Below are 55,028 nucleotides of genomic sequence, written 5' to 3'. Positions count from 1 at the left end.
TCTCGACATCCTCGTCAACAACGCTGGTGAGCAGCACCCCGCCGAAGACATTCGCGACATCAGTCCTGATCAGTTGGAACAGACTTTTGCTACCAACATTTTCGGTATGTTCTATCTGGTGCAGGCGGCGCTGCCGCACCTCAAGAAAGGCGCGGCAATCGTCAATTGCACCAGCGTTACCATGTATCAGGGGTCGGGCGGGCTGCTCGATTACAGCGCGACCAAGGGCGCGATAACGGCGTTCACGCGCTCGCTCAGTGAAAATCTGGTCGAGAAAGGCATCCGGGTGAACGCGGTCGCGCCGGGGCCGATCTGGACCCCGCTCAATCCGCGCGGTGGCGCACCCGCGGACAAGGTCGCAAGTTTTGGCGAGAGCACCCCGATGAAGCGACCCGGCGAACCGAACGAGGTCGCGCCCTGCTTCCTGTTCCTCGCCTGCGACGACAGCAGCTATATGTCGGGCCAGGTGTTGCATCCCAATGGCGGGACCATCGTTAATGGCTAGCGGGGCGGTAAAGGAGAAATACCATGCCTGCGAAGTCCAAAGCCCAACAGCGAGCCGCCGGAGCCGCGCTCAGCTCCGAACGCCGCGAAACGCCGAAATCGAAACTTAAGGGCGCATCGAAAGAGATGGTTGAAAGCATGACCGAAAAGCAGCTTGGAGAGTTTGCGTCAGGCTCGACCAAGGGCAAGCCGGAGCACATCGACTGACTATTCGGCAGCTTCCAGTTCGGCAGGCGCCGAAGCCACCGCCCGCGCATTTGCGAACGCCAGCACCCCGTCGTCGATCGCGCCGGTCTTCATGTCGATCCGATCCTGGATGTAATTCTGGTTGAGCCGCCAGGGCAGCTTGTCGGCATTTTTCGGCATGATGTGCAGCGAACGCTGGATATAGCCCGACGAGAAATCGAAGATATTTTCTTCGGTCAGCGTCGCGGGGTCGGCCAGCGCGGGGGTCGCCACCGTCGTGCCGGTCGCCTGCATATGGTTGAGCACGCGGCAAACATATTCGGCGACGATGTCGGCGCGCAGCGTCCAGCTGGCGTTGAGATACCCGAACACCGCCGAGAAATTCGGGATGTTCGAGAACATGCACGCCTTGTAATAGAAATGCTCGCTCCAATCGACGAGCGCACCGTCGACGCGCACGGGAATCTTGCCTGCGACGGCGAGCTTGAGCCCGGTTGCAGTGACGATGATGTCGGCGTCGAGATGTTGGCCCGACTTCAGTTGTATGCCGGTGGCGTCAAAGCGTTCGATATGATCGGTGACCACCGACGCTTTGTCGGCCTTCATCGCGTTGAAGAAATCGGCGTCGGGAACCAGGCACAGCCGCTGGTCCCATGGATTATAAGGCGGGGTAAACGCCTTTTCGTCGTAGCGGTCGCCGAGCGCCGCCTTGATCTTGCCGGACAGGAAATCCTTGACCTTCTCGGGCTTTTCACGCGCGCGGCGAAAGCCGATGTCCTGTAGCTTCACATTTTTGAAGCGGGTGATTTTATACGCGAGCTTCTCGGGCAGGACTTTGCGCAGGAAATTCGCAAAAGCGTCCTTCGCCGGGCGAATGAAATACCAGGTCGGAGTGCGCTGGAGCATCGTCACATGCGCGGCTTTGTCGGCCATCGACGGGACGATCGTCACTGCGGTCGCGCCTGATCCGATCACGACGACCTTCTTGTTCGTATAGTCGAGGTTCTCGGGCCAGAATTGCGGATGGATGATCTGGCCTTGAAAGTCCTCGCGGCCGGTGAAATTGGCGTCGAACGGCTCGTCATAGTCGTAATAGCCCGCCCCGAGATAAAGCCAGCGCGCGGTGGTCGTCGATGTCCCGCCGGCATTGTCTTCTAGCGTGACTGTCCAGTGGGCCGCGCCGCTGTCCCAATCGGCGCCGACGACCTTGCGATCGAAGCGAATGCGCTCGCGGATATGACGCTCGTCGACGATGCGGTTGAGATATTCGAGGATCGCGGGGCCGTCGGCGATCGTCTTTTCATGCTTCCACGGTTCGAACACGAACCCCAGCGTGTGCATGTCGCTGTCCGATCGGATGCCTGGGTAGCGGAACAGATCCCATGTGCCGCCCAGATTGGAACGGCGCTCGACCAGCGCGAAGCTGCGGTCGGGGCTGAATTGCTGAAGGTGGACCGCCATGCCGATGCCCGAAATCCCGGCGCCGACGATCAGCACGTCCTGATCGACCGGTGCAGCCTTTGTGCCTGCGGCGCGTTCCATCATCGCGGTGCCTGCCATCATCCTGTCTCCCGACTATGTTTGACGCCAGCTTACGCACCGCGTTGCATTTTGCAATCGAATTGACGTTTACGGAAAGCGGCGCGGCGACGAAGCCCGCTTGTCGCTGTCATAATATTGTCATAGAGGCGTAACGCTTTTGTCACCTCGGTCCGTCGCGGCCATGAAATTCCAGCAAAAAAGGTCGAGTTTGTGCGTCAGATCGCTGTCCTCCCTTATCGATTCGGCGGACCTGCGCAGGACGGCCCGACCGAAATCCTGCTGATCACCTCACGCGAGACGAAGCGCTGGGTGGTTCCGAAAGGCAATCCACTGTCGGGGATGACCCGCCACGCTGCCGCGGCTGTCGAAGCCGAGGAAGAGGCCGGCGTCACCGGGGCGGTATGCCCGACCCCGATCGGCAGCTATGAATATCGCAAGCGCCGCGCGAACGGCGCGGCCATCATGTACAATGTCGAAGTATTTCCGCTGGCGGTGACGAATGAGCTCGCCGAGTGGAAGGAAATGGACGAACGCGAGCGCAAGTGGTTCTCGTTCCGTGAGGCCGCCTTGGCGGTTGAAGAGCCCGATTTGCAGGCGCTGATCCGCTCGTTTGGCGACGGCGGTTTTCGCGCTGTCGCCGCGCCGCGCAGCGCCGTTCAGAATGTTGCAGAGAAAGCAGGGGTAAGCCGAATGTTCGCATGGTTTCAGCGATTGCTGCCGCGACAGGGAAATTTCTTTGAATTGTTCGAAAGCCACGCCGCGACGCTCGTTGCAGGCGCGAATGCCTTGTCGCGGATGCTGCAGGGCGGTGAGGGCATGGCCGACCATGTCCAGGAAATCATCGAGCGCGAACATGACGCCGACGCGATCACCCGCGAAGTCTTGCAGACAGTGCGCCGCACCTTCCTGACCCCGTTCGACCGCAGCGCGATCACCGACCTGATCGCGTCGATGGACGATGCGATCGACGAGATGCAAAAGACGGCGGGCGCCGTCGATCTGTACGACGTTACCGAATTCGAACCCGAAATGCGCGACATCGGCGGCATCATCGTCGACGCCGCGCGGCTGACCGCGGAGGCGCTGCCGCTGCTCCGCAATATTTCTGGCAATGCGACGCGCCTTCATGAGCTGACCGAGCGGCTGGTGCGGATGGAAGGCCATGCCGACGAAATCCACGCAGCGGGCCTCAAGCGCCTGTTCAAGGAACATGGGCAATCGAACAGCGCCCGCTTCCTGATCGGGCGTGAACTCTACCGCCACCTCGAACGCGTCACCGACAGTTTCGAAGATGTCGCGAACGAGATCGACGGCCTGGTCATCGACCACGCATAAGCGGGGGCGCAAACCATGCACGAACTCGCTTTCCCGCTTCTCGTCGGCCTGGTCATTCTGGCACTGGCGTTCGATTTCCTGAACGGACTGCATGACGCGGCGAACAGCATCGCGACCGTCGTGGCAACGCGGCTGCTACGCCCGGTGCAGGCGGTAATCTTTGCCGCCTTCTTCAACTTCGCCGCTTACTTTCTGTCGATCATCTTCCCCGAATTGCACAAGGTCGCCGAAACGATCGGCAAGGGGATCATCGACAAGGATCTGGTGACCCCTGCGGTGGTGTTCGGGGCGCTGGTGGGCGCGATGTTCTGGAACATCGTCACTTGGCTGAAAGGCATCCCGTCGTCGTCGAGCCACGCGCTGGTGGGCGGGATCGTCGGGGCGGGCGTGGCCCATACGGGTTTTGAGGGGATCGAATGGACGGGCCTCAATAAGACCGTTATCGCAATCTTCCTGTCGCCGATGCTCGGCATGTTGCTGGCGATGCTGGTGATGCTGGTCAGTAGCTGGGCGCTACACCGCGCCACCGCCAGATTCGCCGAGAAGACGTTTCGCCGCCTCCACCTGCTGTCGTCTGCGGCTTATTCGGTCAGTCACGGGCTCAACGATGCGCAAAAGACGATGGGGATCATTGCCGTGCTGCTCTATTCCACCGGCTATTTACAGGGCGAGTTTCACGTTCCGCATTGGGTGGCGTTCAGCTGCTACGTCGCCATCGCGCTCGGCACATTGTCGGGCGGGTGGAAGATCATCGAGACGATGGGCGGGCGGATCACCAAGCTGTCGCACCATCAGGGCTTTGCCGCGTCGACCGGCGGGTCGATCATGGTGTTTACTGCCAGCCTGCTCGGCATTCCGGTGTCAACGACGCACACCATAACCGGCAGCATCATAGGCGCCGGCGTCGTGCGCCGCGCGAGCGCGGTGCGCTGGGGCGTGGCCAGCAATGTGGTTGCGGCGTGGTTTATCACCATTCCGGCGAGCGCGATCGTCGCGGCGGCCTTCTATGGGATCACGCGGCTATTCTGATCATTTTGCGGGGCGGTAATCGACGCTCGCCCCGCCGACCATCCGCACCGGCAGGTACAGACCGTTGCCATAGGCCTTGATCTGACCAATCTCGAAGCCATCGACCCGGGTACGTATGACGAAGGCCCCCTCGCGCCGTTGATCGACCGCGCGCTTGATCTTGCCCTGTAGTTCACCCAGGTCGCGCGCGAAGTTCTGCGTCAGGGCATCGGCGATCAGCGGGGCAAACCCCGGGTTCTGGCCGAGCGTGATCAGCAGGTCGCCCCCGACCCCGTCGGTGTCGCCGCTGATCGACAGATTGGTGAAATGCACCTCGGCCGAGCCGGGTTTGTTGTTGGGAACCGCCGTCATCCAGATGCGTCCTTGGGTCGGCTGGCCGCTGCGGTCCGCCAGACGCATGGCGACATCGACACCCAAGGCGATGCGCCCGTCGGGCGCGCCATAGATCGTCGATTTGCCGAACTTGACCGTCATCGGTCCGACTTTAGGCAAGACAAACGGCCGCGCCGACCGTTTGAGCAACGCACGATCGACCACGGGCTGAAGTTGCGAATAATCGGCGAGCACCGGAACCCGCACGTCGAGATGCGGCGTCGGCGCTTCGCGAACCATGTTCGGCAATGGAGTTGGCGTGGGGTCGGCCGGGCGACCCGAAACAAAGGTTTCGGTAATCGCCTCTAGCCCGAGGTTCAGCCGCATCTGCCGCCCCTCCATGCGGTATCCGCCATAGAGGATGCGCTGCGGCGTGACGCGCATCCACACCGGCGGCTTGTCGCGATTGAGCTCGAGCGCGGTGAAGCTCTGCCGCCACACCTCCGACGCCTGCTGGCGGATGTCGATCCGCGCGATTTCGCGGTTCACCTCGCGCTCTACGCCGCGGACGACAGGCTTCAGCTTGGCGTCGGCCTCGTCGGTAAAGGTGATGCGCTTGCCGAGGAAATCGATCCCCGGCGCTTTGGTCCAGCCATAGCTGATCCGCGCCGTGCCGCGGGTGCGCCAGTCGGGGGTGATGTCGATTTTGACCCGCGCATGCGCCATCGCGGCACCGGTCGCGGTCTCGCCCTTGAGCACCCCGCCGACGTCGCGCGCCGCGATCGTGGCGCTCAGCGGCACATCGACGATAATCTCGTCACCCACGCCGCGCAGCCGCAGCGGCCCGCGCGTCACCCGCCCGACGATCGTGCAGGCGATGGGCGGCGTGACCTCGACCTCCTTGCCAAAGACCTTGACCTGCTGCGGCTTGACACACGCGCGTTCGCGCCGGTTGATCGTCCACAGCGTTTTTGGCACCGCGCGCTCGAGCGCCCGTTTGAGCGCGGTGGTATCGGCGTTGATCGGCACCGCAATCAGCGAGGTTTGCGTGGGGGAGGGCGCTTTGTCGGTGGCGCGAGGCGGGGGGTCGACGGCGACCTTGCGGTCGCAGGCGGCGAGCGTGACCACCGCTGCGATCGTTACGGCCAATGAATTGATCGCCCGCATATTTCAGCCCCCGATAGATGATCCTGCGGTAACCCCAATCGGTTAAGCTCGTTCCAACAAATCGACGGTTCAGGCGGCGATGACTCCGAACAGATCATGCTCGTCAGCATCCTCGATCGCGACATCGACGATATCGCCGGCTTTCAACGTCGCAGCGACGTCGCGGAGATAGACATGGCCGTCGATCTCAGGCGCGTCGGCCTGTGACCGCCCGGTGGCACCGATGCTGCCGTCTTCGTCGGCTTCGCCGACTTCGTCGATGATCACCGGCAGCGTGCGGCCGATTTTGGCTTCGAGCTTCGCGGCGCTGATCGCCGCGGTTTTTTCCATGATCCGCTGGTAGCGTTCTTCCTTGACCTCTTCGGGAACCTGATCGTCGAGCGCATTCGCCTGCGCGCCCGCGACGGGTTCGAAGCGGAAGGCGCCGACGCGGTCGAGCTCGGCTTCGTCGAGCCAGTCGAGCAGATATTGGAAATCGGCTTCGGTCTCACCGGGGAAGCCGACGACGAAGCTGGAGCGGATCGCGATGTCGGGGGCGATAGCGCGCCAGTTCTTGAGCCGTTCGAGCACCTTCGCTTCGTTCGCAGGGCGCTTCATGCGCTTGAGGACGCTCGGGCTGGCGTGCTGGAAGGGGATGTCGAGATAGGGGGTCAGCAGTCCCTCGGCCATCAGCGGGATCACCGCGTCGACGTGGGGGTAGGGATAGACATAGTGGAGGCGCACCCACGGGGCGCGGCCTTCGCTGGTCTGGAGCTGGCCGAGTTCGCGTGCGAGGTCGGTCATATGGGCACGGACTTCGCGGCCCTTCCACTGGCGCGGGTCGTGGCGGGTGTCGACGCCGTAAGCCGAAGTGTCCTGGCTGATCACCAGTAGCTCTTTGGTTCCCGCCGCGACGAGCTTTTCGGCCTCGCGCAGCACCGCGTCGATGCGGCGGCTGACGAGTTTGCCGCGCAGATCGGGAATGATGCAGAAGGAGCAGCTGTGGTTGCAGCCTTCGCTGATCTTCAGATAGCTGTAGTGGCGCGGCGTCAGTTTCAAGCCGCCTTCGGGAACCAGATCGACGAATGGGCCCTGGGTCGGCGGCGCGGCCTCGTGGACGGCGTCGACGACCTGTTCGTACTGGTGTGCGCCGGTGACCGCGAGCACATTCGGAAAGCGCGCGCGGATGACGTCGGCTTCATTGCCCATGCAGCCGGTGACGATGACGCGGCCATTCTCGGCCATCGCTTCGCCGATCGCCTCGAGGCTTTCTTCCTTCGCCGAGTCGAGGAAGCCGCAGGTGTTGACGAGCACGACGTCGGCGCCCGCATAATCGGGCGACAGGCCGTAACCGTCGGCGCGCAGCTTGGTCAGAATCCGTTCGCTGTCGACGAGTGCCTTGGGGCAGCCGAGCGAAACCATGCCGACCTTCGGCTGGGAGGGGAGGGTTTTGACTGTCATGATTGCGGGCGCGCATAGGGGATTTTTTGGGGTTTGTCACCTGTCCTAAGCCCCTTCCCTTCAGGGGAGGGGTTGGGGTGGGGTATGCGGCCATAGGCCCACTCCGCTGCGACTTGGTCCGGCTTAGCCGAACCAAGTCTCGCTGCCCCTCCCCTGAAGGGGAGCGGTTCTAGTTTGCCCCCGCCAGCGTATCGGCGACAATCCGCCAAACCTTCGGATTGATCCCCAAACCCAGATGCGTGCTGTCGACTTTGATATTCCGCGCCTGGTCGTTGTAAGTGTCGACGGCGATATCCGGCCCGACGATGCCGTCCCGGTCAGAGTAGATGACGGTCAGCGGCTGTGTCAGCCCTTTCAGGTTGCGCGCGTGGATCTCGCGCTCGATTGCGTCGAAATCCCGCCCGGCGAAGCGCTGCGCGAGCGCGGTATATTTGGGGCCGCCGATGATCGGGGTGCCCATGGTGATGACCTCGCGGACCAGTTCGGGATAAGCGCGCGCGCTTTCGCGGGCGATGACGCCGCCGAGGCTCCAGCCGATCAGGGAGAGCGGGGCGCCGTCGGTCTTGACCCATTCGGCCGCCTGCGCCGCGAAGCGTTCGACGTCGGCGGCGACGCGGCCCTGATTGCGGCCCATGCCCCAGTCGCGGACATGATAGCCGAGGTGACGCAGATACGCCTCCAAAGGGCGCATCGAGAGCTCGGACGCGCCATAGCCGGGGAGCAGGGCGACGGGGCGGCCGTCGCCACGCGGGGCGCCGATGAGATGATAGCCCGACAGACCATAGCGCAGCATGTCGAACGGCAGCGTGAGTTCGCCGAGCTGCGCGCGGCGGCTCGGCGGTTTCAATCCAGTGGGCAGCGGTATCTCGCGGGGCATCGCCTTCTCCCTGTCATCGGTTTACAGCTTGGCCGATTGGCGCGGCATTGCAAGCGGATAGGGTAACGGATGAGCATAGGCATATTTGCGGCAGTTTCGGCGGCGATTGCGGTGGCGGCGGGGGCGTTCGGCGCGCATGGCGCGGCTGGGCAGCAGGAGGCTGAATGGCTGCGCACCGGCGGGATGTACCAGCTGATCCACGCGGTCGCCGCGCTGGCGATCATGGGCGTTGCGCGCGGCCCGGCGATCATGTTGCTGGTTGGAGCGGCGATTTTTGCAGTGACGCTCTATGCGATGGCGCTCGGCGCGCCGCGCTGGCTGGGTGCGGTGACACCGATCGGCGGTGGGTTGCTGATCATTGGCTGGCTGTGGGCGGGCTGGATATACTGGCGGGGTTAGTCGCCGTCGACGTCTGCTTCGCACTCTTCGCAGCGGATGACCTCGACGATCAGGTCGCCGGGTTCGAGATTTTGCGCTTCGGGTTCCCAAAAGCCGTAGGGTTTGCCGCCGCGATAGATGCGCAGGCCGCGGCCTTCGTTGGCGAGCTGGTCGATACTGCGCCCGATTTCGGTGGCGACGACCGGCCGTTCGCGCAGTTGGACGCGCCCGCCGATGCTGGCAAGGTCAGCCATATAGTCGGCGACATGCGCCCCCTGCGCCGATCCGGCAAGCAAAAGCCCGGTGAAGCTGACCGGATTGATGACATTATTCGCGCCTGCCTGCCGTGCGAGGACTTCATTGTCCTGCGCACGAATGACGACGCTGATCGGCACTTTGGGTGAGAGGTGGCGAACGGTCAGGACCATGAGGATCGAGCTGTCGTCGCGGCCCGCCGACACCAGCACCGCCTGCGCCCGTCCGATATGGACGTCGATCAGCGTGTCGTCGTTCGATGCGTCGCCCTGCAGCACGTTACAGCCCATCGCCTCGGCCTCTTCGATCCGCGACGCTGACTGGTCGATGACGACGATGCACGCCGGATCGGTGCCGCGCGCGATCAGTTCCTTGACGGCTTCGCTGCCGCTGACGCCAAAGCCAAGGACGACGATATGGTCGGTGAGCTGTGCCTGGATGCGGGCCATGCGCCATTTTTCCCATGTGCGTTTGAGGACGAAATTATAGGCGGTGCCGACAAAGATAAACAGCACCGCGATGCGGATCGGGGTGACGATTACCGCCTCGATCAAGCGCGATCGGTTCGAAATCGGCGCGATATCGCCGAACCCCGTCGTCGTCACCGAGATCATTGTGAAATAGACGACGTCGAGAAAGCTGACATGGCCGTCGTAATGGTCGACCAATCCTTCGCGATCGATCCAGTGAACGAGCACGACGATACCGATCAGAAAGAAGGCAAGCGAAAGCCGTGCGCCAACATCGGCCCACACCGGCCATTTGCTGGCGCGGCGCAGCGGCTGAAAGCGGTGCTGCGGTTTCAGCTTGGACGGTTTGTGGTCGCTCATCGGGGCGGCAATTGTTTCATCGGATCAATCGGTATGCGATTTTTGCGCAGCTGGAAATGGAGTTGCGACGTCTGGACCTGGCCGGTCGCCCCGGCGCGGCCGATGACGTCGCCTGTCCGCACCGCCTGACCGCGCTGCACGTCGATTTTCGCTGCATGGGCATAGGCGCTGACCCAGCCGCCGCCATGGTTGATCAGGACCAAGCCGCCATAGACGCCGATCTGCTCGCCCGCATAGGCGACCAAACCATCGGCCGTGGCGCGGATCGGGGTGCCCGCGGCGGCGGCGATATTGATCCCGTCGCTGACCTTGCCCGGTGCGAGCGGGCCGAAGCGTGCGAGGATCGGGCCGTTGAGTGGCCAGGCAAAGCGACCGGTGAAGGCGGCTGGTGCGGCGATGGCGGTGGTCACCGGCTGGTGCGGCGCGGCGTTGCCCGCGGTCGGACGGCTGCTTTCGGCGAGCGCGGGCTGACTGCCGGTGACGATGTCGTCGATGTCGAGGGTAAAGTCCGCGGCGCGGGCGCCGACGTTGATGGGGCCGGGCAGCGAAGCGCGCGCATCGGACGGCGGGCGCAGCTGCTGGCCGACGCGCAATATATAGGGGTCCGCGAGCGCGTTGAACGTGATGATCTCACCCCATTCTGCGCCGTAGGCGCGCGCGATGCTGATCCCGGTCTCACCCGCGCCGACGCGGTGGTACAGGCCGGCGGGGATACGAAGCTGTTGGCCGGGGTGCAGGGTGAAGGGCGGGGTGAGGTCGTTTTCGAGTGCAAGTGCTTCGGACCCCGCGCCGCTCATTTCGCCGATCGCGCGCAGCGTGTCGCCGGGGCGGACGGTGTAGGCGCCTGCGGTCACGCGCACCGCATTGCTGATCACGGGTTTGAGCGTCCACGTCGGCCGCGCGTCGCCGCCGACGACGTTGCTCATCGGTCGCCGTTCAAAGTCGAAGCTGTGCTGGGAGGGGAGCGGAGCGGTTGTCGGCGCGACGGGTCGTGACGGCGGGACAGGGGCCGCGGGGATGCAACCGGCAAGCAGCATGGCGCCCAGCATAACTCCGACATGATGTCTGATTTCCCCCACGCGCCGCTATTGCCAAAGGAAGCGAGCGGTGGCTAGACTCAGAGCCGTCGCCCCCGAGTAGGCGGGGGCCGCGCGAGGCCAAATGCCTTCGTCGCCGCGTCAATCGACAGGCGGCCCTCGTCTTCGCGGAGGCGACGTCTTACACCGCGTAAGCACTCCGCAACGCCGCCAGCGACGCGTCATGCGTCAGGTCAAGATGGAGCGGGGTGACCGAGATGAAATTATCGTCGATCGCCTCGAGGTCGCTGTCGTGCGCGAGGCTGTGTTCGATGCCGTGCAGGCCGAACCAGTAATAGCGATAGCCGCGAGGGTCGGTGCCTTCGACGATCGAGCCACGGCCATAATCGTGGAAACCCTGGCGGGTGACGCGGATGCCCTGCACCTCGGCGGCTGGGATCGCGGGGAAGTTGATGTTGATCAGCGTGCGCGGCGGCATGGCCATGGCGAGCAGCGGACGCAGCACTTGTACGCCCCAGGTTTCGGCGGGGGCGAAGGGGACAGTGTCACCCATGCCTTCCTTGGCATAGACCTGGCTGAGCGCGATCGAAGGAATGCCCGCGAGCGCGCCTTCGATCGCCGCCGATACGGTGCCCGAATAAGTGATGTCGTCGCCCAGGTTGGCGCCGCGGTTGACGCCCGACAGGATCAGGTCGGGCTTGTCGGGCATGAGCTTACCGATCGCCATCATCACCGAATCAGTGGGCGTCCCGCTGCACGAGAAGCGCCGTTCGTCATGCTGGCGGATGCGGACGGGACGTGACAGGGTGAGCGAGTGACCGGCGCCCGACTGCTCCTCGGCGGGCGCGCAGACCCAGATGTCGTCGCTTAGCTGACGCGCGATTGTTTCGAGAATAGCGAGGCCGGGCGCGTGGTAGCCGTCGTCGTTGGTGAGGAGGATGCGCAACGTTTGGTCTTTCTCTCTTCGTCATGCCGGACCCTTCGACCTGCTCGGGACAGGCTTGAACCGGCATCCATTCGGCGACGGCGTCGTGGACCCCGGATCATGTCCGGGCTGACGAGTATTAGGTGGCGGGTGTCAGTTTGGTGATCCCGGCCATATACGACAGCAGCGCATCAGGAATGATGACGCTCCCATCGGCCTGCTGGTAATTTTCGAGCACCGCGACCAGCGTCCGACCGACCGCTAACCCCGACCCATTCAGCGTATGCACGAATTCGTTGGTCTTGCCGCCCTCGCGGCGGAAGCGCGTGTTCATTCGCCGCGCCTGGAAATCGCCGCAGTTCGAACAGCTCGAAATCTCGCGATAGGCGTTCTGGCCGGGCAGCCAGACTTCAAGATCATAGGTCTTGCGCGCGGCAAAACCCATATCGCCGGCGCAGAGCAGCATCTTGCGATAGGGCAGTCCCAGCGCTTCGAGGATCGTTTCGGCGGCGCGGGTTTTGCGTTCGAGCTCGGCATCGCTGTCTTCGGGGCGGGTGATCGAGACGAGCTCGACCTTCCAGAACTGGTGCTGGCGGATATAGCCGCGCGTGTCGCGCCCCGCCGACCCGGCTTCGGAGCGGAAGCAGGGGGTGAGCGCGGTCATGCGGATCGGCAGATCGGCTTCGGGCAAAATCTCTTCGCGCACCGCGTTGGTCAGGCTCATCTCAGACGTCGAGATCAGCCAGCGGCCGTCGGTGGTCTGGAACAGATCCTCGCGGAATTTGGGCAGCTGGGTGGTACCGAACGCGGCTTCGTCGCGGACCATCAGCGGGGTCGCGCATTCGGTATAGCCCGCGTCGATTGTCTGCCGGTCGATCATGAACTGGCCGAGCGCGCGTTCCAGCCGCGCCATCTGGCCCTTCAGGAACGCAAAGCGCGCGCCCGACATCTTCGCCGCAGTTTCAAAATCGAGTCCGAGCGCGGGGGCGAAGTCAGCGTGTTCCTGCGGCGCGAAATCGAAGCTGCGCGGAGTACCCCAGCGTGCGATTTCGACATTGCCGTCTTCGTCCATCCCCTTGGGAACGTCGGCGGCGGGGAGGTTCGGGAGCGCGGCGAGCGTGTCTTGCAGCGCCGCGAGTTGTTCGCGCTCGGCATTTTCCTTTTCGGGCAGCGACGTTTTGAGCGTCGCGACCTCGGCCTTCAGCGCTTCGGCCTTGTCCTTGTCGCCCTGCGCCATTGCCTGGCCGATCAGCTTTGAGGCTTCGTTGCGGCGCGCGAGCGAGGCCTGAATTTCGGTCTGCAACGCGCGCACCGACGCGTCGGCGGCCAGGATTTGGGCGGACAGGGGTTCGAGGCCCCGGCGCGCGAGGCCGGCGTCGAAGGCTTGCGGGTCATCCCGGATCAGGCGGATATCGTGCATGGGCGCGCTATGGCGTTGCCGGGCGGGGGGTGCAAGCCTGTCCTTTGTTGAGGGTTGCTGATCCGCCGCGCTGCTCTTGCCCGATCGCGCCCATAAAAAAGGGCCGCCCCGAAAGGCGGCCCTTCAGTGTGGTGGTCCGGGTTAGCCCCCCGACCTCCAGTGGATCATTTACGCCGCGTCGGCGTCGTTGTCGTTGCGGTTCGCTGCGCGGCGGCGCGCGACCAGCGCGACGGCGGCGGCGCCGAACAACAGCATCATCGGCGGAGCCGGAACGGGGGTCGGCGTACCCGACGATCCGCTGCTGGTGCCGCCCGAGCTGGACGAAGAAGAAGAGGATGACGAACTGCTGCTCGACGATGAGCCGGTGCTGCCCGTGCTGGTGCTGCCGGTCGAGCCCCAGCTGCTGCTGCTGCCGGTCGCGCCCGACGAGGTTGCGCCGCTCGACGTGCTGCTGCTCGACGACGAAGACGAGCTGGACGAAGAGCTGCTCGAGCCGCCCGAGCTGCTGCTGGAGCCGCCCGAACTGCCGCTGGAACCATTCGAGCCGCCCGAACTGCCGTGTGACGAGCTTCCCCAGCCCGAGCTGCCATGCGACGAGCCGCCCTTCGACGAGCTGCCGCCCGACGACGAACTGGACGACGAGGAGGAGGACGACGAACTCGACGATGAACTGCTGCTCGATGACGAGGTGCTGACATTGCCCGATGACGTCGAGACGTTGCCCGACGAGGTGCTGACGTTGCCCGATGAGGTCGACACATTGCCCGACGAGGTCGAAACGCCGCCGGTCGAGGTGCTGACGCCCCCGGTGGAGGTCGAAACGCCGCCCGTCGAAGTGGAGACGCCGCCCGTCGAAGTGGAGACGCCGCCGGTGGACGTCGTCGAACTAATCCCGCCGGTCGAGGTCGAGGTGCTGACGCCGCCGGTCGAGGTCGAAACACCGCCTGTCGAAGTCGAGGTGCTCACGCCGCCGGTCGAAGTCGAAACACCGCCCGAGGTGCTGCTGGACGTGGTGCTGAGGCCGCCGGTCGTCGTCGAGGTGACGACAATGCTGCCGCTGCTGCCGCCGCCGCTGCTGCCGCCAAAGAAGCCTCCGAAAAAGCCGCCGCCGAAACCGCCGCCAAAGCCGCCACCGATCACGGTGACACCGCCGCCGCTGCCGCCGCCTTCAAAACCGCCGCGCTGCGGGAAGGGGGCGTAGGGGATCGGGGGCAGCGGGATCGTCTGGGTCACCACCTGCGTCTGCGGGGTCGCAGTGCGGATGATGCGCTTGGTCGTGACGACGCGACGCACGCGCTTAACAGGCTTGCGCGCGGCGTGACGTTTGCGAACGATTTTTTTGCCGACGCAGGGCGAGCATTTGGCTGTCTGGGCGCGCGCCGACGGTACATCCGCAACCTGCATCGCGCCGGTCCCGATGAGCGCGCCGCCGCAGGTGCAGGCGCAAAGCTTGGCGAGGGCCATTCGGACAGACATAGGTTTCTCTTTCTTTCCCGTTGCAGGTGCAAAGCGCCATCCACCGGCACCTGTTTCACCTTCGCTACACCCCAAAAGGTCAAAGCTTTGCGAACGCGGCAATTGCGTTAACCGCGTTTGCCTGTCCGGCAGCGGGAAAAGGGCGCTGGAATCAACCCCAATGGCGGTTGTTGTCCCAAAATAGTACGGAAACTGCAAAGATTCTGTACGATTGGTTAATCTTCGGCCCTAAATCGGGTACGCCTTCGGCACGCTGGGGCTTGCAATCGATCGGTGAGAATCTCCTCAGATGCGCTCTCCGTTCAGCCGCGCTTCACGCCCGGTCGCTATCGGCTGCTTCGGCGCTTGTATCGCAACCAGCGGCTGGTTATAGGCGCGCCACTCCCTGCACCGCTTGGCGGACGGCGGGGTGACAGGAAAGGACGCGAGAGCCCCTCATGCCGACCAGCATTGCCGACATTGGTGCCGACGCGCTGCGCGCAGCCAAGTCAAATCTCGATACGGATTATGTTCCTCGCGACGACGAAGAGTTTATGAACGAGCGGCAGCAGGAATATTTCCGCGGCCTGCTGCTCGCTTGGAAAAAGTCGATCCTGTCCGAATCCGAATCGACCCTCGCGCATTTGCAGGACGGACCGCTGCGCGAACCCGATCTGGCCGACCGCGCGTCGAGCGAGACCGACTGGGCCATCGAACTGCGCACCCGCGACCGCCAGCGGAAGCTGATCGCCAAGATCGATTCGGCGATCCGCCGCATCGACGAGGGTGAATATGGCTATTGCGCGGTGACCGGCGAGCCGATCTCGCTCGCCCGCCTGCAAGCGCGTCCGATCGCGACGATGACGCTGGAGGCGCAGGAGCGCCACGAGCGCAACGAGCGAATTTCGCGCGAAGATTGATCCGCTTTGGGACGAAGCGCCCAATAGTGCATCGGCAATTTACATTTCGGCAATGGCTGCGCTCTAGATTCCAATACCTGAAAATCAACGCGGGGAATGGGTCGCAATGGATTCGCATAGGCCGGTAACGGTAGATGAAGAAGTGGCGGCGCTGTCGCGCGGCGCCGATCGGGACAGCCTGTTCATGCAGGCCGGGTTGATCCTGCCAGGCCGCGCCGATCCGGTGGTGGTGCGCGTGCGCAACCTGTCGCCGGGCGGCATGCTGGCCGAGGGCAAGGTGTGCGCCGAACAAGGCGCGGCGCTCGAAATCGAGCTGACTAATATCGGTAGGGTACCCGGCCGCGTCGTGTGGGCGGGCGAGGGCAAGTTCGGTATCGCGTTCGATCGTCAGATCGATCCGCAGGCGGTGCGTCGTCAGGTGGTGCAGCAGTCCGATCTGCCGCCGCATCTGCGGCGTTCCGGCCTCGAACGGGGGCCGCTGTACCGCCGACGCTGATGCTTTCTGGTTAGGGCGGCACCAGCGGGGCGGTAACGGCTGGCGATCGTCAGGCGACCGCGAGCATCTCTTCCTTCAGTTTGAGCTTCTGCTTTTTCAGTTGCGCCAGCGCCGCCATGTCGGGCGCCGGACGCCGCTCTTCATTCGCAATTTTCTCGTCGAGGTTCGCGTGACGCGACTTCAGGGCGGAAAGATGCGACGTGCTCATGGGCCATTCTCCTTTTCGACTCGATTGGCAGGGCCGAGTAAATCACGAATCGCGGCGAATGTCGTGACGATTCGCTAGGCCGGTCCCCGTTGCGGACCAGTGGTGAACGTGGCAGGGAAGCGGTCGTGAGCCCCGACGAAATCACTCAGCGCCTGGAGCTGTTACGGATCGAGCATCGTGACCTCGACGCCGCGATCATTGCGCTCGGTACCGCAGCGGTTCCCGACCAGTTACAGCTCGCGCGGCTAAAGAAACGCAAACTGCGTCTGCGCGACGAAATCGCCTGGTGCGAGGATCAACTGGTTCCCGACATTATCGCCTGAATCAAAACGGGACGGTCGCAGGCAGCAATTTTATAGTTACCGCCATTGCATTGCGGCGTAGCCATGGCATCCATCGGTCCATGGTCGCCCGGCAATCAGACATGATGGCAATCGCAGTGCCGGTGCAACGCGCCCAAGTTGAAAATCTGTATGTCGAAGCGATGGTGCTCGCCGACGAGGCGCACGCCGCCTTTGCCGCACAACGCGATCTGGGCGATGTCCGGCGTGACGGAGTGATGCAGATCAGCCTTGCATGCGAATCGCTCAAGACCACGACGCGGCTGATGCATGTCATCGCCTGGCTGCTCCACCGCCGCGCGATGATGGCGGGCGATCCGGGCGCGGGGCCCCACGACAGCGCGGCGCGGATCGGCGAGCCGGTCGCGGCCGATTGGGACGTTTGCGCGGGGTTCGAGGCGTCGGTGCGGCGGATCATCGCGGCGAGCGAGCGCTTGTTCGAACGCATCGCGGGGCTGGAAGCGGGCTGGGATGCACCGCAGGCGGCGACGCCGGTGCAGCGGTTGCTGGCGCAGCTGGAGGCGCGGCTCTGATGCCTTGCCCCTTGATGGGGGAAGGATATGGAGCCTTATCGAGAAGCGATTAGTTTCCGTTGTGATCAAGCCCGTTTTTCGACCCAAAGGCGGAGTTTGATGGGGTGATGGCGCGTCGTTGCGCCTTCGCGTCAGGCCGAGAGCGCACCCCCGCCGCTGCGACTGGGTCAGCAAGCTGGCAAGTCTCGCTGCCTTCCCTATCACGGGGGAGGAGCATTTAGCCGAACCACTCCACCCACGCGCCATGGGCGTGAGCATGCGCCAGCTTCACCGGTGCGCCGCCGCCCGGCCAATGTCGCACCACCAGTTCATGATGATGAACCGTCCGATTGGCCTCGAGCGCGATCCAAGCCAACGGACGGTCCGCGGTCGCGCGTGCGCCCGCGGCTTCCATCGCCGCGGTGATCCGCGCTTGCTGGTCGGCGGGCACATATTGCCAGACGATCGAATGCATCAGGACGCGAGTTGTCCCGTCCGCCTGCAATCGCGCCAGTTCGGCCTCGACAAAGTCGGCGGCGTTGGCCTGGACCAGTTGCGGCGGGGCTTCAGTCGCTGCGGCAATCGCCGCTTCCAAGCGCTGAAAGCGGATATGATGTTCGGGCCAGATATAGGCTTTCAGCCGCAGCGCCTGCGCCGGATCGGTCAGGTCGACCGGCGCGACGTCGCAGCCTTTCAGGCCCACAAATTCGATCGCGTGCTGCGGCGGATGGTTGCCGCGCCAGTCGGGGGTGAACGCCATCCCGCCGGGCTGCGGGCCGACATGCACCCCGCCGAGATCATAATGATAGCGGTCGATCATCAGGTTGATCCCGGCGCTCGACCCGATTTCAAGGCAGTCGAAGCGCGGCGGCAAGCCGCGGTCGGTGAGCCACAGCATCGCGGCGATGAAGTTCGACGAGCGCCCCGCCTCGTTGGTCTGCGGCGGCCCGTCGAGCCAGGTGCGCAGCGCCGCCTCGTGGCGCGTCACCACCCCGGCGACGATCGCGGCGTCGTTGATGTCCTCGGCATCGGCATAGATCGGTGCCAGCTCATGCGCGCTGCCCGCCAGATGCAACGCGTGGATGCCCCCCGCGGCGCGCAGCGGTAGCGCGTCGGCGAGCGGGGCGCCGGACCAGTCGGCGATGCGGCGGGCAAATTCGCTGGCGGGCTTTTCGAGCAAGGTGCTGAGCGCGGCAACGATCCGCGCGGTCACCGGGGCGCCATTGGCGCGGCAATAGAGTATTTGGTTGGCAAAGGCAGAGCGCACCGCTGCGGGTCCGGTTTCGGCCATGTCAACGAAGTCGTATCGCTCGCTCATTGCCCTTTTTCCCTCCGCCGCCTATGTGCGCGACGCTTATGCCCGAACCCATCATCTTTGCCATCCCCAAGGGGCGGATCCTCGACGAAGCGCTGCCGCTGCTGGCGCGCGTCGGGATCGAACCCGTGGCGGATTTCTTCGACAAGAGCAGCCGCGCGCTGGTGTTCGCGACCAACCAGCCGCACGTCTCGCTGATCCGCGTCCGCGCGTTCGACGTTGCGACGTTCGTTGCGCACGGCGCGGCGCAGCTCGGCATCGTTGGCTCCGACGTCGTCGACGAGTTCGATTACAGCGAGTTGTACGCGCCGGTCGACCTGGGCATCGGCCATTGCCGTCTGTCGCTCGCCGGCCCCGCCGATGCGCCGCCACCGGGATTGGGCGAAAGCCACATTCGCGTTGCGACGAAATACCCCGCAACAACGCGGCGCTGGTTCGCGGCGCAGGGTATCCAGGCCGAGTGCATCAAATTGAACGGTGCGATGGAGATTGCGCCGAAGCTTGGACTCGCCTCGCATATCGTCGACCTGGTTTCGACCGGGCGGACGCTGGTTGAGAACGCGCTCGCGGAACAGAAAATCATCAGCGACGTATCGGCACGGCTGATCGTCAATCGCGCCGCGTTCAAGCTGCGTTCGGCCGAAGTCCCGGCGCTGGTCGAGCGGTTCCGGCAGGCGGTGGGCGATGCGGCGGTTTGATGCTTCGGCACCCGGCTTTGCGGCCGAATTCGACGCGCTGGTCAATGATCGGCGCGAGAGCGATTCCGACGTGTCGAGCGACGTCGCGGCGATCATCGCGCGCGTGAAAGCCGAAGGCGACGCGGCGCTCGCAGAATATACCGCCAACTTTGACAAGTTCGATCTCGACACGAGCGGCTGGAGCATCTCGAAGGCGGAATGCGCCGCCGCTTATGAAGCGCTTGCGCCCGAACTCCGCGACGCGCTCAACCTCGCTGCGGACCGCATCCGCGCTTATCACGCCGCCCAGCTGCCCGAGGATCGCGACTATCGCGATGCGACGGGCGCGCGGCTCGGTGCGCGCTGGAGCGCTGTCGATGCGGCGGGGGTCTATGTCCCCGGTGGCCGCGCGGCCTATCCGTCGTCGGTGCTGATGAACATCCTGCCCGCGAAGGTCGCGGGGGTCGGACGCATCGTGATGATGACCCCGACGCCGGGCGGTGAGACCAATCGGGTCGTGATGGCCGCGGCGCATATCGGCGGGGTCGATGAGATCTGGCGGGTCGGCGGTGCGCAGGCCGTCGCTGCGCTCGCCTTTGGCACGGACAAGATCGCACCGGTCGACGTCGTCACCGGTCCCGGCAACGCATGGGTTGCCGAGGCAAAACGCCAGCTCTACGGGGTCGTCGGCATCGACATGGTCGCGGGGCCGAGCGAGATTGTTGTCGTTGCCGATGGGCAGAACGATCCGCGCATCATTGCGGCCGACCTGCTCAGCCAGTCCGAGCATGATCCGACGAGCCAGTCGATCCTGTTCACCGACGATGCGGCCTTTGCCGACGCGGTCGCCGCAGCGGTCGATGCGATCATCCCGACGCTAAGCACTGCGGCGACAATGCGCCAAAGCTGGGACGCCAATGGCGCGGTGATCATCGTGCCGACGCTGGCGGACGCGATCCCGCTTTGCGACCGGCTGGCACCCGAACATCTCGAACTCGCGGTCGATGCCGCCGAGGCCGATGCGCTGTTCGCCAAGGTGCGTCACGCTGGTTCGGTTTTTCTTGGCCGCCAAACCCCCGAAGCGATCGGCGATTATGTCGCCGGACCCAACCACGTCCTCCCGACCGGCCGCCGTGCGCGCTTTTCGAGCGGGCTGTCAGTCAGCGATTTCATGAAGCGCACCAGCTTCCTCGCACTCGACGACGCCAGCCTTGCTGCAATCGGCCCCGCTGCGGTCGCGCTTGCCGGGGCCGAGGGGCTACCCGCCCACGCGCTATCGGTCAGCCAGCGTCTCAGCTAAGAAAAGAACCATGAACAAACGCTCTCAGTCTCGCTCCGCCGCCCGTCTCGCCGCCGTCCAGGCGCTCTATCAGCACGAGATGGAAGCGACGCCGGTCGCCAAGCTGATCCACGAATTCCACCAGCACCGCATCGGCGCGACGATCGAGGATGCTGAATATGCCGGCGCCGACATCGAATTTTTTGACGATATCGTGAAGGGTACGCTGGCGCGATCCGAAGAGATTGACGCGGCGATCATAACGCGGCTGGCCAGCGGCTGGTCGATGGAGCGGCTCGACCGCACGATGAAGGCGATCCTGCGCGCCGGCGCCTATGAACTGATCGCGCGCGGCGATGTGCCGGTCGGTGCCGTGGTCAGCGAATATGTCGATGTCGCCAAAGCGTTTTTCGACGCGCGCGAGGCGGGGTTTGCCAACGGGCTGCTCGATGCGATTGGTAAGGACGTGCGGAAGAATAGCTAGAAACCGTTCGCGTCGAGCGAAGTGGTGACACGCCGATGCCCAGCGTGTCTTACGCGTGTCTCGACTTCGCTCGACATGAACGGAATTAGCGCACATTGTTTTGGGCGAGAGGGTCGCGCATGTCCGAAGCCGATTTCATCACTCGCCTGCGCGCCATCGCGACCGATCCCGCGGCGCGCGGGCTCGCCGACGATGCGGCCGAGTGGGAGGGGCTGGTCCTCACCCACGACATGATCGTCGAGGGCATTCACTTCCTGCCTGACGACACCCCGCAGGACGTCGCGTGGAAGCTCGTCGCCGTAAACCTGTCGGACCTCGCCGCCAAGGGCGCGGCGCCGGTCGGGGTGCTTGTCGGCTACAGCCTCGGCGACGACCAATGGGACGCGGCGTTCGTGGAAGGTCTCGACCTGGCGATGCGCCGCTTCGGCGTCATCCTGCTTGGCGGCGACACGGTGCGGGTGCCTGCGGGCGCGCCGCGCAGCTTTGGGCTGACCGCGATCGGCCGTGCGCCTCCTGGCGGGGCGCCCTCGCGTGGCGGCGCGAAACCGGGCGATCAGCTGTGGGTCACCGGTTCGATCGGCAATGCGGGGCTGGGGCTGGCGATGCGGCTGGGGCAGGAGGAGGCGAACGAGACCTGCCTCACCGCCTATCGCCGCCCGCAGCCGCAGCTGACATTCGGGCAGGCGGTGGTGCCGCATGTTCACGCGATGATGGATGTGTCCGACGGGCTGCTGATCGACGCACAACGCATGGCGGACGCGAGCGGGTGCGAGTTTGTGCTGATGCTCGAGGCGGTGCCGCTGTCGGCGGCGTTGCTCGCCGTGCGCCCCGATGTCGTCGACACGCGGCTCGCGGCGGCGACGGCGGGCGATGATTATCAGCTGTTGTTCGCTGCCGATCCCGGCGCGACGGGAGCAATCCGCGAAATTGCGGCGGGGCTGAATGTCTTGGCGACGCCGATCGGCCATGCCGGAGTGGGCGCGGGAATTGTGCTGACGCACCGCGCCCAGCGCATTGTGCTGCCCGATCGTCTCGGTTTCACACACTGACGCGAAACCGTTACAAATGTGCCGAAAAACCGGGCTTGCCCTAGGCTTTCTTTCTTCCCATAACGCGGCGTCCAAATTTAGGGGCGGTCGCATCAGGGGAGAGGGCGAACCGGCAATCATAAGTCGGACGTGCTCGACTATTCACCTGACTCCGCCCCGCTCAATGGGGAAGGAAATTCATGATTGATCCGGTTATGATCGCGATAGCGTGCGGCCTTATTGCCGTGCTCTATGGCTTCATTACCTCGCGTCAGGTGCTCAGCGCCTCGCCGGGTAATGAAAAGATGCAGGAAATTGCCGCCGCCATTCAGGAAGGCGCCAAGGCCTATCTGGGCCGCCAATATCGCACCATCGCCATTGTCGGCGTCGTTGTCGCCATTCTCGTCGGGTTTTTCCTTGGCGCGATTTCGGCGACCGGCTTTGTTATCGGCGCCGTTCTGTCGGGCGTGGCCGGTTTCGTCGGCATGAATATCTCGGTGAAAGCCAACGTCCGCACCGCCGCTGCGGCGCAGACGGGCCTTCAGGCGGGCCTGACCATGGCGTTCCGCGCCGGCGCGATAACCGGCATGCTGGTGGCAGGCCTCGCCCTGCTCGCGATCTCGGTCTTTTTCTGGTATCTGATCGGTCCCGGTGGGTTCACCGTTGGCGGTGAGGATCGCACCGTCGTCGACGCGCTCGTCGCGCTGGCGTTCGGCGCCTCGCTGATCTCGATCTTCGCGCGCCTGGGCGGCGGTATCTTTACCAAGGCCGCCGACGTCGGGGCCGATCTGGTCGGCAAGGTCGAGGCCGGAATCCCTGAAGACGATCCACGCAACCCTGCGGTGATCGCCGATAACGTCGGTGACAATGTCGGCGACTGCGCCGGTATGGCCGCCGATCTGTTCGAGACCTATGTCGTCACTGTCGGCGCCACGATGGTGCTGATGGCGCTGCTGCTGAAGGGTGCGGGCGATATGCTCGTGCCGTTGATGAGCCTGCCGCTGCTGATGGGCGGCGTCTGCATCATTACTTCGATCATCGGTACCTATTTCGTCCGCCTGGGCGGCGGAACCAACGTGATGGGCGCGATGTACAAGGGCTTCCTGGTCACCGCGGTCCTCTCGGTCCCGGCGATCTGGTTCTCGACCAGCTATATCCTGCAGGGCGACATGACCACCGATGTGGTCGGCACGACCTTTAACGGCATGGATCTGTTCTATTGCTCGCTGCTTGGCCTTGTCATCACCGGGCTGATCATCTGGATCACCGAATATTACACCGGGACCAACTATCGCCCGGTGCGGTCGATCGCCAAGGCATCGGAAACCGGCCACGGCACCAACGTCATTCAGGGGCTGGCGATCAGCCTTGAATCGACGGCGCTGCCGACGCTGGTCATCTGTGCGGGCATCATCATCGCCTATATCCTGGCGGGCATCATCGGCATCGCCTTTGCCGCCACCGCAATGCTCGCGCTGGCGGGCATGGTTGTGGCGCTCGACGCTTATGGCCCGGTCACCGACAATGCCGGTGGCATTGCCGAAATGGCGGGACTCGATGAGTCGGTGCGCGAAAAGACCGACCTGCTCGACGCCGTGGGCAACACGACCAAGGCGGTGACCAAGGGTTATGCGATCGGCTCGGCGGGTCTCGCGGCGCTGGTGCTGTTCGGTACCTACACCGCCGACATTACCGAATATTCGGCGAAGCTCGGGCTGACCGAGCCGCTGACGTTCTCGCTGTCGTCGCCTTATGTCATCGTCGGGCTGCTGCTCGGCGCGTTGCTGCCGTACCTGTTCGGAGCAATGGGCATGACTGCGGTCGGCCGCGCAGCGGGCGAGGTGGTCAAGGATGTTCGCGACCAGTTCAAGAACAACCCGGGCATCATGACCTATGAGAGCAAGCCCGATTATGCGCGCACGGTCGATCTGGTGACCAAGGCGGCGATCAAGGAAATGATCATCCCGTCACTGCTGCCGGTGCTGGCACCGATCGTCGTCTATTTCGTCATCCTGGCGGTGGCGGGGCAGGTCGCGGCGCTCGAAGCGCTTGGCGCATTGCTCCTCGGCGTGATCGTCGGCGGTCTTTTCGTTGCCATCTCGATGACCTCGGGCGGCGGTGCATGGGACAATGCGAAGAAATATATCGAAGACGGCAACCACGGTGGCAAGGGTAGCGAGGCCCATAAGGCCGCGGTGACCGGCGACACCGTCGGCGATCCGTACAAGGATACCGCGGGTCCGGCGGTCAACCCGATGATCAAGATCACCAACATCGTGGCGATCCTGCTCCTCGCGGCACTGGCTGCGGGTTAACGCATCTGCCTGCGGGCTAAAAAAGGCCCCGTCGGAGCGATCCGGCGGGGCTTTTTTGTCGGGGTCGGGGTGGGGGCGGACGTTGGCAAAGGGCGCGAGTATCCCCTCCCGCGCAGGCGGGAGGGGAGAAGAAACGTCCGCAACCAGTCGTTAGCCGCTGCCTAGGACGCGCTCGCCGCCTTCATCTGCGCCGCATAGCCCGCCTGCACCATCGCGCTCATCCGGTCGAACAGTGCGTCGGGGTCGCTGCGGCGCAGCGCCGCGATCGCCGCCTCGGCGCCTTCAGCCACCACCAGTTCGCGCGTCCCGGCATCGACCGCGGCCACGATCTGCGCGGCGGCGAAATCGGGCGACAGGCCGTTGTCGATCGCGGCGTCGCTTTCCCCGCGCACGCTGCCATCGGCGTTCAGCGCGTTGCGGCTGACATTGGTCTGGACCGACCCCGGCGCGACCACGAGAACCTTCAGCCCCAGATGCTCATTCTCGGCCCGCACGCTATCGTGATAGCCGATGAGGCCGTGCTTGGCGGCGCAATAGGCGCTACGCAGCGGCACCCCGGTGATGCCTGCGACGCTGGAAATCGCGACAATCTGGCCGCCGCCGGCGCCGACCATGCGCGGCAGCAGTTGCTGGGTCAGCGCGATGGGGGCGAGCAGGTCGACCGCGACAATCTGTTGATAGACGGCAAAGTCGGTGTCGATCGCCAGGCTGCGCTGCGAGATACCGGCATTGTTGACGAGGCCGTCGATGCGGCCCTGCCAGCCCCACGCCTGCGCGGCGATTGCGGGGAGGGCGGCATAATCGGTCGCCTCGAACGGCAGCACCAGCGTCTCGGTACCGCAATCGGCGGCGGCGGCTTCCAGAGCGGCGATGTTGCGTCCCGACAGGATCAGCTTTGCGCCGCGGGCCCCCAGCGCCCGTGCCAGCGCCGCGCCGATGCCCGAGGAGGCGCCGGTAATCCACCAGATCTGATCGTTCATATCCGCTCCCATTCCACGATTTGGTTGCAACCTGAAACGGGTTCACCCAGCCGTCAAGGCGGTGCGCTCGCGCATCCCCGGGCGGGGGTGGCAATTTTGTTGCGAATCTGTTATAATAAATATCAACGCGCTGACATTCTGCCTCTTCCCGTCTCGGGCTGGGGCGTTTCGCGGCGTTCCGATGGAGCCATATCCCTTGTCACTCTGACTGGCTAGCGCCGACCGAATGCTGTTCCCCCTTGGCTAGAGGGTGGGATACGCCGTTGTTGTCGCAGTTTCAGATCGGGGTCAAGGCACAACAAAAGGAATTTGCATGTCCGTAAGCACGCTCTTGTTCGAAGTCGGTGATTATGTCGTTTATCCCAAACATGGCGTGGGGCGCGTCATCGAGTTGCAGAAATCGGAAATCGCCGGGATGCAGCTCGAACTCTATGTTCTGCGCTTCGAAAAGGAAAAAATGACGCTTCGCGTACCGACGAACAAGGCCGAAGGCGTCGGGATGCGCAAGCTGTCGTCGGACAAGACCCTGAAAGAAGCGCTGCAGGTGCTGACCACGAAGCCGAAGGTCAAGCGCACCATGTGGTCGCGCCGCGCGCAAGAATATGAAGCGAAGATCAATTCGGGTGACCTGGTGTCGATCGCCGAAGTGACGCGCGACCTGTTCCGCGCCGACGACCAGCCCGAGCAGAGCTATTCGGAGCGCCAGATCTTTGAAGCGGCATCGAGCCGCCTCGCGCGCGAACTCGGCGCGATGGAAGAGAGCGACGAAAAGACCGCGCAGGCGAAGATCCTTCAGATTTTGAACGAGCACGCGCCGCTGTATTACGCCGAAAAGGTATAAGCGCGCAGGCTAGCGATTTAGGGAAGGGCGGTCCGAGAGGGCCGCCCTTTTTCGTTCGGTCCTCTTCCCCAAGGGGAGAGGGATCAGGGATAAGTCGCTCCGACAAAATACAACCCATCCGGCGGGGCATTCAGCCCCAGCGCATTGCGATCCGCCGCCGCCAGCGCATCCTTCAGATCCCCCGCCGACCATCTTCCATGCCCGACCAGCGACAGACTTCCGACCATCGATCGAACCTGATGGTGCAGAAAGCTGCGCGCCGCAGCCTCGATGATCAGCTCGTCGCCGTGGCGGCTGACGGTCAGCTTATCGAGCGTCTTCACCGGGCTTTGCGACTGGCAATGCGCCGACCGAAAGGTGGTGAAATCATGCAGGCCGACGAGCGCCTGCGCCGCGGCGTGCATCGCATCGGCGTTCAAGGGCCGCGCGACCTGCCACGACAGCCCCTTGTCCCATGTCAGCGGCGCGCGGCGGTTGACGATGCGATATTCGTAAGACCGCCCGATGCACGCAAAGCGCGCGTGCCAGTCGTCGGGGACGACCTCCGCGGCAAGGACCGCGATCGGTGCGGGGCGCAGCTGGGCATTGAGCGCCTCGGTCAGCTTGAACGGAGTCAGTGACTTTTCGATGTCGACATGCGCGCGCATTGCGATGGCATGGACCCCGGCGTCGGTGCGCCCGGCGCTGAACACCTGCACCGTCTCGGCGGTGAAGCGGTGGATCGCTTCCTCGATCGCCTGCTGAACGCTGGGGCCATGCGCCTGCCGCTGCCAGCCCATGTAAGGGCGGCCGTCATATTCGATGGTGAGGGCAAATCTTGTCATCGCCGCCCCTTTAGCCGTTCGTGTCGAGCGAAGTCGAGACACCCCGAAGGCGCACACCACCGATGGGCATCTCGACTACGCTCGATGCGAACGGAATTAGGTAAGCCGCGTCCCCGCCGAAATCGCCCGCCCGCGCAGCAATTCGCCCGCTTCCATCGCAGGCTTGCCCGCACGCTGAACCCGCGTCGCGCGGATCGCGCCGGGGTTGCAGGCGATGGTGAGAGCATCGTCGAGCGTCACACCGGGCGCCGCCCCCGCGACCGTCTCGCCAGGATGCACAACCTCGGCCGCCAATATCTTGTAGCGATCGCCCTCCAGCTCGAAAAACGCCCCCGGTAGCGGGTTGAACGCGCGTATCTGGCGTTCGACCTGCACCGCGCCGACCAAGAAATCGAGCCGCGCTTCGCTCTTGTCGATCTTGGCGGCATAGGTGACGCCGTCGTCGGGCTGCGGCACCGGCGGAAAGGCGTGGAGCTCGCTCAGCACCCGCCGCATCATAAGCGCGCCCATTTCGGCGAGTTCGTGCGTCAGCACGCCCGCAGTCTTGCGTCCGATCGGGGTCGGCTCGACCAGCCGCATCGCGCCGGTGTCGAGCCCGACGTCCATCTGCATGATCGTCACCCCGGTTTCGGCGTCGCCCGCCAGGATGGCGCGCTGCACCGGCGCGGCGCCGCGCCAGCGTGGCAGGATCGAACCATGGACATTGAGGCATCCCTCGCGCGGCGCATCGAGGATCGCGGGCGGCAGGATCAGGCCGTAGGCGGCGACGACTGCGATATCGAGGTTCAGCGCGGCGAACGCGGCCTGCTCCTCGGCGCCCTTCAGGCTTTTGGGCGTGCGGACCGGCAGGCCATGGTCTTCGGCCCAGACCTGCACCGGGCTTTTCTGAAATTTCTTGCCGCGCTGCGCCGGGCGCGGCGGCTGGGTATAGACGGCCGCGATGTCGTGGCCCGCGGCGTGCAGCGCAGCGAGCGTCGGCACCGCAAAGGGCGGCGTTCCCATGAAGGCGATACGCATGGTGCGGGCTTTGGCGGAGGATGCGGGGTTGTGCAAGATTGATGCTCGGCTTCTTCGTCATGCCGGATTTGATCCGGCATCCATTGCGGCGCCGGCGGCATGGACCCCGGATCAAGTTCGGGGTGACGAGGAGGGTGTCGGGAAGGGATATTGCGCGCATCCCTGCGCGCCACTACCACCTCACCATGGCCTCCACCGAAATCGAAGCCCTCGTCCAGCAACTCGCCCGTCTCCCCGGCCTCGGCCCGCGGTCGGCGCGGCGCGCGGTGCTGCATTTGATGAAGAAACGCGAGTCCGCGTTCGTGCCGCTGCTCGCGGCGTTGCAAACGGTGTCCGAACGGCTCGTCACCTGCACCATCTGCGGCAATGTCGACACGCACGACCCCTGCGCGATCTGCGCCGACCCGCGCCGCGATGCGCGGTCGCTGTGCGTCGTCGAGGAGGTGTCGGACCTGTGGGCGCTCGACAAATCGCGGTTGTTTCCCGGCAAATATCATGTGCTGGGTGGGCGACTCTCGGCACTGGAGGGCATCCGTCCGCAGGACCTGGCGATCGACGCGCTGGTCGCGCGCGTCGCCGCGGGCGGCATCGACGAGGTCGTGCTGGCGATGAATGCGACGCTGGAGGGGCAGACGACCGCGCATTATCTGGCCGAACGGCTGGAGGGCTATCCGGTGCGGCTGACGCAGCTGGCGCATGGTCTGCCGGTGGGGGGTGAACTCGATTATCTTGATGAGGGGACGTTGGCTCAGGCGCTACGGGCGCGGAGGCCGGTGGGGTGAGCTCGGAGCTAAGTCGAGTTTAGATCGAAAATTCGCAAATGGGTTGATCACGGGCATTGGCAATACCGCAAGCCGGATGACGGGTGTAATGCTCGTGCCCGCTATAGTCCCAATCGCCATATTCGCCCCTTTCGTCGGCGTGGATACGCTGAGCGAACCTATTACGCGGCTAGCAACGCTACTAATTTGGGCTGTCATTTGGACAATATTTTTGAATTGGCGAAGCCTGCGGATGATGAAGGCACAGTCAGCCAAAAGTTCGCGTCACTACGATAGATTCGGGAAATACGAACTGCCGCCCGAATATGCTCACACCGAAAGCGAGCTAAAGGCAAAGCGGCGGCGTAAACGCTAGCCCCCTTGACCCAACGCTCCGCCGACCATACCTGACCCCCATGGCCTTACTCCCTATCATAGAGACCCCGGATCCCCGGCTGCGCGTCATTTCCAAGCCCGTCGAGACCTTCGATGCAGAGCTGAAGCAGTTGGTCGCCGATATGTTCGAGACGATGTATGACGCGCCCGGTATCGGGCTGGCGGCGATTCAGGTCGGGGTGGCGAAGCGCATCCTGGTGATCGACTTGCAGGAACCCGATCCCGAGGATGAAGAGGGCAAAAACGTGATCCGCGAGCCGCGCGTGTTCATCAACCCCGTGTTTTCCGACGAGAGCGAGGAACATAGCGTCTATTCGGAAGGCTGCCTGTCGGTCCCCGAACAATATGCCGATGTGACGCGCCCCGCCGAGGTAACCGTTGATTGGCAGGATGAAGATGGCAAGCATCACCAGGAACGCATGACCGGGCTGATGGCGACGTGCATCCAGCACGAGCATGACCATCTTGAAGGCATTTTGTTCATCGACCATCTGTCGCGGTTGAAGCGCGAGATGGTTCTGAAGAAGCTGATGAAGATGCGCAAAGCGGCGTAGCTTCTCCCCTCCCTGCAAGGGAGGGGAAGAATTTAACCCGCCTTCGCCACCGCAACCATCGCCGGACGTAGCAGCCGGTCTTTCATCATATAACCAGCCTGCATTTCCTGCACGATCGTGCCGGGTTCCGCATCGCTGCTCGGAATCTCCAGCATCGCCTGATGCTGGTTCGGGTCGAGCGGCAGGCCGACCGCGGCGATGCGGGTAATGCCGTTGCGTTCGAAGACGCTGAGCAATTCGCGCTCGGTCGCTTCAAGGCCCGTGATCAGCGGCTTGATCGCGTCCGACGCGCGCTGTTCGTCGCTGAGCGCGGCAAGCGCGCGGCCGAGGTTGTCGGCGACCGATAGGATGTCGCGCGCAAATTTGGTCGCGGCATAGGCGTGCGCGTCGGCAATTTCCTTTTCCTTGCGGCGGCCCAGATTCTGCGTTTCGGCGCGCGCGTAGAGCAGGTCTTGCTGCACCGCGGCGAGCTGTTCGTGCAGCTGGGCGACTTCATCATTCTCGGGCGCTGCCGCCTCGGGAGCGTCGGTTGCGGGGGTCGCGCTGTCGTCGACCGGGGTGTCATTTTCGATGTTCGTCATAAACCTATCGTATCAGTCTGGAGAGCGATTGTGCGGTGAAATCCACCATGGGAACGATGCGGGCATAGTTCAAGCGGGTGGGGCCGATAACCCCGACCACGCCGACCACGCGCCCGTCCGATCCGCGATAGGGCGCCGCTATCACGGAAGAGCCCGAAAGCGAGAATAATTTATTCTCTGATCCGATGAAAATGCGGGTTGCGCTGCCGTCGCGCGCGCTGTCGAGCAATTGCGCGATGTCCTGCTTGGTTTCGAGTTCGTCGAGCAGCTGGCGAACGCGGTCGAGGTCGCCGACCGCGCTGTCGTCGAGCAGATTGGCCTGACCGCGCACGATCAGCACTGGGCGGTCGGCGCCGTCGGACGACCAGATCGCCAGCCCGCGGCTGACCAGATCCTGCGCCGCGCGGTCGATCGCGATACGCTCGGCCTCGATCTCGTGCCGCACCCGCGCCATCGCCTCGGTCAGCGTCAGCCCCCCCAGCCTCGCGCTGATATAATTGCCTGCCTCGACCAACGCCGACGGGTCGAGCCCGGGCGGAGTGTCGATAACGCGGTTCTCGACCGCGCCGTCGCCCGCGACAAGCACGACGAGCGCCTGCGCGTCCGACAGCGGCACGAACGCGACCTGTTTGAGGATGCGTTCGTGCTTGGGCACGAGCACGAGACCGGCGCACGCGGACAGGCCGGAAAGCGCGGAGGTCGCCTGCGCGAGCGCGCTTTCGATCGGACCCGCGTCGGACAGGCTCGCCTCGATCTGCGCGCGGTCTTCGGCGCTCGGCTCGGCGACCTGCATCATGCCGTCGACGAACAGGCGCAGGCCCTGTTCGGTCGGCAGCCGCCCCGCGCTGGTGTGCGGGCTGGCAAGCAGGCCGAATTCCTCCAGATCCTGCATGACGTTGCGGATTGATGCGGGGGAAAGGTTGAGCGCCGCGAGCTTCGACAGCGTGCGCGACCCGACCGGCTGTCCGGTTTCCAAATACGCGTCGACGACCAGCCGGAACACGTCGCGGGCGCGCGTGGTGAGTTCGGTGATCGGCGCGGTGGTCATGGTGGGGATTTAGGGACGCGGGGGCGTGGGGGCAAGCTATGCTCTGGCCAACCGCCGCATGCCCCGCTAAGCGCGCCGCACACATTCACAGGAGAATCCCCCATGCGCCCATCCGGCCGCGCCCCCGATCAGATGCGCCCCATCGCCATCGAAACCGCCTTCACCATCCATGCCGAGGGCAGCGTGCTCGTCAGCTTTGGCAATACCAAGGTGCTGGTGACAGCCAGCGTCGATGAAAAGGTGCCGCCGTTCCTGCGCGGCAAGGGGCAGGGGTGGGTGACCGCCGAATATGGCATGCTGCCCCGCGCGACGCACACCCGCGGCAGCCGCGAAGCAGCGAAGGGCAAGCAGTCGGGGCGGACGCAGGAAATTCAGCGTCTTATTGGGCGCAGCCTGCGCGCCGTGGTCGATATGAAGAAGCTCGGCGAGCGCCAGATCGTCATCGATTGCGACGTGATCCAAGCCGACGGCGGCACCCGCACCGCGTCGATTTCGGGCGCATGGGTCGCGCTGCGGCTGGCGGTCGACACGCTGCTCGAAGCCAAGACAATTGCCGAGGATCCGATCGTCGACAAGGTCGGCGCGATTTCGTGCGGCATCTACAACGGCACCCCGGTGCTCGACCTCGATTATGACGAGGATTCGGTCGCGGAGGCCGACGGCAATTTCGTGTTGACCGGCCGCGGCCAGATCGTCGAAGTGCAGGCGAGCGCCGAGGGCGCGACCTATGACGAGGAAGGCCTGCTGCGGTTGCTGCGGCTGGCGCGCATCGGCTGCACCGAGATTTTCGCGGCGCAGGACAAGGCGACGGGGCGGTAATAAACGTTGTCACCCCGACCTGATCCGGGGGTCCACGCCGCCGTCGCTGGACTGGCTGCCGGATCAAGTCCGGCATGACGAAAGATAGGGCAGGTTGATGTCGCGTCGAAAACTCAACCCCGGCAAACTCGTCATCGCCAGCCATAATGCGGGCAAGGTGCGCGAGATTCGGGCGTTGCTCGAACCCTATGGCATCGAACCGGTGTCGGCGGGCGACCTCGGCCTGCCCGAGCCCGAGGAGACGGGGACGACGTTCCGCGACAATGCGTTGCTGAAGGCCCATGCGAGCGCGTCGGCGGCGGGGCTTCCTGCGCTTGCCGACGACAGCGGGCTGGAAGTTGCCGCGCTGGGCGGGCGCCCGGGCGTTTACACCGCAGACTGGGCCGAACGGCAGGCCTTCGAAGGCGAGCCGGGTAAGCCATGGGCGGGCCGCGACTGGTATATGGCGATGGGCAAGGTCGAAGGACTGCTCGCCGAGCAGGGGCCGGACGTCGACCGCAGCGCCTGCTTCGTCTGTACTCTCGCGCTGGCATGGCCCGATGGCCATGCCGAAGTGTTCGAGGGCCGCGCGCAAGGCAGCCTGACCTGGCCGCCGCGCGGGTTGCTGGGCTTTGGTTATGATCCGGTGTTTGTTCCGACCGGTAAGTCGCTGACTTACGCGGAAATCGATCCGGCGGAGAAGCACGCGATCAGCCACCGCGCGGATGCATTTGCGAAGCTGGTGGCGGGCGTGTTTTGAATCTGTCGCCCCCGCGAAGGCGGGACCGGGGGAGGTTTTGCCCTTCGTCGCCATTAAAACCGATAGCGGCCCGCGCCTTCGCGGGGGCGACGTGCTATTTTATCGAGTTGAGCTTATACCCTCGCCCATGGCCGAACCGCTCGCACTTTATGTCCATTGGCCGTTTTGCGTGTCGAAATGCCCCTATTGCGACTTCAACAGCCATGTCCGCGAGAGCGTCGATCAGGCGGTATGGCGCGATGCCCTGCTCGCCGATTTGCGTCATGAGGCGGCGTTGCTGCCGGATCGCTCGGTCGGGTCGATCTTTTTCGGCGGTGGTACGCCCAGCCTGATGCCTCCTACCACGGTCGCGGCGGTGATTGCGGCAGCGGCGGCCGAATGGGGCTTGACCGATGATGTCGAGATCACATTGGAGGCCAACCCCAACTCGGTCGAGGTCGCCAATTTCGCCGACCTCGCCGTCGCCGGGGTGAATCGCGTCTCGATCGGGGTTCAGAGCTTCGATACCAAAGTGCTTGAATTCTTGGGCCGCGCGCACAGCGAGGACGAGGCGCGGCGCGCCATTGCGACGGCGCAGGAGCATTTCGCGCGCGTCAGCTTCGACCTGATCTATGCGCGCCCCGGCCAGACGCTGGCGGCGTGGGAAAGCGAATTGGCGGGCGCGCTGGCGTTCGGCACCGAGCATCTCTCGCTATACCAACTCACCATTGAGCCCGGCACCCGCTTTGCAACACTCGCAGCCAAGGGCGACCTCACCATCCCCGATGGCGACGCCGCCGCCGACCTGTTCGACGTGACGCAGGCGATGACAGTCGCCGCGGGCCTGCCGCGCTACGAAGTGTCGAACCATGCCCACGTCGGCCAGGAGAGCCGCCACAACCTCGCTTACTGGCGCTACGCCGATTATGCCGGCGTCGGTCCCGGCGCGCATGGGCGGCGATTGGGACAGGCGACCGAGCGCCACAAGAAGCCCGAGAATTTCATCACGGCGGTGGCGCGCAACGGCCACGGGCTGAAGGTCGAAGCCGACCTGCCGGCGCACGAACGAGCAACCGAGGCGATGTTGATGGGGTTGCGGCTGACCGAGGGCGTCGATCTGGCGCGGATCGAGATGCGGAGTGGTTTGGGGCGCGAGGCGTTTGTCGATGCCAATGCGGTAGCACGGTTGGCCGATCAGGCACTGATGACGCTGGAGGGCGACCAACTGACAGTGACCGATGAGGGCATATTGCTGCTCGACTCGATCCTTTCCGCGGTGGTCCGGACGGGTTAAGGCTACCCATGCTCTGTTTGTCCTGAGCTTGTCGAAGGACCGTTTTTCCTTCACCGTCGAGCGAAGAGCAGTGCTTCGACAAGCTCAGCACGCATGGGATTTTGAGTGAGCCTCGATTTGATCCGCGATTGGGATGCCCATCTGGCGTATGAAAAGCGCCGGTCGAAGCATACGCGTCGCGCCTATATCGCCACCGCCGGACGCTTCTATGCCTTCCTGTCGGAGCACCGCGGTGGCGCCGTCGATGGCCTGATGCTGGCGAAACTGACCCCCAACGACCTGCGCGCCTATCTCGCCGACCGCCGTGCCCAGGGGCTGGGCAATGTGTCGGCAGCGCGCGAGCTTTCGGCGCTGCGCAGCTTCCTGCGCTTCGTCGGCGGCTCGGGCGCGAGCGTGCCGCCGTTGCGCGGGCCGCGGGTCAAGAAGGGGCTGCCGCGCCCCGTCTCGCCCACCGAAGCGCTCGCGCTGGCGCAGGATGTCGAGGATAATGCCCGGCAGGGCTGGACTGGCGCCCGCGATTTCGCGTTGCTGCTGCTGCTCTATGGCGCGGGGCTCCGCATCGGGGAAGCCTTGAGCTTGACCGGCGCTGCGCTGCCGCTGGGCGAGACGCTGCGCGTCACCGGCAAACGGAACAAGGTCCGCATCGTGCCGATCCTCCCTGCGGTGGCAGGCGCCGTTACGCGCTATGTCGAAGCCTGCCCCTATCCGATCGCGAAGGACACACCGTTGTTCCTTGGCGCGCGGGGCGGGCCGCTGGCGCCCGGCGTCGTGCGCGCCAGCGTTCGGACGGCGCGGCGCGCGCTGGGGCTGTCCGAACGCACGACGCCGCACGCCCTGCGCCACAGCTTCGCGACGCATCTGCTGGCGGGCGGCGCCGATTTGCGCAGCTTGCAGGAATTGCTCGGCCACGCGAGCCTCGCTTCAACGCAGGTGTACACCGCGGTTGATGCCGCGCACCTGCTCGACATTTATCGCAGCGCGCACCCGCGGGCTTAGTCAGCCTGCGTCGGCTTCCAAGTGACCACGCGATAGAGATACAGCAGCACCAGCGACCCGATCGCAACCAGCGCCACCGGACCGACGAACGCATCCAGATTGGCGAACCTGCCGCCGAACCAGTTGCCCGCCCCGGCGAGCGCGCTGATCCAGATCGTCGATCCCGCCGCGGTCCACAGCAGGAATTTTGCCTGGTTCATCTTCACCATGCCCGCGGGCAACGACACCATCGTGCGCGCGACGGGCATGAAGCGCGCAACGAAGACGATGCCGGGGCCATATTTCAGAAACCAGTTGTGCAGCTTTTCCACCTCGGCCCAGTCGAGCGTCAGCCAGCGACCGTGGCGGTCGATAAAGGGCTTGAGCCGCTGATAGCCGATCCAGCGCCCGATCCCGTACCACACCCAATTGCCGACGGTCGTGCCCGCCACCGCGACCGCGACGAGGGTCCAGAAATCGAAATGGCCCTTGGCGACAGCAATGCCGCCGAGGCCCATGATGACTTCGGAGGGGATCGGCGGGAACACATTTTCGAGGAACATGAGGATGAATATCCCCATATAGCCCCAGCTCTGGATCAGGGTCAGGATGAAATCGGTCATGGCGGGTGTAACGCGCGGAGTGCGTCAGCCGATCCGTCGAACGATCGCGTCCCAGATCATGCCCGCCGTATCGCTGTTGTTGAAGCGGTCGATCGCGACGATGCCGGTCGGCGAGGTGACGTTGATTTCGGTCAGCCATTCGCCGCCGATCACGTCGATGCCGACAAAGACCAGGCCGCGCTCGCGCAACTGCGGCCCTAGAACGTCGCAGATTTCCTGTTCGCGCGGGGTCAGCGTCGCGGCTTCGGCATAGCCTCCGACCGCCAGGTTGGAGCGGAATTCGCCTTCGCCGGGCTTGCGGTTGATCGCGCCAGCAACCTCGCCGTCGATCAGCACGATGCGTTTGTCGCCCTGCGACACGCTGGGCAGGAACTGCTGGACCATGAAGGGTTCGGGCCACACCTGACCGAACAGCTCGACCAGCGCGCCCAAATTGCTGCCGTCGGCGTCGATGCGGAACACCGCCTTGCCGCCATTGCCATGCAGCGGCTTGATCACAACGGCGCCGTGGCGCGCCTGAAAATCCTTCACCGCGTCGAGGTCGCGGGTGACCATCGTCGGCGGCATATATTCGGGGAAGTCGAGGACGAAGACTTTTTCGGGCGCGTTGCGGACTGAGACTGGGTCGTTGACCACGAGCGTCTCATTGGCGATCCGCTCGAGCAGCCACGTGCCGGTCAGGTAACCGAGGTCGAAGGGCGGATCCTGCCGCATCAGCACGACATCGACGTCGCGGCCAAGATCAAGGGTGACCTCGTCACCGAAACTATAGTGCGCCTCCGCCTCGCGCTTGACGTCGAGCACGCGGTGCGCCTTCGTCGTCAGCCGCCCGGCCTCCCACGTCAGCCCGCGGACGTCGTAATGATAGAGGGTGTACCCGCGTTCGAGGGCCTTCAGCATCAGGGCAAAGCTGCTGTCGCCTCCGATGTTGATGCCATCCATCGGGTCCATTTGCACTGCGGCGCGCAGGGTCATTCGATATTCCTCAGGGTTGCCAGACGTGGACCAGATGGCGTGGCAGGCGCCCGGGCGCAAGGCGCATCACGTCGATGCGGATGTCGTCCTGCGGTCGGGCAAAGCGTGAGCCGAGCATTTCTGCCGCCGCCGCGACACGGCGCAGACGATATTGATCGCCCGCCAGATCGAGGTCTTCGGGCCGCTCGCGCCAAGTCACCTCGATGAAAGCGACTATGCGGCCGCGCCCTGCGACCTGGCCGACTTCGCCCGCCGCGACGCGCAGTCGCGCGCCCAAGATGCGCCAGCCGTGGAGGCGCAGCCACCATGCCGCGCGGCGCTCTGCCTTGCGGCCGCGGGCTTCGGCGGCGGTGCGCTTCAATCGGCATCCTTCAGCGTCAGGGCGCGGGCATAAATGTCGTGGCGATTAAGGCCGAAGCGCTTGGCGACCGCTTTCGCGGCTTGTGCAACCGGCTTGTCGGCCATCGCCTCGCGCAGCGCGGTGTCGAGCGTCGCGTCGTCGGCCTGTTCGATCGCGGCTTCGCCCGGCGGGCCGACCACGACGACGATCTCGCCCTTGGGCGGCGCGTCGGCATAGCGGGCGGCGAGTTCGGTCAACGTCCCGGTGACGCATTCCTCGAACATCTTGCTGATCTCGCGCGCGACGGCCGCCTGGCGGTTGCCGAGCCCCTCGGCCATCGCGGCGAGCGCCGAGGCAAGACGCGGTCCGCTCTCGTAGAACACCAGCGTGGCACGCAGTCCGGCAAACTCGGCGAGCATGTCAGCGCGGGCCTTGGTTTTTGACGGCAGAAACCCGGCAAACAGAAACCGGTCGCTGGGCAGCCCCGACAGGGTGATCGCCGCGATCGCGGCGCAGGGGCCGGGCAGGGTGGCGACGTGCCGCCCGGCGGCGCGCGCGTCCCGAACCAGCTTGTAACCGGGGTCCGATATCAGCGGGGTGCCCGCGTCAGATACCAAAACGACAACTTCGTCGGCCATACGCGCCACCAGCGCCGCGCGCGTCCGTTCGTCGCTGTGATCGTGATAAGGGGTCATCGGTACGCGCAAACCCAGATGCGACAACAGCTTGGCGGTCACCCGGGTATCCTCTGCCGCGATCAGGTCGGCGCGTGCCAGCATCGCCCCGGCGCGTGCGGTGATGTCGCCGAGGTTGCCGATGGGTGTCGCGACGATATAGAGACCGGGCAAGGGAGAATTTGAGATGGTCGAATCTGGCATGACGCCGAAAATGGCAGAAACTGCTGCCGAGCGCCAAGCATATGCGTCGCCGCGGCGGCAGATGCTGCGCGGACTCGGTGCAGTGGCGATGGCGGGGTTGCTCGCCGCGTGTCAGGTCGTCCCGAAAACCGGTGGACCGGCGACACCGCCGCCGCCCGAAACCCCGACCGACAATGTCGGCCCCGGGCTGCCCACCGACACCGACCGCCACCGCGTCGCGCTGCTGGTACCGCAGACCGGACCCAACGCCGATGTCGGCACCGCAATCGCTAATGCGACGACGCTGGCCTTGCTCGATTCGCGTACCGAGCGTGTTCGCATCACGACTTATGATACCGCGCTCGGCGCGGCGGCAGCGGCGCGGCAGGCGGTGGCCGACGGCAACCGGCTGATCCTCGGTCCGCTGCTCAGTGAAGATGTCACCGCGGTCGCGCCGATCGCGCGCGACGCAAAGGTGCCCGTGCTCAGCTTCTCGAACGACAGCAGCGTCGCGGGCAACGGCGTCTTCATCATGGGCTTTGTTCCCGGTCAGTCGGTCGAACGCGTCGTCGCCTTTGCGCGCGGCAAGGGGCATCAGCGCTTTGGCGCGCTGGTGCCCAAGAATGTCTATGGCGATCGTTCGGGAGCCGCCTTTCGTTCCGCAGTGAGTGCGGCGGGCGGGACGCTGGTCGCGGTCGAAAGCTATGACCGCAGCGCCACCGCGCTGACCGGCGCAGCACGGCGGATTGCCAATGCCGGCGCGATCGATGCGGTCCTGATCGCCGACAGCGGCGGCAATGCAATCCGCGCGGTGCCGGTGATCAAGGGGAGCGGGCAGACCCAGATCCTCGGCACCGAATTGTGGAACACCGACGCGTCACTCGGCACCAGCGCGGTGATGCGTGGGTCGTGGTTCGCCAGCGTGTCGGACGGCCTCTATGGCCAGCTCGCGACCAAATACCGCACCCGTTTCGGCCGAGCGCCCTATCGGCTTTCCAGCCTGGGCTATGACTCGGTGTTGCTGACCGTTCGCATTTCGCGCGACTGGAAACCCGGGACGAGCTTTCCGGTGAACAAGCTGCTTGCGGCGGACGGTTTTGGCGGCATCGACGGCATTTTCCGCTTCAACAATCGCGGCATCGCCCAGCGCGCGCTGGAGGTCAGCGAGATTGGCGCCGGCGGTTTCCGCGTCGTCGATCCCGCGCCGACCAAATGGTGATCGGCGTGGCCTGACTGCCACAGTCGGTCGAAAAGCGTCACCGCGATGCCACGCGCGGCCTTTACGGCGCGCGCGCGTTCACTATATGGGCATAGCGTGCGCATATCGCGCTGATTCCGCACGTCACCCGTCAACGATCAGGAGATACAGCTATACCACCGCCCACGACTCGCCGCCCGATGGCGCCGATGCCGCCGAAAAACGGCCCGCGATACAATGAATTCATCGCTTCTCCGAAGGTCCGCGTGATCGACGAGGAAGGCGAAAATCTGGGCGTGATGCTGACCGCCGAAGCGATCGAGCAGGCCGCTTCCGTGGGCATGGACCTGGTCGAAGTGTCCCCGAACGCCGATCCCCCGGTGTGCAAATTCCTCGATGTGGGCAAGTTCAAATACGAAGCCCAGAAAAAGGCGAACCTGGCGCGCAAGAGCCAGAAGACGCAGGAAATCAAAGAGATCAAGATGCGTCCGAATATCGACGATCATGATTTCGATGTGAAAATGCGCAAGGTTTTTGACTTTTTGGGTGAAGGCGACAAGGTCAAGATGACCATGCGTTTCCGCGGCCGCGAAATGAGCCATACCCAGCTCGGCCTCAACGTGCTGCAGCGCGTCGCCGAACTGACGTCGGAAATCGCAAAGGTCGAGGCGCATCCGCGCACCGAAGGCCGCCAGATGCTGATGGTCATCGCGCCGAAATAGCTACTTCATCGCCCCCGCGTAGGCGGGGGCAGCTGTCGGTTTACGCAGCGAAGCAGGAGTAGGCCGCTAGCAGCCCCCGCCTTCGGGGGGCGACGGTATTTTCAGCCGATACAAAATTGCAGGGCGGTCGTTCCAACGGGGCGGCCGCCCGCTTCGTATCGGCGTTCGATGATCTGCCCGCTCCCATCCGCTGCCACCGCAACCAGCGTTGACGCGCGGGTGCCATAGACGTCGCCGCTCAGGAACAGCGCCGGATCGCCCTCAGCGGTCAATGTGTCGAGCAGGCCTTGGGGGTCCGTTCGGGAGTCGACCACCGCCGCCACCGCGGTGCGCAGGCGCTCGGCGCGCGGGCAAGGGCTGTCGACGGGTTCGTTGGCGAGCGCGTGGATGCCGGGGTTTAGCGGAGTGATCTGAGGCCGTGGCCGATTGGTCAGCAACCGCGCCTTGCCGTCGCCCATCGCAAACAAATTGAACGCGTTAAAACGATCGAGATCATACTCTGCTGGGTCGGCAAAACGCCCGTCGCCACGCAACAAATCGACCACCAGCGCCCCGCGAGATTCCTTGGCCGGATCGGGCAGCGCGCCGCGGACGTTGGTCACCACGACGATCCGGCCGCTCGCCGGATGCGCGCCAAGCCAAGTGCCTCCCGCCAACAAATCACGCCCCGCCGCGATGCCGCTGCCATCGTCCCACGCCGCCAGCGCCGCGCTAGGCCGGGCGTGAAACTCGTCGCGGTTGCCGATCAGTATCAGCGGCCAGTCGGCATGAACCTGCCAGGCGAGGGCGACGACGCACATGATGCGGCTATCGCGATCTCCACCGGGCTTGCCAAGCGTTTTGGCAACCTAGGCGCATCTTGTTTCGTAAGCTCCGCAGGTGTGTTATATGATTACTGCAGCGCGGTTGCCGTTGCGGCAAAAGCTGTTAGGCTCGCGCCATCTGTCTGGGGAGGGAGATGATTATGACCGAAGCTGGAAAAACGCCGTGGCATCTGTGGGTGGTCGGCATCGTATCGCTGTTGTGGAATGCGTTCGGCGCGTTCGATTATGTGATGACCAAGCTCAAAAATCCCGACTATATGGCCGCCTTCACCGCCGAGCAGCAGGCCTATTTCTACAGTTTTCCGTTGTGGGCCAATGTTGGCTGGGCGCTGGGCGTGTGGGGGTCGGTGCTGGGTTCCATACTACTCCTCGCGCGGAGCCGCCACGCGGTGACCGCCTTCCTGCTGTCGTTAGTCGGGCTCGCGATCAGCAGCGTCTATCAGTTCGGCATGCATTATGGCGAGCTCGAACGCATGTTCGGGACGTTCCCGATGATTTTCACCGCGGTGATCTGGGTGATTGTGATCGCGCTGTTCCTGTACGCGCGCGCGCAGGTGGCGAAGGGCGTGCTGCGCTGAATCTAGCGGCGTCGGGGATGGAGAACGGCGCTGCCACCTCCCCATCGCTCCGCGACAGGGAGGATAAAAAAGTCGCCAATCGGTCGATAGCCGAACCTGGACCCGGCGCTACCGCGCCCGAATAAACGCGCGAATATCCGCCGACAATTTGCTGCGATCCTCGTCGCGGATATACATCATGTGGCCCGCGCCATAATAGGTGTAGCTGATCCGGTCCTGCGGGATGCCGGTCCGCGACAAAGCATATTCGGCGGCGAAAAACGGCGTGGCGAAATCATAATAGCCCTGGGCGACGAGCACTTTCAGCCCCGAATTTTCGCGCAGCGCCTGCCCGATATAGGGCGTGACGTTGAGGTAGGCGTTGGTGTCGCGGCCGCCGATGCGCCAGTCCCACTGGCCGCCGATGCTGCCGATCGACTGATATTCGCGGTCGGTCTTGAACCCCAGCCCGTCGCGGCTCCAGCTGTTGATCGCCGCGGTATAGCTCGCGTCGATGCCATAAAAGCTGGGGTCGTTGTCGGGCTCCTCACCCGCGCTGTCATAATCCTTGCCGGTGTAGCGGCTGTCGAGACGGCCAACGGTCAGCCCGCGATCGCGCAGCAATTCCTTGTAGAAGCGGCCGGGGGTGACGCGCAGGTCGGCGTTGTCGAGATAGGTTTCCGACAGGCCGGTGAAGCGCGCGAGCTCGCGGCGGATCGCGGTGCGTTCCTCGCCCCGCAATTTCTGCCCCTTGAGCAGCGCCGACGCATAGGAGCCGATCGCCCATTGCCGCGCTTCTTCGGCAAAGGCTTCGGGCGAGGTGCCGGTCGCCTTGCCATGATAGAGCGCGGTGACCGCCATCGACGGCAGGTTGGTGATGAACGACAGCTCGTTGCCCGCGGTGTCCGATCCCGCGGCAAAATCGAGCACGGTCGAGATCAGGATAATGCCGTTCAGCGCAACGTCGTTGTAGGTCGCGTTCATCAACTGGTTGGCGACCGCCGCCGAGCGCGTTGTGCCATAGCTTTCACCGCCCAGATATTTGGGGCTGTTCCAGCGGCCATTGTCGTTCAGCCAGCGGCGGATGACCTCGGCTACCAGCTTCGCGTCCTGCGTCACCCCATAATATTCCTTGGGGTCGGCCTTGCCGATCAGGTGCGAAAAACCGGTGCCGGGCGGGTCGATGAACACCACATCGGTGACGTCCATCAACGCGTCGGGATTGTCGACGATGGGGTAGGGCGGCGCGCCATCGTCGACCCCGGTGCCGGGGATCGCAACGCGCTTTGGCCCGAACGCCCCCATCATCAACCACACGGTGCCGGAGCCGGGGCCGCCGTTGAACAGGAAAGTCACGGGGCGGCTGGGGTCGCGCGGTTCCTTGACATAGGATGTGGTAACGACCGCAACCTCGGCAACGCCGTCCTTGTTCTTGATGATCGTCTCGCCAATCGTCGCGGCATAGTTGATCCGCTGGCCGCCGAAGGTACCCGACAGTTTGGTGGTGCGGATCTGCGGTTCGTAGTCGGCGGGCTTTTCGGCCTTCGCCTTATCGGCAGGTTTGTCCTGCGCGTAGAGGATGGAAGGCGCGGCAGCGGCAAGCGCCAACACGATAAGCGAAAGACCCGATTTCATAAGTATTTTCTCCCCGATTGCGCGCGAACCCTATGCAGCACGTGGGGAGGGGGCAAGGCTACTTGTCGGTAACAGGCGGGGTTTCGTCGAAGGGGTTTTACGCGGCTTTGCGTTGCACGGTGAGTTGCAGACCCAGCGCATTCAGAACAGACATCAACGCCTCTAGCGTAGGATTGCCCTGTTCCGAGAGAGCATTGTACAGCGCCTTCCGTCCCAGTCCTGCCTTGCGGGCTATTTCGCTCATACCCTTCGACCGCGCGATGTCTCCAATAGCGCTAGCGATTTCTTCGGGCCAACCGTCCTTCATCCAGATTTTCAGCCAGTCAACGACGTTGGCTTCCGACGAGTAATATCGGCTGGATCAAAGGGGATCGTTCTCGTTCCCACCGAATAACTCCTTCGCCAAAGCTTTGGCACGCACGACATCGCTCGTTTGGCTGTCTTTGTCACCGCCCGCCGTCAGCTAGCTGGGGATGCCGAGGTTATGTCCAAAATGAACGCGATCATCGCCCCCACTTCGTCTTACTCTGCTTCCCGAACCGACCCTTGCGCGTGCCGGGCTTGCCCTCGTTCGAGCGCCCGACACGCGGCGCAACCTGTTCGCCCGCGGGCAGCCCCAACTCGTCGGCTTCCAGCTTGCGGATTTCGTCGCGCAGCCGGCCGGCTTCCTCGAATTCCAGGTCCGCCGCCGCATCGCGCATCCGTTTCTCCAGATCCTGGATGTAGGCGCGCAGGTTATGACCGACCATGTGCGCCGGCTTGTCCTCGCCGATGTCGATGACGACGCCGTCCTTCGAAGCGACGTGCGCAATGATGTCGCCGATGTTGCGTTTGATCGTCGTCGGGGTGATGCCATGTTCTTCGTTGTAGGCGCGCTGCTTTTCGCGGCGGCGGTCGGTTTCGCGCATCGCGCGTTCCATGCTGCCGGTGATGCGGTCGGCGTAGAGGATGACGCGGCCGTCGACGTTGCGCGCGGCGCGGCCGATCGTCTGCACCAGCGACGTTTCGCTGCGCAGGAACCCCTCCTTGTCGGCGTCGAGGATTGCGACCAGCCCGCATTCGGGAATGTCGAGCCCCTCGCGCAGCAGGTTGATCCCGATCAGCACGTCGAACACGCCCAGCCGCAAGTCGCGGATGATCTCGATACGCTCCAGCGTCTCGATGTCGCTGTGCATATAGCGCACCTTCATCCCCGCTTCGTGAAGGAATTCGGTCAGATCTTCGGCCATGCGCTTGGTCAGCGTCGTCACCAGCGTGCGGTATCCCGCGGCGGCGGTCTTCTTCGCCTCGACGATCAGGTCGTCGACCTGCTCCTCGACCGGCTTGATCTCGACCGGCGGGTCGATCAGCCCGGTGGGACGGATCACCTGTTCGGCGAACACGCCCTGCGTGCGGTCCATTTCCCATGTGCCGGGGGTCGCCGACACGCTGACCGTCTGCGGTCGCATCATGTCCCATTCGGCAAAGCGCAGCGGCCGGTTGTCGATGCAGCTCGGCAGGCGGAAGCCATATTCTGCGAGCGTGATCTTGCGGCGATGATCCCCCTTCGACATCGCGCCGATCTGCGGGATCGTCTGGTGGCTTTCATCGACGAAGAGCAGCGCATTGTCGGGCAGATATTCGAACAGGGTCGGCGGCGGTTCGCCGGGCAGGCGGCCGGTCAGGAAGCGGCTGTAATTCTCGATCCCCGCGCAGCTGCCCGTCGCGGCGATCATTTCGAGATCGAAATTGGTACGCTGTTCGAGCCGCTGCGCTTCGAGCAACCGGCCCTCGGTCTCCAGCTCCTTCAGCCGCTCGGTCAGCTCATGCCGGATCGCTTCGCTCGCCTGTTTGAGCGTCGGTCCCGGTGTCACATAGTGCGAGTTGGCATAGATGCGGACATGGTTGAGCGTCGCGATCTTCTTGCCGGTCAGCGGGTCGAATTCGGTGATTTCCTCGATCTCGTCGCCGAAGAAGCTGATCCGCCACGCCATATCCTCATAATGCGACGGGAAGATTTCGAGATTGTCGCCGCGCACCCGGAAATTGCCGCGGGCGAACGCCTGATCGTTGCGCTTGTACTGAAGCGCGACGAGCTTGCGGATGATTTCGCGATTGTCGGCAACCTGACCCTTCTTCAAATCGAAGATCATCGCCGAATAAGTCTCGACCGACCCGATACCGTACAGGCACGATACCGACGCCACGATGATCACATCGTCGCGTTCAAGCAAAGCGCGCGTCGCCGAATGGCGCATGCGGTCGATCGCCTCGTTTACCGAGCTTTCCTTCTCGATATAGGTGTCCGAGCGCGGCACATAGGCCTCGGGCTGGTAATAGTCGTAATAGCTGACAAAATATTCGACCGCATTGTTCGGAAAGAAGCTCTTGAACTCGCCATATAATTGCGCCGCGAGGATCTTGTTCGGGGCGAGGATCAGCGCGGGACGCTGCAACGCCTCGATCATCTTGGCCATCGTAAAGGTCTTGCCCGATCCGGTGACGCCGAGCAGCACCTGGTCGCGTTCGCCGGTCAGCGCGGTATCGACCAGTTCGCGGATCGCGGTGGGTTGATCGCCCGCGGGCTCATAGTCGCTAACCAGTTCAAAACGCTTGCCGCCTTCGACCTTGTCGGGGCGCGCGGGACGGTGCGGGACATAGCCCTCCGCCGTGTCGATTTCATCGAGCGATGTACGAATCTGAATTGCCATTACTGCCAATATGGTATCGATGGGGCGGGTCCACAATCGCAATGAGTCCGCCACAGAGCAGGCAGCGGCTAGTCACAGGAGACAGGGAATGAAAAAGATTTTGACGATTGCAGCCGTCGGCACGCTCCTGGCGGTGTCGGGCTGCGGCAAAAGCGAAAATGCTGGCGGTGCGGTGAAGCGCGAGGCCGGCAACTGGAAAACCGACGTCAAGCTGGTGAAATTCGAAGTCCCCGGCATGCCCCCCGAAATGAAGGACGGCATGACAAAGATGATGGAAGGCGCCAGCGGTATGGACCAGTGCCTGACTCAGGAACAGGTCGACAAGGAAGATATCGCCGCCGAACTCGCCAAAGGTCCGGGCAATGGTGGCGAATGCACCTGGGCGAAAAAGGACATTGCGGGCGGCACGATCGACATCGCCGGCACCTGTACTGCCAATGGCCAGACGGTCGACATGGCGATGACAGGCACCATGGCGGCCAAGAAAAGCGACGTGACGATCACGACCAAGGGCAAGGTGCCGACCGGCGGCGATATGGAAATGGTCATGCAGATGATCAGCACCCACACCGGCCCGTGCAAGGCACCGGCGACGACCTGAACCGCGGGGTAATTGCCAATCGATCGGGGCGTCAGCAGAGCTGGCGCCCTTATCATATCGACGTCGTATCGACGTGAGTCGTATCGACGGGAAAGGAGATTGACGATGCTGGGTTATGTGACGATGGGAACCGACGACATCGACCGCGCGCGCGATTTTTACGCCGCGCTGCTCGGGACGATCGGCGCCAGCGAATTGATGCGGATGTCCGATGAAGATAATGGCTTTACCCTCTATGCGGCCAGCTGGGGCCAGCCCGGCATCGCCGTGACGCGGCCCTATGACGGCCAGCCGATGCACGCCGGGAACGGGCATATGGCGGCGATCATCGTCGATGAGCGCGCCAAAGTGAACGGGCTGCATGCCAAGGCCATCGAGCTCGGCGGCACATGCGAAGGGCCGCCGGGCGTTCGCGGCGACGACGGTGATCAGGCGTTTTACGCCGCTTATTTCCGCGATCTCGACGGCAACAAGCTCTGCGCCTTTCGGATCGGTCCGGCCTGACCTTGACGGCTCGGCTCGGCCGTCGCTAGGCGCCGTTGCTGGTCGGCCTGTTCGCCGGCTTGCTGGCGGTTACAGCGGGACTGATCGCGGGCGCCGATGCCGCCGAGCGTGCCGGGCTGGCGGCGCGATGGACGGCGCGCGCCGCGCTGCCGCTGTTCCTGATCGCATTTTTGGCCTCGACGCTCATGCGCCGCTGGCCCGGGGGCATCACGGGGGGCGCTGCTCAAGCGGCGGCGGCAATGGGGGCTGGGCTTTGCGCTCGCCCACACGGTCCATCTCGCGGCGCTGGCGGTCAACGTCATCGTCTATGCGCCGGGGCGAAGCTGGCAGTCGCTGATCGGCGGCGGGCTGGCCTATGTCATGATCTATGTGATGGCGTTCACGTCGACCGACGGCTGGCAACGACGGCTCGGCCGCCGGTGGCGGCGCCTTCATACCGTCGGTATCTATTATGTCTGGTTCATTTTCACCGTCAGCTATGCGGGTCGTGCCTTCGGCGACGAACCTGAAAAGCGGGTCGTCGGCATATTGTTCGGAACAATCCTGATCGCCGCCCTGATCGGGCGCCTTTGGCCGCGAAGAGCGCTGCCTATCGACTTGCCGGACAGGTGACAGGTGGGGCTGTCATCCCGTCCGGCGAAGTCTTGAACTGAAACCGGAGGATAATGAAGAATGCCAGGGACCAGCTCGCACGCTTCGCCTTTCGGCCTCAATGTCGCACCGATGTAGGAAGGGCGCGACGATGTAATGATGGCAGGATATCCGACATTTGGCAGTTACAAGGGGTCACATGCCTTGATGTTGCCGGTTGATAACCCTTTCTTTACCTGGTTTCTCGATTCATCGTTCCAGATTGGCGTCTCGTCGCTCTTCTGCTATGGCAACGGTCCTTCCTGTTACCGTTACGTGGGAGTAACAATGGCTGGTCGCGATAATTGATTGGCGTATCTACCGCAGCGCTCGTTGTGGGCAATTGAGGGTAGCATGGACCACGCGAAAGCGAATGATACGCAAGCGGCCGGCGGAAACGACCGGATAATTGCGGAGGAGCTGGAGCGGCTGCTCGAATCGCCGCTGTTTGTCCGCTCGCCGGTGCTGTCGCGTTTGCTGCAGTTCCTGGTCGAGCACCGGTTGCGCGGCGGGCGCAGTTCACCCAAGGCTTACGCCATCGCGACCGAAGCTTTGGGCCGCAGTGCCGATTTTGATCCGGCCGTCGATAGCTATCCGCGCGTCATGGTTGGCCGCCTGCGGACGCTACTTGATCGCTACTATGCCGACACCCCGTGGATTCACCGGCTGCGCGTGCCGCAGGGAAGTTACGAGGTGGTCGTCCAGCACCGCGTCGCGCCGCCCGAACGTTCGCTCGACGGGCGAAACGGAGAGGGTGACGTCAAGACTGCTCCCGGCGGCGACCAGGCTGGGTCGCCGCGCGTACCGGGCACTGCGGCTCGCGGCACGCCGCCGCGCTACGGTCGCTGGATCATTGCCTTTGTGCTGGTCGCGCTGGCGCTGTTTGCGCTGTGGACGCTGCGCAGCGGCCCCGATCGCCTGTTCGTCGGCACGTCCGTTCCGGTGGCCACGCTCGAAGTCAGCGAACCAGTTTCGGGAAACAGGCCCAACTCGCGCGCCCTTGCGCGCGCGATCGACAGCAAGCTGCGCGATGGAGTACGGCGCTTCGCGTTAATCGACCTGTTGAGCGCAAAGGCGCCCGGCGCTGCGACATCACGGTCCGCGGATTACCGTCTCGACGTGTCGATGGTCGTCAACCAGCAGGGAGCGGGCGAGGTTACGCTGGTGCTCAATCGGGTGGGTGACCAGCGCGCGATCTGGTCGCAGCAGGTGCGGGTCGCCGACGATAATATGCCCAATATCGCTGCCATGGAGCCAAGCATCGCTCAGATTGCGGGGGACTATGGGGTGATCGTGCGCGATCAGGTGCAGCGCGAGCCAGAACGTTTCTCCCCCGGCTATCCTTGTCTCGCGCAATTCAACCGCCTTCGCCAGATGCGCAATATGCCCTATGCCCGGCAGGTCGAAGCCTGCCTGCGGGCGACATTGAAACAGAATGACCGCGACCCGGTGGCTCTCGCCGCCTTGTCGCTGCTGCGCTTTGGTGACTGGCAGCCGCAGCGCATGACGCCGGCGGGCCGCGAAGCTTTTGACGAGGCGCGGTCGCTGGCCTTGCGGGCGTATGAGAGCAGTCCCAGCTCATCGGCAGGGCTGTTCGCAATGTCTCGCGCCAATTTTTATGCGGGTGATTGCCAGCGCGGCAACACGATGGGCGAAGCGGCATTGCGGCTGAATCCCTATGATCCGGACATGGCGGGTTTTCTGGGGTTGTTCAAAATCACCTGCGGGCAGGCCGAGGCCGGGGAAGCGCTGCTCCGTCGGTCACTGGCGCTCGACGATTCCTCTCCCGGTGTCCCAGCGGTCACGCTCGCATTCATCCTGTCGCAGCGCGGCGAGCAAGCTGAAGCGAGCGCGGTGCTCGGCCAGATGCCATCGCCCAGCACGATGGAACCCCAATTTTTGATGGTCCGCGCCATTGTGCTGGCCCGTCAGGGCGATGTGGCGGCGGGACAAGCGGAATGGCGCCGTCTGCTCGCATATACCCGTCAACCAGCGAACGCTTCGCCTGAAACGGTGCTCGGTCGGTTTATGATCACGCCAGCAGTGATCCAGCGGGCGTCGGCGGCGCTGCGCGATTCGGGGGTCGTTCCCGCCAAGCCCGCGCCTTGACGCGCTGAAACGTGCCAAGCAGAACGGACCGATGCTGCTCGCCATCGCCTTGCTCGCCTCTGCGCCGTCCCCGCCCGCTGCGGTGGTGGTCGATTTCGACCGCGACGGGACGGTCGAAACGCGCGTGGTCGTGGGGCAGGCCGACCGGGCGAACGAACGCGCACTGACGGCGGATGACCCGGTCCGCATTGCATCGGTGTCGAAACTCGTCGTCGCGCTCGGCGTGCTGCGGCTGGTCGAGCAAGGGCGGCTCGATCTCGACCGTGACGTCTCGGACTACCTTGGCTGGCGACTTCGCCATCCCGTCTATCCCGATCAGGCGATCACGCTTGCACAGCTGCTGGGGCATCGCTCCGGGCTCGCAGATCGGGTCGATTATGCGCTGCCGCTGGGTGCCGATCTGGAAGCGGCGCTTCAGAACCCGGCGGCATGGGACGCACCGCGCGCGCCGGGCGGCGTTTTCGTTTATGCCAATCTCAACTATCCGGTCGTCGCCGCGGCGATCGAAGGCGCGGCGGATGACCGGTTCGATCGGGCGATGGCTCGGCTTGTGCTGCGCCCGCTGGGGATCGACGCCTGTTTCAACTGGCCGACCTGCAGCGACGCCGCGGTGGCGCGCGCGGTGGTGCTGTACGGTGCCGACGGCTCGGTCGTCCGCGACGACATGAAGGGCGTTCGCCCAGCCTGTCCTGTCGTTCCGGCGACCGACGGCAGCTGCAACCTCGGCACCTACCGGCTCGCCCGCCATGGCGCGGGCTTCAGTCCGCAAGGCGGCCTGCGCATTTCGGCGAACGGGTTGGCGCGGATTGGGGTCATGCTGCTACGTCGCGGCGATGGTTTCCTGACCGCCGACAGCCTCGCTCGGCTGGAAGCCATGACCCCGGTCCGCCCGTCGACGGGCGAGGGGACCGGCGGCTTTTTCTGCGAATATGGCGCCGCGATGCACAGCACGGGCAGCGGCGCGGCGACCGGGCCGGGGTGCCGCGATGACCTTTTCGGCGACGGACGGCGGCGGCTGGGCCACTCTGGCGATGCCTATGGATTGCGATCGGGGCTGTGGTACGATCTTGAAGCAGGCACCGGCACTGCCTATTTCGTGACACAGGTGCCGGACGGACAGAAGGGGAGGCGTTCCGCCTATAGCGCGGCGGAGGAGGAACTGGTCGATACCAGCCCTCTTGCCAGTCCCTTCCACGGACACTAGGGCAATTTCCAACATTCACGGCTTAGTCAGAAAAGGAATAGCGCATGAGCGATTCGGCCGAAAAGGTTAAGAAGATCGTTGTCGAACATCTGGGCGTCGAAGCCGACAAGGTCACCGAAGAAGCGAGCTTCATCGATGATCTGGGCGCCGACAGCCTCGACATTGTCGAACTGGTGATGGCATTCGAAGAAGAATTTGGCGTCGAAATCCCCGATGATGCGGCGGAAAAGATCGCCACCGTCAAGGACGCGATCGACTATATCGAAGCGAACAAGGGCTAAAGCGGCCCGGTCCGGCATCGCCGGACGTGGCGGCGACGCTGCCCACGCGTTTCCGGCTTCCCGGTCCCGAGCGCTTGCGTGCAGGGGCCGGGAAGCTTTTTTTATGGTCCAGCGCTCGTTAGAAGCGTGCTCAACAGATGTAATGCGGGAACCTGCCGGGGCAGGGACCGACGAAAGGAATGACTATGCGCCGCGTTGTCGTGACGGGATTGGGTTTGGTGACGCCGCTGGGCGCCGACGTGGAAACCACTTGGGCCAATCTGCTCGCGGGCAAATCGGGCGCGGGTCAGATCACCCATTTCGACGCCTCCGACTATAAATGCACGATCGCGTGCGAGGTCAAGGGACCGGACCATGAATATGGTTTCGACCCCGGCCAGCGCGTCGACCACAAGGTGCAGCGCCAGGTCGACCCGTTCATCATCTACGGCATCGATGCAGCGGGGCAGGCGATCGAGGATGCGGGTCTCGAGGACATGACCGAGGCACAAAAGCTTCGCGCGGGTTGTTCGATCGGCTCGGGCATCGGCGGCCTGCCGGGCATCGAAAGCGAAAGCCTGTTGCTCGCCGAAAAGGGTCCCGGCCGGGTCAGTCCGCACTTCGTCCACGGCCGCCTGATCAACCTGATCTCGGGCCAGGTCAGCATCAAATATGGGCTGATGGGACCGAACCACGCGGTCGTCACCGCCTGTTCGACCGGCGCGCATTCGATCGGCGATGCGGCGCGGATGATCCGCGACGACGATGCCGACATCATGCTGGCGGGCGGCGCCGAGGCGACCATCTGTCCGATCGGTATCGCGGGCTTCGCGCAGGCGCGCGCGCTCAACATGAGCTATAACGACCGCCCCGAAGCGGCGAGCCGCCCCTATGACAAGGACCGCGACGGGTTCGTCATGGGCGAAGGCGCGGGCGTCGTGGTGCTCGAGGAATATGAACATGCCAAGGCGCGCGGCGCCAAAATCTATGCCGAAGTCGTCGGTTACGGCCTTTCGGGCGACGCCTATCACGTCACCGCGCCGCACCCCGAAGGGTCGGGCGCGTTCCGCTCGATGGAAATGGCACTGAAAAAGGCGGGAATGACCCCGTCGGACATCGATTATATCAACGCCCACGGCACCTCGACGATGGCCGACACGATCGAGCTTGGCGCTGTCAAGCGGCTGTTCGGCAACGCGATCGGCGACGTGTCGATGAGCTCGACCAAATCGGCGATCGGCCACCTGCTCGGCGGTGCCGGGGCAGTCGAGACGATCTTCTGCATCCTCGCGATCCGCGACCAGATCGTCCCCCCGACGCTCAACCTCGACAATCCGGATGAAGGCACCGAGGGCGTCGACCTCGTCCCGCACACCGCGAAGAAGCGCCCGGTGAAGGCGGCGCTGAACAACAGCTTCGGCTTTGGCGGCACCAATGCCAGCGTGATCGTGAAGGCGATCTAAAAGCGCTCGTCATTGCGAGCAGAGCGAAGCAATCCAGGGTGTGACAAGCCGCTCTGGATTGCTTCGCTTCGCTCGCAATGACGAACTAAAACCTCTTTCCTGCATTTCGCCGCCATGCTCTATCATCCCTGTCGCTGCCGCTGGCTTAAAGCGACAAAGGAGATATTTTGAACGCGCACATGCGTATCTTTTGTCGCTTTAAGGACAAGATTGGGAGAATCAGGTGCATTCGTTTCGCTGGCTGACGATCGCCATTCTGGCCGCGCTGCTGGCAGCTTGCTCGGGCGGCGCGCCACAGGAAACGGTCGTCGTGATCCCACAGGGCGCGAGCATCGCCAAGGCCGGCGAAATCCTCGAAAAGGCCGGTGCGGTCTCCGCCTCCAGCTTCCGCAACGAAGCGCGCTTCTTCGCCTCCGACGACCCGATCAAACCCGGCGAATATAAGATCGAAAAGGGGATGGACGCAGGCGACATCCTCGCGTTGTTCCAATCGGGCAAAACGATCCAGCGGCTCGTGATGATCCCCGAAGGCATGCCGTCGATCATGGTGTGGGACCGGCTGATGGCCGAAAAGCGGCTGACCGGCGAAATCCCCGTGCCACCTGAGGGCAGCATCCTGCCCGACAGCTACGCCTTCACCACCGGCGAAAGCCGCGCCGCGGTCGTCAAACGCATGCAGGCGGCGATGGACAAGGCGTTCAACGAGCTGTGGGCCAAGCGCACCCCGCGTACGGCGGCCAAGGATCGCAACGAAGCGATCACGCTCGCCTCGATCGTCGAAAAGGAAACCGGCGTTCCCGCCGAACGCCGCACTGTCGCCGGGGTCTATACCAACCGGCTCGCGGTCGGCATGAAACTGCAAGCCGACCCGACGATCATCTACCCGCTCACCAAGGGCAAACCGCTCGGCCGCCGCATCCTGCGCTCCGAAATTCAGGCGGTGAATGATTACAACACCTACAGCATGATCGGCCTGCCCAAGGGGCCGATTGCTAACCCCGGCAAGGCATCGATCGCCGCGGTGCTCGACCCTGAACCGACCGATTATCTGTTCTTTGTCGCGAAAGGCGACGGCGGCCATATCTTTGCGCGGACGCTGTCCGAACATAATGCCAATGTGCAGAAATGGTATCAGCTACGCCGCGAACGCGGCGAGATGGAGTAGAGCGCCGAAACTCCTGATCGTCGCTCCCGCGAAGGTGGGGGCCGCTGTCAGCGTAGCGCAACCTCGATAGCGGCCCCCGCCTTCGCGAGGGCGACGGAGAGACGATATGACCGCCAAACTCTTCATCCACGGCGTCCCTGACAGCCCGGCGATCTGGCGCCCGCTGCTCGCCGCGCTCGACCTGGGCGACACGCCGGTCGCGGTTCCGGCGCTGCCCGGCTTCACCGCGCCGTTGCCTGCGGGCTTCCCGGCGACCAAGGAGGCCTATTCCGACTGGGCGATCGAGCAAGCCGAGGCTTTGTTCGCGGCGCACGGACCGATCGACATCATTGGCCACGACTGGGGCGCCTTGATCGCGCAGCGCGTCGCGATGCTGCGTCCCGATCTCTTGCGCAGTTGGGTGATCTCGAACGCGGTGATCGATCCCGACTATCGCGGCCACCGCGTCGCACGCATCTGGAACACCCCGATTCTCGGCGAAATCTTCATGGTGCTCAGCAAACCAGCTAAGCTCGCTGAGGGGCTTGCCGCGCAAGGCATGCCCGCTGACATCGCGTCCGAAGAGGCCGAGCAGTGGCGGAACAAGGACAAGCGCCGCGCGATCCTGAAACTTTATCGCTCGGCGAAGGGGCTGAGTTTCGAGCATGACTGGGCGCGCGATATCGACAAATTGCCCGCGCAGGGGGCGTTGATCTGGGGCGCCGACGACCCATATGTGCAACTGTCGGTCGCGCAGCGCTTCAGCGCAAACACCGGCATTCCGCTAACCGTCATCGACGGGGCAGGGCATTGGGCGATCGCCGAGCGACCCGCAGAGGTCGCGGCGGCACTTCATCGCTTCTGGTCTTCGCTCTGATCGCCTGACTCAATCAATATAAGCGGCCAACTCGATTTGACCTGCGTCCGCCGGTCTGCTTTTGGTGCGCCGCACAAAAATCCCACAGAAAGGATTCTCTCCCATGATCAATCAACCCGTTCCCGCCGTGACCCTCAAGACGCGCGTCCGCGATGAGGCCCTCGACGGCCCGAACCCGTTCCGCTGGCAGGACGTTGACACCGGCGAAGCCTTTGGCACCGGTCGCCACATCCTGTTCGGCCTGCCGGGCGCATACACCCCGACCTGCTCGAACGAACAGTGCCCCGGTTTCGAGCGCCTCTATGGCGATTTCGCCGCCGAAGGCGTCGCCGATATCCATTGCATCAGCGTCAACGACGCGTTCGTGATGTACAACTGGGGCAAGAGCCTGGGCGTCCAGAACGTCAAGATGGTCCCCGACGGCTCGGGCGCCTTCACGCGCCGCATGGGCATGCTGATCAACAAGGATCACGTCGGCTTCGGCATGCGCAGCTGGCGCTACACCGCGATCGTCGACGACGGCGTCGTGGTCCAGATGTTCGTCGAGCCCGGCATCAACGATGTCGGCGCGGATACCGATCCCTATGTCGAATCGACCCCCGAAAAGGCGCTCGAATGGGTGAAGGCGAACCCGTATCAGGGCAAGCTGGCACAGGCGGCCTGACACAATTAGCGGCCCGGCCATTCCCCCTCCCATCCGGGCCGCTGGCGCCGCACCCATCATCGTGACCGCGACGATG

The 55,028-nt window shown here is 64.2% G+C and carries 58 protein-coding genes and 1 pseudogene (1 of these 59 running past the window's edge); 35 read left to right on the top strand and 24 right to left on the bottom strand.

Annotated features, from left to right (window positions below; translation table 11 throughout):
* Both K0M74_RS07640 and K0M74_RS07635 read left to right on the top strand, forming a co-directional pair.
* Window positions 1-505, top strand: the 3' portion of a protein-coding gene (locus tag K0M74_RS07640; RefSeq protein WP_293970023.1) for an SDR family oxidoreductase. Its footprint begins 431 nt before the window's first position; the window shows 505 of its 936 coding nt (coding positions 432-936); its start codon lies beyond the left edge, outside the window; its stop codon occupies window positions 503-505.
* Between the two features lie 23 nt (window positions 506-528).
* The gene (locus tag K0M74_RS07635; RefSeq protein WP_293970020.1) at window positions 529-711 is read left to right on the top strand and encodes a DUF3008 family protein; all 183 of its coding nucleotides are present in this window, start codon (window positions 529-531) and stop codon (window positions 709-711) included.
* On the opposite strand, the gene K0M74_RS07630 is transcribed toward K0M74_RS07635, so the two are convergent.
* Window positions 712-2,250: an NAD(P)/FAD-dependent oxidoreductase gene (locus K0M74_RS07630; protein ID WP_293970062.1), complete on the bottom strand. Its 1,539-nt coding sequence runs from the start codon at window positions 2,248-2,250 to the stop codon at window positions 712-714.
* A 192-nt stretch (window positions 2,251-2,442) separates the two neighbouring features.
* Here K0M74_RS07630 and K0M74_RS07625 point away from each other — a divergent pair, with 192 nt between their 5' ends.
* Together K0M74_RS07625 and K0M74_RS07620 are read left to right on the top strand one after the other, a co-directional pair.
* Entirely contained in the window at window positions 2,443-3,567 is a 1,125-nt protein-coding gene (locus tag K0M74_RS07625; RefSeq protein WP_293970017.1) for a DUF47 family protein, read from the top strand.
* A 15-nt stretch (window positions 3,568-3,582) separates the two neighbouring features.
* On the top strand, window positions 3,583-4,596 hold the full coding sequence (locus tag K0M74_RS07620) for an inorganic phosphate transporter (protein WP_293970014.1): 1,014 nt from the start codon (window positions 3,583-3,585) through the stop codon (window positions 4,594-4,596).
* On the opposite strand, the gene K0M74_RS07615 is transcribed toward K0M74_RS07620, so the two are convergent.
* From K0M74_RS07615 to K0M74_RS07605, 3 genes are all read right to left on the bottom strand, one after another.
* Window positions 4,597-6,075, bottom strand: coding sequence for a DUF4403 family protein (locus K0M74_RS07615; protein ID WP_293970011.1), 1,479 nt, complete (start codon window positions 6,073-6,075; stop codon window positions 4,597-4,599).
* 69 nt (window positions 6,076-6,144) lie between these two features.
* Window positions 6,145-7,515: a 30S ribosomal protein S12 methylthiotransferase RimO gene (rimO, locus tag K0M74_RS07610; protein ID WP_293970008.1), complete on the bottom strand. Its 1,371-nt coding sequence runs from the start codon at window positions 7,513-7,515 to the stop codon at window positions 6,145-6,147.
* Window positions 7,516-7,684: 169 nt separating this feature from the next.
* Window positions 7,685-8,392 (bottom strand): alpha/beta hydrolase, encoded by a 708-nt coding sequence (locus tag K0M74_RS07605; RefSeq protein ID WP_293970005.1) that lies wholly within the window; start codon window positions 8,390-8,392, stop codon window positions 7,685-7,687.
* A gap of 69 nt (window positions 8,393-8,461) precedes the next feature.
* Here K0M74_RS07605 and K0M74_RS07600 point away from each other — a divergent pair, with 69 nt between their 5' ends.
* Window positions 8,462-8,791 (top strand): DUF423 domain-containing protein, encoded by a 330-nt coding sequence (locus K0M74_RS07600; protein ID WP_293970002.1) that lies wholly within the window; start codon window positions 8,462-8,464, stop codon window positions 8,789-8,791.
* On the opposite strand, the gene K0M74_RS07595 is transcribed toward K0M74_RS07600, so the two are convergent.
* From K0M74_RS07595 to serS, 4 genes are all read right to left on the bottom strand, one after another.
* Window positions 8,788-9,855, bottom strand: coding sequence for a TrkA family potassium uptake protein (locus tag K0M74_RS07595; RefSeq protein WP_293969999.1), 1,068 nt, complete (start codon window positions 9,853-9,855; stop codon window positions 8,788-8,790). The two genes, K0M74_RS07600 and K0M74_RS07595, sit on opposite strands and share 4 nt — an antisense overlap.
* On the bottom strand, window positions 9,852-10,781 hold the full coding sequence (locus tag K0M74_RS07590) for a M23 family metallopeptidase (RefSeq protein WP_293969997.1): 930 nt from the start codon (window positions 10,779-10,781) through the stop codon (window positions 9,852-9,854). Before K0M74_RS07590 ends, K0M74_RS07595 begins: the two co-directional genes overlap by 4 nt.
* Before the next feature lie 292 nt (window positions 10,782-11,073).
* Entirely contained in the window at window positions 11,074-11,838 is a 765-nt protein-coding gene (surE, locus tag K0M74_RS07585) for a 5'/3'-nucleotidase SurE (RefSeq protein WP_293969994.1), read from the bottom strand.
* Between the two features lie 118 nt (window positions 11,839-11,956).
* Window positions 11,957-13,237 carry a serine--tRNA ligase gene (gene serS / locus K0M74_RS07580; protein WP_293969991.1) on the bottom strand — a complete coding sequence of 427 codons (1,281 nt, stop codon included), beginning with the start codon at window positions 13,235-13,237 and terminating at the stop codon, window positions 11,957-11,959.
* Between the two features lie 187 nt (window positions 13,238-13,424).
* On the opposite strand from serS, the gene K0M74_RS07575 reads away from it, so the two are divergent.
* The 3 genes from K0M74_RS07575 (at window position 13,425) to K0M74_RS07565 (ending at window position 16,108) form a co-directional block, all read left to right on the top strand.
* On the top strand, window positions 13,425-14,438 hold the full coding sequence (locus K0M74_RS07575) for a hypothetical protein (protein WP_293969988.1): 1,014 nt from the start codon (window positions 13,425-13,427) through the stop codon (window positions 14,436-14,438).
* Between the two features lie 712 nt (window positions 14,439-15,150).
* On the top strand, window positions 15,151-15,612 hold the full coding sequence (gene dksA, locus K0M74_RS07570) for an RNA polymerase-binding protein DksA (protein WP_293969985.1): 462 nt from the start codon (window positions 15,151-15,153) through the stop codon (window positions 15,610-15,612).
* Window positions 15,613-15,718: 106 nt separating this feature from the next.
* Window positions 15,719-16,108 carry a PilZ domain-containing protein gene (locus K0M74_RS07565; protein ID WP_293969982.1) on the top strand — a complete coding sequence of 130 codons (390 nt, stop codon included), beginning with the start codon at window positions 15,719-15,721 and terminating at the stop codon, window positions 16,106-16,108.
* A gap of 49 nt (window positions 16,109-16,157) precedes the next feature.
* Here K0M74_RS07565 and K0M74_RS07560 read toward each other — a convergent pair whose 3' ends face one another.
* Complete coding sequence (locus tag K0M74_RS07560) at window positions 16,158-16,316, bottom strand: DUF465 domain-containing protein (protein ID WP_293969979.1); 159 nt, start codon at window positions 16,314-16,316, stop codon at window positions 16,158-16,160.
* 125 nt (window positions 16,317-16,441) lie between these two features.
* Here K0M74_RS07560 and K0M74_RS07555 point away from each other — a divergent pair, with 125 nt between their 5' ends.
* Window positions 16,442-16,639, top strand: a complete 198-nt coding sequence (locus tag K0M74_RS07555; RefSeq protein ID WP_293969976.1) for a DUF465 domain-containing protein — start codon at window positions 16,442-16,444, stop codon at window positions 16,637-16,639.
* A gap of 101 nt (window positions 16,640-16,740) precedes the next feature.
* A complete protein-coding gene (locus tag K0M74_RS07550) occupies window positions 16,741-17,190 on the top strand; it encodes a DUF1465 family protein (RefSeq protein ID WP_293969974.1) in 450 nt (149 codons plus the stop codon).
* Between the two features lie 217 nt (window positions 17,191-17,407).
* Here the strand turns inward: K0M74_RS07550 and K0M74_RS07545 are convergent, their stop codons facing one another.
* The gene (locus K0M74_RS07545; RefSeq protein ID WP_293969971.1) at window positions 17,408-18,487 is read right to left on the bottom strand and encodes a DUF2332 domain-containing protein; all 1,080 of its coding nucleotides are present in this window, start codon (window positions 18,485-18,487) and stop codon (window positions 17,408-17,410) included.
* Between the two features lie 38 nt (window positions 18,488-18,525).
* On the opposite strand from K0M74_RS07545, the gene hisG reads away from it, so the two are divergent.
* The 5 genes from hisG to K0M74_RS07520 all read left to right on the top strand — a co-directional run bounded on the left by hisG (window position 18,526) and on the right by K0M74_RS07520 (window position 24,267).
* Window positions 18,526-19,182, top strand: a complete 657-nt coding sequence (gene hisG / locus K0M74_RS07540) for an ATP phosphoribosyltransferase (protein WP_293969968.1) — start codon at window positions 18,526-18,528, stop codon at window positions 19,180-19,182.
* Window positions 19,169-20,461 (top strand): histidinol dehydrogenase, encoded by a 1,293-nt coding sequence (gene hisD / locus K0M74_RS07535; protein ID WP_293969965.1) that lies wholly within the window; start codon window positions 19,169-19,171, stop codon window positions 20,459-20,461. Before hisG ends, hisD begins: the two co-directional genes overlap by 14 nt.
* 10 nt (window positions 20,462-20,471) lie before the next feature.
* Window positions 20,472-20,924 carry a transcription antitermination factor NusB gene (nusB, locus tag K0M74_RS07530; protein WP_293969962.1) on the top strand — a complete coding sequence of 151 codons (453 nt, stop codon included), beginning with the start codon at window positions 20,472-20,474 and terminating at the stop codon, window positions 20,922-20,924.
* A gap of 119 nt (window positions 20,925-21,043) precedes the next feature.
* Window positions 21,044-21,973 carry a thiamine-phosphate kinase gene (gene thiL / locus K0M74_RS07525; RefSeq protein WP_293969959.1) on the top strand — a complete coding sequence of 310 codons (930 nt, stop codon included), beginning with the start codon at window positions 21,044-21,046 and terminating at the stop codon, window positions 21,971-21,973.
* Between the two features lie 182 nt (window positions 21,974-22,155).
* A complete protein-coding gene (locus K0M74_RS07520; protein ID WP_293970059.1) occupies window positions 22,156-24,267 on the top strand; it encodes a sodium-translocating pyrophosphatase in 2,112 nt (703 codons plus the stop codon).
* A gap of 161 nt (window positions 24,268-24,428) precedes the next feature.
* Here K0M74_RS07520 and K0M74_RS07515 read toward each other — a convergent pair whose 3' ends face one another.
* Window positions 24,429-25,247, bottom strand: coding sequence for an SDR family NAD(P)-dependent oxidoreductase (locus K0M74_RS07515; RefSeq protein ID WP_293969956.1), 819 nt, complete (start codon window positions 25,245-25,247; stop codon window positions 24,429-24,431).
* Window positions 25,248-25,560: 313 nt separating this feature from the next.
* Here K0M74_RS07515 and K0M74_RS07510 point away from each other — a divergent pair, with 313 nt between their 5' ends.
* Entirely contained in the window at window positions 25,561-26,088 is a 528-nt protein-coding gene (locus K0M74_RS07510) for a CarD family transcriptional regulator (RefSeq protein WP_088441069.1), read from the top strand.
* Window positions 26,089-26,171: 83 nt separating this feature from the next.
* On the opposite strand, the gene truA is transcribed toward K0M74_RS07510, so the two are convergent.
* Window positions 26,172-26,912 (bottom strand): tRNA pseudouridine(38-40) synthase TruA, encoded by a 741-nt coding sequence (gene truA / locus K0M74_RS07505; RefSeq protein WP_293969952.1) that lies wholly within the window; start codon window positions 26,910-26,912, stop codon window positions 26,172-26,174.
* Between the two features lie 96 nt (window positions 26,913-27,008).
* Window positions 27,009-27,929 carry a methionyl-tRNA formyltransferase gene (fmt, locus tag K0M74_RS07500; protein WP_293969949.1) on the bottom strand — a complete coding sequence of 307 codons (921 nt, stop codon included), beginning with the start codon at window positions 27,927-27,929 and terminating at the stop codon, window positions 27,009-27,011.
* Between the two features lie 185 nt (window positions 27,930-28,114).
* On the opposite strand from fmt, the gene recR reads away from it, so the two are divergent.
* Together recR and def are read left to right on the top strand one after the other, a co-directional pair.
* Entirely contained in the window at window positions 28,115-28,711 is a 597-nt protein-coding gene (recR, locus tag K0M74_RS07495; RefSeq protein ID WP_039579914.1) for a recombination mediator RecR, read from the top strand.
* A gap of 395 nt (window positions 28,712-29,106) precedes the next feature.
* A complete protein-coding gene (gene def / locus K0M74_RS07490; protein ID WP_293969946.1) occupies window positions 29,107-29,640 on the top strand; it encodes a peptide deformylase in 534 nt (177 codons plus the stop codon).
* Window positions 29,641-29,672: 32 nt separating this feature from the next.
* On the opposite strand, the gene grpE is transcribed toward def, so the two are convergent.
* Complete coding sequence (grpE, locus tag K0M74_RS07485) at window positions 29,673-30,221, bottom strand: nucleotide exchange factor GrpE (protein WP_293969943.1); 549 nt, start codon at window positions 30,219-30,221, stop codon at window positions 29,673-29,675.
* 4 nt (window positions 30,222-30,225) lie between these two features.
* Window positions 30,226-31,269: a heat-inducible transcriptional repressor HrcA gene (gene hrcA, locus K0M74_RS07480; RefSeq protein WP_293969940.1), complete on the bottom strand. Its 1,044-nt coding sequence runs from the start codon at window positions 31,267-31,269 to the stop codon at window positions 30,226-30,228.
* Window positions 31,270-31,371: 102 nt separating this feature from the next.
* Between hrcA and rph the strand changes: the two genes are divergently transcribed.
* From rph to K0M74_RS07460, 4 genes are all read left to right on the top strand, one after another.
* Window positions 31,372-32,088, top strand: a complete 717-nt coding sequence (gene rph / locus K0M74_RS07475) for a ribonuclease PH (RefSeq protein ID WP_293969937.1) — start codon at window positions 31,372-31,374, stop codon at window positions 32,086-32,088.
* 97 nt (window positions 32,089-32,185) lie between these two features.
* Window positions 32,186-32,827, top strand: coding sequence for an RdgB/HAM1 family non-canonical purine NTP pyrophosphatase (rdgB, locus tag K0M74_RS07470; protein ID WP_293969934.1), 642 nt, complete (start codon window positions 32,186-32,188; stop codon window positions 32,825-32,827).
* 127 nt (window positions 32,828-32,954) lie between these two features.
* On the top strand, window positions 32,955-34,100 hold the full coding sequence (gene hemW / locus K0M74_RS07465) for a radical SAM family heme chaperone HemW (protein ID WP_293969931.1): 1,146 nt from the start codon (window positions 32,955-32,957) through the stop codon (window positions 34,098-34,100).
* 105 nt (window positions 34,101-34,205) lie between these two features.
* A complete protein-coding gene (locus tag K0M74_RS07460) occupies window positions 34,206-35,096 on the top strand; it encodes a tyrosine recombinase XerC (RefSeq protein WP_293969928.1) in 891 nt (296 codons plus the stop codon).
* On the opposite strand, the gene K0M74_RS07455 is transcribed toward K0M74_RS07460, so the two are convergent.
* The 4 genes from K0M74_RS07455 to rsmI are packed head-to-tail and all read right to left on the bottom strand — an operon-like array spanning window position 35,093 to window position 37,891.
* Complete coding sequence (locus tag K0M74_RS07455; RefSeq protein WP_293969925.1) at window positions 35,093-35,698, bottom strand: DedA family protein; 606 nt, start codon at window positions 35,696-35,698, stop codon at window positions 35,093-35,095. The two genes, K0M74_RS07460 and K0M74_RS07455, sit on opposite strands and share 4 nt — an antisense overlap.
* A gap of 24 nt (window positions 35,699-35,722) precedes the next feature.
* On the bottom strand, window positions 35,723-36,673 hold the full coding sequence (gene gshB, locus K0M74_RS07450; RefSeq protein WP_293969922.1) for a glutathione synthase: 951 nt from the start codon (window positions 36,671-36,673) through the stop codon (window positions 35,723-35,725).
* 10 nt (window positions 36,674-36,683) lie between these two features.
* Window positions 36,684-37,034 (bottom strand): YraN family protein, encoded by a 351-nt coding sequence (locus K0M74_RS07445; protein ID WP_293969919.1) that lies wholly within the window; start codon window positions 37,032-37,034, stop codon window positions 36,684-36,686.
* On the bottom strand, window positions 37,031-37,891 hold the full coding sequence (gene rsmI / locus K0M74_RS07440; RefSeq protein ID WP_293969916.1) for a 16S rRNA (cytidine(1402)-2'-O)-methyltransferase: 861 nt from the start codon (window positions 37,889-37,891) through the stop codon (window positions 37,031-37,033). Before rsmI ends, K0M74_RS07445 begins: the two co-directional genes overlap by 4 nt.
* Here rsmI and K0M74_RS07435 point away from each other — a divergent pair.
* Both K0M74_RS07435 and infC read left to right on the top strand, forming a co-directional pair.
* Entirely contained in the window at window positions 37,875-39,089 is a 1,215-nt protein-coding gene (locus tag K0M74_RS07435; RefSeq protein WP_366932640.1) for a penicillin-binding protein activator, read from the top strand. The genes rsmI and K0M74_RS07435 overlap by 17 nt on opposite strands.
* 179 nt (window positions 39,090-39,268) lie before the next feature.
* A complete protein-coding gene (gene infC, locus K0M74_RS07430; protein WP_088441052.1) occupies window positions 39,269-39,790 on the top strand; it encodes a translation initiation factor IF-3 in 522 nt (173 codons plus the stop codon).
* A 101-nt stretch (window positions 39,791-39,891) separates the two neighbouring features.
* Here infC and K0M74_RS07425 read toward each other — a convergent pair whose 3' ends face one another.
* Window positions 39,892-40,590 carry an NRDE family protein gene (locus K0M74_RS07425; RefSeq protein ID WP_293969912.1) on the bottom strand — a complete coding sequence of 233 codons (699 nt, stop codon included), beginning with the start codon at window positions 40,588-40,590 and terminating at the stop codon, window positions 39,892-39,894.
* Window positions 40,591-40,754: 164 nt separating this feature from the next.
* Here K0M74_RS07425 and K0M74_RS07420 point away from each other — a divergent pair, with 164 nt between their 5' ends.
* Entirely contained in the window at window positions 40,755-41,192 is a 438-nt protein-coding gene (locus K0M74_RS07420) for a hypothetical protein (protein WP_293969909.1), read from the top strand.
* Between the two features lie 108 nt (window positions 41,193-41,300).
* On the opposite strand, the gene K0M74_RS07415 is transcribed toward K0M74_RS07420, so the two are convergent.
* From K0M74_RS07415 to uvrB, 3 genes and pseudogenes are all read right to left on the bottom strand, one after another.
* Complete coding sequence (locus K0M74_RS07415; protein ID WP_293969907.1) at window positions 41,301-42,806, bottom strand: peptidase S10; 1,506 nt, start codon at window positions 42,804-42,806, stop codon at window positions 41,301-41,303.
* 97 nt (window positions 42,807-42,903) lie between these two features.
* Window positions 42,904-43,152 (bottom strand): annotated as a pseudogene (locus K0M74_RS07410) (addiction module antidote protein); the annotation flags it as partial.
* Window positions 43,153-43,309: 157 nt separating this feature from the next.
* On the bottom strand, window positions 43,310-45,496 hold the full coding sequence (uvrB, locus tag K0M74_RS07405; RefSeq protein WP_293969905.1) for an excinuclease ABC subunit UvrB: 2,187 nt from the start codon (window positions 45,494-45,496) through the stop codon (window positions 43,310-43,312).
* An 88-nt stretch (window positions 45,497-45,584) separates the two neighbouring features.
* Between uvrB and K0M74_RS07400 the strand changes: the two genes are divergently transcribed.
* Window positions 45,585-46,097 carry a DUF3617 domain-containing protein gene (locus K0M74_RS07400; RefSeq protein WP_293969903.1) on the top strand — a complete coding sequence of 171 codons (513 nt, stop codon included), beginning with the start codon at window positions 45,585-45,587 and terminating at the stop codon, window positions 46,095-46,097.
* A 105-nt stretch (window positions 46,098-46,202) separates the two neighbouring features.
* A complete protein-coding gene (locus tag K0M74_RS07395) occupies window positions 46,203-46,601 on the top strand; it encodes a VOC family protein (RefSeq protein ID WP_293969901.1) in 399 nt (132 codons plus the stop codon).
* A 25-nt stretch (window positions 46,602-46,626) separates the two neighbouring features.
* Here K0M74_RS07395 and K0M74_RS07390 read toward each other — a convergent pair whose 3' ends face one another.
* Window positions 46,627-46,812 (bottom strand): hypothetical protein, encoded by a 186-nt coding sequence (locus tag K0M74_RS07390; protein WP_293969899.1) that lies wholly within the window; start codon window positions 46,810-46,812, stop codon window positions 46,627-46,629.
* A gap of 149 nt (window positions 46,813-46,961) precedes the next feature.
* Here K0M74_RS07390 and K0M74_RS07385 point away from each other — a divergent pair, with 149 nt between their 5' ends.
* The 8 genes from K0M74_RS07385 to K0M74_RS07350 all read left to right on the top strand — a co-directional run bounded on the left by K0M74_RS07385 (window position 46,962) and on the right by K0M74_RS07350 (window position 54,952).
* Window positions 46,962-47,213, top strand: coding sequence for a hypothetical protein (locus K0M74_RS07385; RefSeq protein ID WP_293969896.1), 252 nt, complete (start codon window positions 46,962-46,964; stop codon window positions 47,211-47,213).
* A 372-nt stretch (window positions 47,214-47,585) separates the two neighbouring features.
* Window positions 47,586-49,340: a tetratricopeptide repeat protein gene (locus tag K0M74_RS07380; RefSeq protein WP_293969893.1), complete on the top strand. Its 1,755-nt coding sequence runs from the start codon at window positions 47,586-47,588 to the stop codon at window positions 49,338-49,340.
* A 31-nt stretch (window positions 49,341-49,371) separates the two neighbouring features.
* A complete protein-coding gene (locus K0M74_RS07375) occupies window positions 49,372-50,544 on the top strand; it encodes a serine hydrolase (RefSeq protein ID WP_293969890.1) in 1,173 nt (390 codons plus the stop codon).
* A 44-nt stretch (window positions 50,545-50,588) separates the two neighbouring features.
* The gene (locus K0M74_RS07370; RefSeq protein WP_003039428.1) at window positions 50,589-50,825 is read left to right on the top strand and encodes an acyl carrier protein; all 237 of its coding nucleotides are present in this window, start codon (window positions 50,589-50,591) and stop codon (window positions 50,823-50,825) included.
* 185 nt (window positions 50,826-51,010) lie between these two features.
* Window positions 51,011-52,267, top strand: coding sequence for a beta-ketoacyl-ACP synthase II (fabF, locus tag K0M74_RS07365; protein ID WP_293969887.1), 1,257 nt, complete (start codon window positions 51,011-51,013; stop codon window positions 52,265-52,267).
* 223 nt (window positions 52,268-52,490) lie between these two features.
* Window positions 52,491-53,432, top strand: a complete 942-nt coding sequence (gene mltG / locus K0M74_RS07360; protein WP_293969884.1) for an endolytic transglycosylase MltG — start codon at window positions 52,491-52,493, stop codon at window positions 53,430-53,432.
* Window positions 53,433-53,538: 106 nt separating this feature from the next.
* Entirely contained in the window at window positions 53,539-54,288 is a 750-nt protein-coding gene (locus tag K0M74_RS07355) for an alpha/beta hydrolase (protein WP_293969881.1), read from the top strand.
* 103 nt (window positions 54,289-54,391) lie between these two features.
* Entirely contained in the window at window positions 54,392-54,952 is a 561-nt protein-coding gene (locus K0M74_RS07350) for a peroxiredoxin (RefSeq protein WP_088441040.1), read from the top strand.
* Window positions 54,953-55,028: the final 76 nt, after the last annotated feature.

The sequence above is a fragment of the Sphingopyxis sp. genome, assembly GCF_019459305.1.
Lineage (GTDB): Bacteria > Pseudomonadota > Alphaproteobacteria > Sphingomonadales > Sphingomonadaceae > Sphingopyxis.
Note: the sequence above shows the minus strand (reverse complement) of the source record. Positions and strands in the feature narration are given on the sequence as shown.

What these genes read in the sequence shown, in the direction of transcription:
- K0M74_RS07600 (WP_293970002.1), top strand. Translation starts at nt 8,462, where the DNA reads ATGAGCATAGGCATATTTGCGGCAGTTTCGGCGGCGATTGCGGTGGCG.
- K0M74_RS07565 (WP_293969982.1), top strand. Translation starts at nt 15,719, where the DNA reads ATGGATTCGCATAGGCCGGTAACGGTAGATGAAGAAGTGGCGGCGCTG.
- dksA (WP_293969985.1), top strand. Translation starts at nt 15,151, where the DNA reads ATGCCGACCAGCATTGCCGACATTGGTGCCGACGCGCTGCGCGCAGCC.
- K0M74_RS07550 (WP_293969974.1), top strand. Translation starts at nt 16,741, where the DNA reads ATGATGGCAATCGCAGTGCCGGTGCAACGCGCCCAAGTTGAAAATCTG.
- K0M74_RS07515 (WP_293969956.1), bottom strand. Translation starts at nt 25,247, where the DNA reads ATGAACGATCAGATCTGGTGGATTACCGGCGCCTCCTCGGGCATCGGC.
- K0M74_RS07385 (WP_293969896.1), top strand. Translation starts at nt 46,962, where the DNA reads ATGATCTATGTGATGGCGTTCACGTCGACCGACGGCTGGCAACGACGG.
- K0M74_RS07630 (WP_293970062.1), bottom strand. Translation starts at nt 2,250, where the DNA reads ATGGCAGGCACCGCGATGATGGAACGCGCCGCAGGCACAAAGGCTGCA.
- K0M74_RS07425 (WP_293969912.1), bottom strand. Translation starts at nt 40,590, where the DNA reads ATGTGCGTCGTCGCCCTCGCCTGGCAGGTTCATGCCGACTGGCCGCTG.
- K0M74_RS07435 (WP_366932640.1), top strand. Translation starts at nt 37,875, where the DNA reads ATGGTCGAATCTGGCATGACGCCGAAAATGGCAGAAACTGCTGCCGAG.
- K0M74_RS07590 (WP_293969997.1), bottom strand. Translation starts at nt 10,781, where the DNA reads ATGAGCAACGTCGTCGGCGGCGACGCGCGGCCGACGTGGACGCTCAAA.
- serS (WP_293969991.1), bottom strand. Translation starts at nt 13,237, where the DNA reads ATGCACGATATCCGCCTGATCCGGGATGACCCGCAAGCCTTCGACGCC.
- hrcA (WP_293969940.1), bottom strand. Translation starts at nt 31,269, where the DNA reads ATGACCACCGCGCCGATCACCGAACTCACCACGCGCGCCCGCGACGTG.
- thiL (WP_293969959.1), top strand. Translation starts at nt 21,044, where the DNA reads ATGTCCGAAGCCGATTTCATCACTCGCCTGCGCGCCATCGCGACCGAT.
- K0M74_RS07545 (WP_293969971.1), bottom strand. Translation starts at nt 18,487, where the DNA reads ATGAGCGAGCGATACGACTTCGTTGACATGGCCGAAACCGGACCCGCA.
- K0M74_RS07415 (WP_293969907.1), bottom strand. Translation starts at nt 42,806, where the DNA reads ATGAAATCGGGTCTTTCGCTTATCGTGTTGGCGCTTGCCGCTGCCGCG.
- truA (WP_293969952.1), bottom strand. Translation starts at nt 26,912, where the DNA reads ATGACAAGATTTGCCCTCACCATCGAATATGACGGCCGCCCTTACATG.
- nusB (WP_293969962.1), top strand. Translation starts at nt 20,472, where the DNA reads ATGAACAAACGCTCTCAGTCTCGCTCCGCCGCCCGTCTCGCCGCCGTC.
- fabF (WP_293969887.1), top strand. Translation starts at nt 51,011, where the DNA reads ATGCGCCGCGTTGTCGTGACGGGATTGGGTTTGGTGACGCCGCTGGGC.
- K0M74_RS07605 (WP_293970005.1), bottom strand. Translation starts at nt 8,392, where the DNA reads ATGCCCCGCGAGATACCGCTGCCCACTGGATTGAAACCGCCGAGCCGC.
- K0M74_RS07355 (WP_293969881.1), top strand. Translation starts at nt 53,539, where the DNA reads ATGACCGCCAAACTCTTCATCCACGGCGTCCCTGACAGCCCGGCGATC.
- rdgB (WP_293969934.1), top strand. Translation starts at nt 32,186, where the DNA reads ATGTCGCGTCGAAAACTCAACCCCGGCAAACTCGTCATCGCCAGCCAT.
- K0M74_RS07455 (WP_293969925.1), bottom strand. Translation starts at nt 35,698, where the DNA reads ATGACCGATTTCATCCTGACCCTGATCCAGAGCTGGGGCTATATGGGG.
- K0M74_RS07560 (WP_293969979.1), bottom strand. Translation starts at nt 16,316, where the DNA reads ATGAGCACGTCGCATCTTTCCGCCCTGAAGTCGCGTCACGCGAACCTC.
- K0M74_RS07635 (WP_293970020.1), top strand. Translation starts at nt 529, where the DNA reads ATGCCTGCGAAGTCCAAAGCCCAACAGCGAGCCGCCGGAGCCGCGCTC.
- fmt (WP_293969949.1), bottom strand. Translation starts at nt 27,929, where the DNA reads ATGCGTATCGCCTTCATGGGAACGCCGCCCTTTGCGGTGCCGACGCTC.
- K0M74_RS07400 (WP_293969903.1), top strand. Translation starts at nt 45,585, where the DNA reads ATGAAAAAGATTTTGACGATTGCAGCCGTCGGCACGCTCCTGGCGGTG.
- def (WP_293969946.1), top strand. Translation starts at nt 29,107, where the DNA reads ATGGCCTTACTCCCTATCATAGAGACCCCGGATCCCCGGCTGCGCGTC.
- K0M74_RS07595 (WP_293969999.1), bottom strand. Translation starts at nt 9,855, where the DNA reads ATGAGCGACCACAAACCGTCCAAGCTGAAACCGCAGCACCGCTTTCAG.
- K0M74_RS07420 (WP_293969909.1), top strand. Translation starts at nt 40,755, where the DNA reads ATGACCGAAGCTGGAAAAACGCCGTGGCATCTGTGGGTGGTCGGCATC.
- recR (WP_039579914.1), top strand. Translation starts at nt 28,115, where the DNA reads ATGGCCTCCACCGAAATCGAAGCCCTCGTCCAGCAACTCGCCCGTCTC.
- K0M74_RS07375 (WP_293969890.1), top strand. Translation starts at nt 49,372, where the DNA reads ATGCTGCTCGCCATCGCCTTGCTCGCCTCTGCGCCGTCCCCGCCCGCT.
- hisD (WP_293969965.1), top strand. Translation starts at nt 19,169, where the DNA reads ATGCGGCGGTTTGATGCTTCGGCACCCGGCTTTGCGGCCGAATTCGAC.
- grpE (WP_293969943.1), bottom strand. Translation starts at nt 30,221, where the DNA reads ATGACGAACATCGAAAATGACACCCCGGTCGACGACAGCGCGACCCCC.
- K0M74_RS07395 (WP_293969901.1), top strand. Translation starts at nt 46,203, where the DNA reads ATGCTGGGTTATGTGACGATGGGAACCGACGACATCGACCGCGCGCGC.
- K0M74_RS07370 (WP_003039428.1), top strand. Translation starts at nt 50,589, where the DNA reads ATGAGCGATTCGGCCGAAAAGGTTAAGAAGATCGTTGTCGAACATCTG.
- uvrB (WP_293969905.1), bottom strand. Translation starts at nt 45,496, where the DNA reads ATGGCAATTCAGATTCGTACATCGCTCGATGAAATCGACACGGCGGAG.
- K0M74_RS07510 (WP_088441069.1), top strand. Translation starts at nt 25,561, where the DNA reads ATGTCCGTAAGCACGCTCTTGTTCGAAGTCGGTGATTATGTCGTTTAT.
- infC (WP_088441052.1), top strand. Translation starts at nt 39,269, where the DNA reads ATGGCGCCGATGCCGCCGAAAAACGGCCCGCGATACAATGAATTCATC.
- rsmI (WP_293969916.1), bottom strand. Translation starts at nt 37,891, where the DNA reads ATGCCAGATTCGACCATCTCAAATTCTCCCTTGCCCGGTCTCTATATC.
- rimO (WP_293970008.1), bottom strand. Translation starts at nt 7,515, where the DNA reads ATGACAGTCAAAACCCTCCCCTCCCAGCCGAAGGTCGGCATGGTTTCG.
- rph (WP_293969937.1), top strand. Translation starts at nt 31,372, where the DNA reads ATGCGCCCATCCGGCCGCGCCCCCGATCAGATGCGCCCCATCGCCATC.
- hisG (WP_293969968.1), top strand. Translation starts at nt 18,526, where the DNA reads ATGCCCGAACCCATCATCTTTGCCATCCCCAAGGGGCGGATCCTCGAC.
- K0M74_RS07615 (WP_293970011.1), bottom strand. Translation starts at nt 6,075, where the DNA reads ATGCGGGCGATCAATTCATTGGCCGTAACGATCGCAGCGGTGGTCACG.
- K0M74_RS07620 (WP_293970014.1), top strand. Translation starts at nt 3,583, where the DNA reads ATGCACGAACTCGCTTTCCCGCTTCTCGTCGGCCTGGTCATTCTGGCA.
- K0M74_RS07380 (WP_293969893.1), top strand. Translation starts at nt 47,586, where the DNA reads ATGGACCACGCGAAAGCGAATGATACGCAAGCGGCCGGCGGAAACGAC.
- gshB (WP_293969922.1), bottom strand. Translation starts at nt 36,673, where the DNA reads ATGACCCTGCGCGCCGCAGTGCAAATGGACCCGATGGATGGCATCAAC.
- K0M74_RS07350 (WP_088441040.1), top strand. Translation starts at nt 54,392, where the DNA reads ATGATCAATCAACCCGTTCCCGCCGTGACCCTCAAGACGCGCGTCCGC.
- hemW (WP_293969931.1), top strand. Translation starts at nt 32,955, where the DNA reads ATGGCCGAACCGCTCGCACTTTATGTCCATTGGCCGTTTTGCGTGTCG.